The following is a 55,888-nucleotide window of genomic DNA, read 5'->3' as shown; positions in this document are numbered from 1 at the left end:
TGGCCTCCAGGTCGAAGGCTGCGCGGATGTCCGACGTTGCCCGGCTCGCTGGGGTGTCCCAGCAGACGGTGTCACGGGTTGTCAGGGGGGCAACCAATGTGGACCCGGACATCCGTCAACGCGTCGAGCACGCCATCGCACAACTGCGGTACCGCCGGAATCCCGCGGCCGCGGCACTTGCCAGCAACCGGACGATGACGATCGGCGTTGTCAGTTTCGAACTGTCGGTCCTCGGACCGACGGTGGCTCTGTACGGTATTTCCGAGGAAGCCCGGCAACATGGCTATGCGACGCGTTTAGTCACGCTGGCCAGTCTGGAACGGCATGATATCCGGGCTGCCTTCGAGTCCATCAACTCGGACACGGTTGACGGTGTAATCGTGCTCGCGCCCCTTTTGGATGCGATCACCGTGCTCGAGGGCCTCGACATCGGCGTCCCCGTGGTGACCTTCCAGCAAGGGTCGCAGCCGAGCCCGACCAGTGTGTCCGTTGACGAAGTGCGGGGGGCCCGGATGGTGGTGCGCCACCTGCTGGACCTCGGGCACGAAACAGTGTGGCACGTTCAAGGCCCGCCGGGGTGGATGGCAACATCCGCCCGGGTCCAGGGATGGGCAGCGGAGCTGGGGGCAGCCGGACGCTTTGTTCCGGAGCCGCTCGCAACGTCCGACTGGTCAGCCGCAGAGGGATACCGTGTCGGTCGCGAACTCGCCGCAAGGAAGGACGTCACGGCGGTCTTTGCCGCCAACGACCCCTTCGCGCTGGGAGTGATCAAGGCCCTGGACGAGGCCGGGCGCGACGTGCCGGGCGACGTCAGCGTGGTGGGATTCGACGACGTCAAAGAAGCACCCTTCTTTCGCCCGGCACTAACGACCGTACGGCTTGATTTCGAAGCTATCGGCCACATCGCTGTCAGTCGGATCCTGGCCATGATCAAAGAGGAGGCAGAGGGAGACATCCCCCTGCTGGAACCGCGCCTCATGCTTCGGGACACCACAGCATCGCCGCGAAAGCGCTAACACGAACCGCGCCCGCTACCTACAGCCATACCCAGGGCTGAACTCCCCAACAGAGAGCGGAGCCCCAAACCCCGGGGCTAGAGGGCTCTGGCCCGCTCCCTGAAAATCGGTGACCGCAAGGTCTTGTAATTCCCTACCTAAACGGAATACCTTGAGTTAGCGCTAACTCAGGTACTCGAAGAAGAGAAAAGAGAGAAAAACAATGGTCGATCCCTTTGTCGTCGTGGCAGTCTCGCCGCGGACCATCAATGTGAAAAATCCCGGCGACGGCGTAGCCAACGTCAAGCGCATCAACGAGTTCATCGACACGGCAGTCATGGTCGGGGCCTGGGAGGGCTCTCCGGTCAAGCTGGTCGTCCTGCCCGAAATGGCGATCCAGGGCATGATCGCCAACACGCCAGGGAACCGCGAAAAGGAGCGCCACTTTGCCGTGACGATCCCTGGTCCCGAGACCGACGAACTGGCGAAAAAAGCGGTAGAACTCAACACCTACATCGCCGCGGAGCTGTACATGGTGAAGGATGAGGACTTCCCGGACCGCCACTTCAATGTCGCCTTTATCATCGATCCGCAGGGCGAAATTATCTACAAGCGTTACAAGGCCAACAGTGATGCCTACGAGGGCGGCATGCTTGGCAACATGAACCCGCACGACGTGTGGGACGAGTGGATTGAAAAGAAGGGCAACGGCAATGCAATGGACGCCATTTTCCCTGTGGCTAAGACCGAGATCGGCAACATCGGCTACGCCATCTGCCACGAGGGTATCTACCCCGAGGTGGGGCGTGGGCTCGCGATGAACGGCGCCGAGATCATAATCCGGGGCACGCTGATCGAGCCGGCTGTGCAGAACGGAATGTGGGAACTGCAGAACCGGGCGCACGCGATGTTCAACTCGGCGTATGTCGTCGCTCCAAACCTGGGACCCGAAGTCCGCGAGGACGGGAGCATGCAGGACCTGTTCGGCGGCCAGTCCATGATCGTCGGTCCGCGGGGCCAGATCCTGACCAAGCAGCAGGGCTGGACATCGGGCGACTCGTTCGTCTGCACCACAATCGACATCGAAGCGCTCCGCCGGGCCCGTGTCGCGAACGGCCTGTACAACCAGTTCAAGGACCTGCGAACCGAGCAGTACCGGGTCATCTACGACAACCCGATCTACCCGAAGAACCAGTACCTCGACACACCCCCGAGCGAAGGCTGGCTGGCCCGGGAAGATGCCACACGGGCTGCCAATATCGAAAAGCTCATCGAACGGGGCGTGCTCACCCCGCCGTCGGGCTACAAGGCCTAGGTCGGACGTTTGGCCGGGGAGCGCGTTCCGCGCGTCCCGGTCAGCTCGTCTTCCTGGACCTGGTCCTTTCCATTGGGGCGAAGAATCGCAGGAGCGGCTCGCACCGTTTGGAAACCAGGTTTGCTGACGATATTAGGTTGCAGTGTCTCCGTGAACACCCATTCGCGGATGCATCGACCTGGAAGGACCCTGCAGTGCGGACTCGTACTGCGGGGTCTTTCCTCGTCCGGAGCCGGCTCCTGTCAATGGCGGAGACTTGGGTCGCCGATTCGACCCCACGGCGAAGATCTAAGCACCGAGTCCGAGGGGTACACCTGAGTGTTCATCTGACCGCTGCCCTTGACCGTGCTGGCGTTGTCTCATTATCAGCCAACGCGGCGGGAGCTGCGAAGGTAAGTCGTGCACCTCTCGGACGAGATCGTCTATCGACGTTGCCCTATAGTGTGCGGGCCAGAGAGCAGGATGCGGCCCTTCGGCCAAGCCAGAACGATGCCGGCTCACCCGCCGTTTATGGGAAAGCGCGGGCCGCGGCTGCAGGCGTGGGCTTTCAGGGCTCGACGTGTATCCTCGCTGCCTCCTCCAGTTCCGCCGCCTGAGACTCGGCAAGGCGCATTTCCGCCTCCGTGTCGATGCTGCGTGTCAGTGCCCAGTACAGGATGGCCGCGACGGGCAGGCCGATGAAGAGAGAGATGTCAGCGCCGCCCATGGCTTCCGCAGCTGGCCCGACGAAGAGTTTTCCGGCGGAGAAGAAGGGAATCATGACTGCAAAGCCCGCCAGGTAAGAGAGAATTCCCGGCCATCCCCAACGCCCGTAAATCCCGTGGGCGTGGAAGATTTCCGCGATAGCGTAGTGGCCCTTGCGGACGATGAAATAATCGGTGAGATTAACCGCCGTCCAGGGGATGAAGAAGTACAGCACCAGGAGCAGGAAATCGTTGAAGTTGGCGAGGAAATCTGCGGATGCAATGTTGGCAAAGACGAGCGATATCGCCGCAGTGACGACAATGGTGAGGACGCGGATTTTGACGGTGGGCCGGATACGGCGCAGGCTGTCGATGGACGAGATCAGCGTAAGGGACCCGCCGTACATGTTTAACGCCGTAACCGACAGGAGTCCGAGGGCGGCGATGAACAACGCTATCGACCCGAAACCTGGGAACAGCTTGTCGGCGGTCCCCTGGATCGAGCCGATGGTCTCGAAGTCCTTGCCGGCTCCCGCCGCGATGAATGAGCCCAGGAACATGACCCAGATACCACCCAAGGCGCTGCCCCAGAACGTCCATTTGAAGGTCCCGCGGCCGGATTCGGGCGGGAGGTAGCGCGAATAGTCCGACACATATATGGCCCATGAAATCTGGTAGCCGGCGGCCACGCCCAGCTGTCCTAGGAACGGGACCAGTTGAAAACCGGCCATATCGAATGCGCCGCTGGGAACGTCGAGGTGGGTGAGAACCGCCAGTGTCAGCAGCGCCAACATGATGATGGTCAGGTACGTCAGATACCGTTCGAAACCGTGAATCAGGTCATAGCCGAAAAGCGCGACGGCGGCGGCGATGATCGTGACGACCCAGAACCAGAGTGTTTCGTTTCCTATGTGCATTGATCCTGCCACGGCCTGGCCGGCCAGGACCGTGTTGAAGACGTTGAACCCCGCATACTGAAGATAGGCGAACAGCCACACGAGCAGGGCGCCCACATACCCGAACTGGGGGCGGGACTGGATCATTTGAGGCAATCCCAGCTGCGGGCCCTGTGAGGAGTGCGCTGCCATGAACAGGGTGCCAACCAGCACGCCGATAGCAATCGCAATCAAGGACCAGATGAGGTTCCCGCCAGTCGTGATGCTGATCAGCCCTACCGCGAGCGTGGCTATCTGAGCGTTGCTCATGAACCACAGCGGGCCAATGTGCGAGACCTTTCCGTGCCTCTCAGTCAGGGGAACGTAGTCGATCGACCGGACTTCCAGTCCTCGCCCCGTCGCCGTACTCTTGGCCGTATTCATGGCATCTCTCCTAGAAGCTCAATGCCGGCACACCGGCGCCGTATCGAAGGGCCACAGCGACGGGACCGGCGCCGACGCCGAGGATCAGTACATCGAATCACCCGCAGATCTTGGACGAGACCAAACGCGAACCGCGGACTTGCCCATACCTGAATGACAGCATCATCGGTCCGGTCTGAGCGAATGTCCATAGAACGGGGCGGCGTCGATGGCAGGAATCCCAGGATGACCGCGGTCCGAAGCGCAGGAGGCTGGACCGGCAGTTGCTCCTCTGGCGCGAGCTTCATGGATCGGAACCTGCCGGTTCGGCATCCGGTCCCAACTCGCGCGCGAGAGCAACGGCCACTCATACTGCATTGAGTGCGAAGGCTACGGGGGCGCCCCGGCCGCTGCCAGCGGAGCGCGGTGAAGCTTGTGGCGGTGTGGTGAGTCCTCCGGTGCCGACGCGGGCGGTCGCGAGTGTTCGTTGGCCGTCTTCCCAGGGAGCTTCAAGATCTGCGGGGCATAATACAGCTGGAGCTTCGGTCAACCGCTATTTGACCGTAGCTTCGCCAATTTAAAGGCTGGCTGGCAACGCCGCCGATCACCCTGGCCGCACGGGCAGAACCAAGCGCGCCCCGCGTCATGGTCTCGGGGCACCACTTCCATAAGAGGCGGGCCACAGTGGGAAACTTCAGGAACGCTTTGCCTACCTATTGGCTGGGGCCGGGCGCTTTTGGTTAGTCCCGGCCCCACCCGGAGGTGTGATCAGGAGGTCCGGGCGGCCTCATTCGAGGCGTCGGCGGTTCGGCGGTCAAAGACGAGCGCTCCGACTTCCTGTTCGGCCTGATTCCGGATGGAAAGGTCAATGCCTGAGCGGTCCCGCACCATGGAGACGGCTACGAGCGAGACAAGGGTCATCCCGACCAGATACAGGGAGACGGCCTCGGTTCCGCCTGTGGCCTGGACCAGAGCTGTGGCAATTGTCGGGGCGAAGGCGCCGCCGAGGATCGCACCAAGTGCGTAGGAGATGGAGACGCCGGAGAAACGCACCGAAGCGGGAAACATTTCTGAGTACAGGGCAGCCTGGGGGCCGTAGGCCAGTCCCAACCCGAAGCTGAAGATGGTCAGCGCCAGATAGAGCATCGGCAGGGATCCGGTGTTGATCAGCCAGAAGAGCGGGAAGCAAGCCAGCAGTTGAGCGCTGAATCCAACCAAATACGTCCGCTTGCGGCCGATTCTGTCAGAGAGGTATCCGGCGAGGTAGGTGCAGGCGAGCCAGACGGCAGAACCATAAGCGATTGCGACGAGCACGTCGGTGCGTCCGTGACCGACAGCGGGGCTGGACGCGTAGCTTGGGATGAAGCCACCGGTTGCCATGTACCCTGCCGCGTTGTTGCCTGCGAAGATCAGGGCAGCGATGATCACGAGCAGTCCGTGGCGCCGGAACAGCTCCACGATCGGTATTCTGGGCTGTTTCTTTGCTGCGGCGATTTCCTGGAAGACGGGGGATTCGTCCACCGCACGGCGTACGAAGTAGCCGACGGCAATAAGCACGATGCTTAGCAGGAAGGGCACCCGCCATCCCCACTGGAGGAAGGCGGCTCCAGGGGAAATCACGCCGGTCATGAGGGCCGTAACACCGGATGCCAGTAGCAGCCCCAGCGGAACGCCCAGCTGGGGGAACGCCCCGGCCCGTCCGCGGCGGCCACGGGGGGCGTGCTCGACTGCCATCAGGACGGCGCCTCCCCATTCACCGCCGGCGGAGATGCCTTGCAGGATCCTCAGCAACAGGAGCATGACCGGGGCAGTAACGCCAGCGGTCGCGTAGGTCGGCAGGAAACCGACCAAGGTAGTTGCCGCGCCCATGAGGACCAGCGTCAGCACGAGCATGGCGCGCCGGCCGATTTTATCGCCGTAGTGGCCGGCGAGGAAGGCGCCGAGGGGCCGGAAGAGGAAGCTGATCCCCACGGAGGCGAACGACAACAGCAGACCGATGGAGGCGCCGGCCGGTTCGAAGAATAGCTGTGCGAACACCAGGCCAGCGGCCGTGGCGTAGATGAAGAAGTCGTACCATTCAACGGTGGTGCCGATGACGGTGGCGAAGGCGACGCGGCGTTGGTTCGCCTTTGAACTGTGGGTGGACAGGCTCATGGTTCTCCAGTTGGGGGGGAGCGGTGTAACCCGGGGGGGCGGATGAGGTGCAGTATTTGCCGGTGGAACCCGACAGGCTTGGTCAGGCGGAGAGCGACGTAACCGGAGCGATGGCCGGCCCACCGGGCAGCGCCGCGGATGAAAGCTCCTTCTGGCGCCGTGGCTGCAGGAGGGGTGCAAAGAACGCGGCGAGTTCGGCCGTTGCCGTGAGCGGAAGGACGTTTGCGACGTACTGGTCCGGGCGCACGACCACGACGACGCCGCCGCGGTCAAGACCGCGCAGTTCGAAGATGTCTGCCGTCGGGTCTGTGGCGTAGATCTTCTCGTATTCCGTGAGCTGGAACGGGCCGACTTGGGGTTTGAACACTGCCGGAACGTCAGCGATGTCGACGGTTGTGTGGTCCTGCTGGTAGATCACTTTCACGTCAAACCAGGCGTCGAGGTCCGCGCCCTCCGGTGTGGCGGCAAGGGGGGAGTCCGGCGAGGTGGTGATCCAGTCGGCGAACCTCTCGGTGGGCGACTCGGCGACGGCCTGGGGCGTCTGCGGCGCAGCCGAGTCGGCGAAGACATAGATGCGCCAACGGCCGTCCGCCGTGGCATGGTGGCCCAGGTGGACAGGGTTTGCGTCCGCGACCCGCATCACCGGGGCTGACTTGAACCGCTTGCCGACCGGGAAGCCGGCGGCCAGGTCCTGGTGCTCAGCCGTGCCCACCAGCATGGATGGTGCGTACTGGGTCATGAAGCCGGCGGGGAACTCGGCGGTGCGGACGTAGAAGTCCTCCAGTTCGGAGGGGTCCTCGAATTCCTCGGGCTTCTTGGCCATGAGGGTTGACCATTGCTTGTCGAAGTCGATGAGGTTCTTTGCGACCACCTGACGCTCTTCGGAGTAAGTGGAGAGCAGGCTTTCGGGGCTTCGGCCCTCCAGGACGTGGCCGAGCTTCCAGGCGAGGTTGAAGCCGTCCTGCATGGAGACGTTCATGCCCTGGCCTGCCTTGGCGCTGTGTGTGTGGCACGCGTCGCCGGTGATGAACACGCGAGGCGTCCTGGTGCCCCGGTCCTCCGGCAGGACGTCGTCGAACCGGTCAGTGAGCCGGTGGCCTACCTCGTACACGCTGTGCCACGCGATGGTGCGGACGTCGAGGGTGTAGGGGTGGAGGATCTCGTTCGCCTTGTCGATGATTTCATCGATGGAGGTGCTGCGCACGGCGCCCTTGTTGTTAGGGTCCACCTCGCCAAGGTCAACGTACATTCGGAAGAGGTGGCCGCCTTCACGGGGGATCAGGAGGATGCTGCCGCCGGTACCGGACTGGATGGCGCACTTCATGCGGACATCTGGAAAGTCGGTGACCGCCAGGACATCCATGACGCCCCAGGCGTGGTTGGCCTGGTCTCCGGCGAGGGTGCATCCGATTGACTCCCGTACCTTGCTGCGTGCGCCGTCCGCGCCCACCACGTACTTGGCCTTCACGATGCGCTCCTGGCCTTCGTTGGGTCCGGAGGTGTGCAGAAGGGTGACCCTGACGGGGTACTCCTCCTCGTCCGCGACGTTGAGGGAACGGAACTCAAGGCCATAGTCGGGTGACATGCGGGCGGGGGAGCTGGCCATGTACTCGGCGAAGTAGTCCAGCACACGGGCCTGGTTGACAACCAGGTGGGGGAACTCGCTGACTGCAGCGGGGTCATCCGGGGTACGGGCAGTGCGGATGATGCGGGAGGGGTCCGCGGGGTCCGGCTTCCAGAACGCCGTCTCGGTGATCCGGTACGCCTCAGCGATGATCCTCTCGGCAAACCCGAAAGCCTGGAAGGTCTCGACTGTGCGGGTCTGGATCCCGTCGGCCTGGCCAATGGTGAGCCTCCCGGGGCGACGCTCCACGATGCGCGTGGTGACGCCTGGGAACTGGGACAACTGCGCGGCGGCGAGCATGCCGGCAGGCCCTGTGCCGACGATCAACACATCGACCTCGCCCGGAAGCTCAGCCGGCCTGTTAATGCCAACTCCTGCTGCCGGCTGGACCCGCGGGTCCCCGGAAACGTAACCGTGATGGTGAAACTGCACCGATTCCTCACTTCGTTGTAAGCGCTCAGCGTCGAAGCTCGTTAGAACTAGACGCTTGTATCTGAAATTTGCCTATCCGCACTTGCCGGGGCTGTGCGGATCGCGGTCCTCGTCCAGTTGCCAGCGAACAACTGACCGTTCCGGGTGTGCGGAGGGAAGATCATGGGCTCTCCGGATTCCCGTGCCGGGGAAGTCCTAGGAACGAGGCGGGCGGTGTTGCAGTAGCTTCCGCAACAGTTCAGTAAGGATGGTTGATTCCGTCCTTGTGAGGCCCTCTGCCCAATCGCCTTCACGCAGACTGTTCTTGCGCGCGAGTTCTGTTACGCGCGCCTCCCCAAGTGGCGTGAGCCGAACGAGCGTTTTGCGCTTATCTGAGGCGTCTGCCTCTCGGGTCACCAGCCCATACTTCTCTAAGGTGTTGAGCAAGCTCGACATGGAAGCGTTTGAAACGCTCGACAGCCTTGCCAGCTCGTTGGGATACCCTGCTCCAACCGCCCGAATAGCGAAAAGAAGCCTGAAAGCAGAAAAACTGAGGCCTTCGGGGCGGTGGACGTGGACTTCGAGGTCGGTCGTAATCCTGTTAGCGAGACGTATCAGGTTGAAGCAAAGGGCCATGGCGGCGTCGTCGTACTCGGGAAACATCTCCCTCGTGGAGTCGTTCGCGAGCTTTTCGAAAGCGATGGCGCTGAGTTTCATACCCTGCGGGGTTGTCGATTCGGTCATCGTTTCGGTCACAGCTCCTTTGGTGATCCACGCGTCGGCGTTCCTCGTTGTCCCGTTTCTTAAGCTCCCGAGGCTGCCGCCCGTCCCGTTCCAGCTTGGCCAGCGGGTCCTTGGAGGAACGAACACCTCACCCCCAAAATATTATTAGAAGTCTAACAAAAAGGCAATACCAGCTCCCTTTATTCGTGAGGTGAACGACTGGACCTTCCCGCGTATAGCCGGCAAGCTCCGCGGGGGAGGCTGGGGTTTCCCATGTGAATGTAGATAGATGTCTAACTAACCTCGAAGTGCCTCGTGTCCCTGGTGATGATGGCCTGTCCACCGGAAGGTCCCGCCAATCCGATCCCGGAGGGTGGAATCAGGTTCACCGCCGCCGACGCGGTACCAGTATCCGCGTCATTCAGTGGAGGAACGCGATTCTTCCTTGCGAACTGACTAGGGGGAGTGCGGCGTCCCGATCCCTTCAGCCATTGTGCAGGCAGCGGTTGGCTCCATCTTCCTGTCGCGTACCCCCAAGGTTTGAAACTTAATGCTAAGCATGCTTATGTTATAGGTATGGCCGAATCCAACGGCCGCGTAACCAGAGGAGGAAACACCATGGGACTGGGCGACAAGATCGAGAACGCCGCTGAGAAGGCCGGCGGCAAGGGCAAGGAAGCAGCGGGCGCTGCATCCGGCGATGAAAGCCTGCGCGCCGAAGGCCAGGCCGATCAGGCCAAGGGTGATTTGAAGCAGGCCGGCGAGAAGGTCAAGGACGCCTTCAAGAAGGACTGAACCGAACACAACCGAAAGGGTGCACCGCGTCGGTGCGCCCTTTCGTGTGTCGGCATTACGCGTGCACTATCGCTCAGATAACTTTTGCCGGGTCAAGGCTTCCGTCCCAGGAGCCGCAAGGCCCGATACTGCGGCCGGGGGTGTTTGATCACGCGCGGGAGCGGGCGGATTCTCACACCCGGGCGATCTTCACCTCGAAGTCCAAGCCGCTGCAGTCTCCCGCGAGCCGGCGCAGCAGGTACGCCCGGAGCGCGGCGTTGCTGGTGGTGTGCGGGGCGGGGAGGGCTTCGCCGCTGAACAGGGCGTACGAGTCGCTGATATGAAACACGGACAGGATGCAGTCCTGGAGATCATCTGTCCGTAGGCTCAAAAGAGTGTTGCGGAAGCTGCCCTTTGCATCATTTTTGGGCATAGCCGTCATGGAAAACGCCACTGCCTTTGCCATAAATCGGTCCTCCGCCCGTTCCTTGCCCAAGATCGTTGCCCCAGGCCACCGTCGAAAGGCTAGTCCCTGAATCCGACGAATATAACCCATACCCGTCAGTAAGGTTGGCTGGGTGCCAATCCACCCACGTTGCGCGGGTCCTGCCGGCTCTGCCTCACTTCCAGATGTGGGAACAACGGCACATTGGTATGCGTTGCAGTCTCGTCAGAAAAGAACACCAAAGAATCCGTCAGAAATGAGAATCATCTAAGTGGCAACTGATTACGACGAAGTCCGTTCCGACGTCAAGGAATCTCAGGACCGTTCACTGGAGGCATTGCAGTCTGCGAACGCTCCGGACGCCCGCAGCGTCGTCACGGAACTGGACGAAGCCGATGCACTCGATGAAGGGCTGACCCCCGGGGGAGAGATCGTCTCCGAGGAACTCATCGTTCAGGTCATCCCTGAGGCCGCGGATGAGTTCACCTGCTATTCCTGCTTCCTGGTCCGGCACCGGTCCCAACTCGCGCGCCAGAGCAACGGCCACTCATACTGCATCGAGTGCGAAAGCTAGGGTCGCGCCCCCGCCGCTGCCAGCGGAGTGCGGTGAAACTGGTGGAGGTGCAGTGGAATTCCTGGCGGCCGACGCGGGGCGGTCGCGAGTGTTCCTTATTCGCCTTCCCAAAGACTTTCAAGGGAATGGGCATACTGTGTTGTTGGTGAATCCGTCGGGCACCCGGGTCAAAGGCCTCAGCGACGCTCAAGTCGGCGGTGCAGCACAGCGAGGAGTGGACAAGGGGTTGATCTTTAAGCCCAGGCTGATCCCAAAGAGGGCCGTCATGGAGGCCACGCCGGAGCTGTCCCGCTGCGCAGATGGCGCGAACAGTCATCTGAATTGCGGAAAGGTCCAAATTCCTTGCCGAACGTGAGTTCGTTAGATTCTAAGCGCGGGGCACAGAGGCCAGATCAAGGCCGGCATGCCCGTGGGGTTGTTTGCGGCTCTCTAGGTGAGGTCCGGCACGGAATCCATGGGTGGCAGCACCCCATGGGCGGGCGACTTACCGGCAACATCTCGAAGTTTCTGACACGGTCCCTAGGACCAGCGAGGGGACGGGCGTGAGCCGTGCCGCCTATGGCGAGTCTTGCCGGACCTCAGCCGGAGTCCATCCAAGGGCGGGTCCCAATGTGCCGGCGATGTCGGTAAGGATCTGGACATAGTCCTCGTGGTCGAAGCTGAAAGGCAGCGCGAAGGCCACCTCGTCGACCTCCTGGAATCCAGCGTGCGCGTACAGTTGCTTTGCGATTTCATCGCTGGTGCCGATGAGATCCGGGGCGAACAGCATGCCCTTGGGTCCCTGCGGCACCCGTGTGCGGGGAGTGCGTTCATCAACGAACCGCCGGTACTTCTCCCGCTGGCCCGGCGACGCTGAGTCGGTCGGGATCACCACCAATCCCTGGGAGACCCGCGCCGGTCCATGCGCCCGGGCGGTGGTTGCGGCGGCTTCACGGAAGGCACGAATTTGCGATTGCTGAATGCGGGCAAAGTCCGGTTCCTGATTCGTTTCCGGGAAGACAACGCTGCTGGAGAGCAGATTAAAGCCATTCGCCCCGGCCCAGACGGCCGACTTCCTGCTGGCCGCCCCATACCAAAGGCGGTCCCGCAGCCCGGGAGAGTGCGGCTCGACGCGGTTGGAGAATTCCTCGACCACACCTTGCTTTCCCGAAAAGTCCCGCACAGGTTCCCCTGCGATCAGACGGGCAAGCCGGTCCAGGCGGGCGTAGCCGAAGTCCTCCGTCTCCGAGGAATCCGGGTACAGCTCGTGCTTCACTGTGCCGTAGTGCATGGGTTCCCCCACGCTCAGCCCCGGATTGATTCGTCCCCGGGCGAGCAGATCGACGGTGGCCAGGTCCTCGGCTAGGCGCAGTGGGTTTTCCCAGCCCAACGGGGTTACAGCAGTTCCAAGCTCGATCCGGGAGGTGCGCTGGCTGGCGGCGGCCATCATCGCGATGGGGGAGGAGATGCCGAACTGCAGATGGCGGTGGCGCAGCCAGGCGCTGTCGAATCCAAGCCGCTCGCCAAGTTCGATGATCCGCAAGGTGGATTCATGGCCAGGAGCGGGATTCACCGGATCGAACAGGCCAATAGTGAGGAATCCAAGCCTGCGCAAGGGACGTGAGGGGTCGGGCATGGGATTCCTTCCGGATCGGGTGCCGTACGGCTGACCTCAGAATATGCGCCTGGACCTATCGGTTCTTCTCAGCATGGGTGAGGTTTCCCTTTGCGTCATTGGTGTCCGGCAATGTCGGGCCCGGCCCGGCAGGGGGCGCAGGGTTGGCGGAGGCGCCCGCGGATATTTGATGATCCGTCAGCCGCGTGTGCCAGCCGGCAGGAGCCCGGCGTGTGCCAGCCGGCGGGGGCCCGGCCGCTCTGGAGCATCCGGAGTCCTTCTGTGTGCGCCCTTTATAGACTGTTGGTCACGGGCGAGGAAAGGGAGTGGGTACAGCATGAGGGCAAAAGACGCAGTCGAGGCATCCGAAAGCCTCCGGCAGGCCGCCGGCCAGTTGGCCGATCGGATCACACGCCTGGATAGCCCGTCGAGCAGCTATCACGTCGTGGGCAGCCTTCTTGACGCGCAGCGTTCCATTGAGCAGGCCCTACGCGACCTCGCCGAATGGCATCGGCGAACCATTCCGGGCGTCCATTTTGCCGAACATCACAACGAAAGCGCCGTTGGCGTCTCCACGGTGGTCGAACAGTTGGATCTTGCCGTCCAGCAGGCGGAGGGGTTGCAGGAGACGCTGAACCGGGCCTACGGAGGGAGCAGCGTGGTTCGCTGGTTCGACGAATTGCAGGGATTGCCAGACCATCCGATTGTTCCCCTGGCTGCTCCCGAAGGTGACGCACGCAATCCGGGCTGAGAAATTCCGGTTGCACCTGACCATCAAGGGCGGGCGCTCAGCCGCTGCCAGCGGCTGAGCACCGGTCTGTTCGCCTCGCATTCCCCCTGGTCATGGCACTACGTTGATTGGTGACTTGACGCTGACAAGCTTCCGTTCTACACGCGGGAAGATCTGCCACGGATGAAGTGGAAGATCAGGACCACCACGGCTATTACCAAAAGTATGTGAATTAACCCGCCGCCGATGTTGCCGAGCAGGCCGAGAAGCCAGAGAACGGCGATAATGATGGCTATCCAAAGCAACACGAGAGTCTCCTTCGTTTGTTCGCGGATTGAAATGCCACTTTTGCGTACCGGCCGCTCTGCATACATATCCGGCCGGCGGGAATGACGTGACTGCCAGAGAGGGGCCCAGGGGCTCTGCCGCCAAGGATCATCCTCGTACCTCTTGCTCTCATCGGGCCTGACTCCGCATTTCCAGCTGTGGTGCTTATCACCCTATGCCAGGATCAGGTTGCCGGAAATAGGACGGGGCCAATCCGAATGTCGATCGCGTGTCGAACGCCGCGGCCGATTCCCGCAGAAGGCGCGCGACTGTGTCCACGGGCATGCTGGCTGACCGTCGCCGGTCGAACCGGCGCAGAACGATGCGCCGGGTACCCAGGCCGGGAACGTCCAGGATGTCCACCCCATTCTGGTTGATGCCGCTCAACGCCAGGGTGGGCACGATGGCGACCCCCTCACCGGCCGCGACCAGTGCCAGAGCGGTTAGCGTGTCCTGATACTGATGGACTGTCTCCATCGGGGCACCCGTTGACTGGCGGAGCCGGCCGAGGACCGAAGCATTGGCTGCCGAGGAGTCGACGCCGAGCCACGGAAGCGGCAGATGGCCAAGGTCGATGTTCTCGGTGCTGAGCAGGGCCCCTGCGGGAACCACCAGTTTCCAGGGCTCGTCCAGCAGCGGCTCCTCGATCATCCCTGCGTAAAGCGAACGTTGCCCGGAGGTCGTCGAATCCAGCTCGACCACAACGGCGTCGAGCGCGCGCTGCCGAAGCAGCCGCATCAAGGCAGGGAAGTCGTCCTCCACCATCCGGATCTGCAGTTGCGGGTAGCGGGTCCGCCACTCGGGCAGGCGCGGGATCACCACCGTGCGGACAAAGCTGGTAAATCCGCCCACCCGCACCACCCCTGCGATCTTGGCGCCGCCCTGTATCCGGGCGCGGGCGACGCTGAGTGCGCGTTCTATCTCCTCTCCGGCTTCTGCTATTGCCAGGCCGGCGGGTGTCAAGACCGAGCCTTTGGGTGTGCGGACCACCAGCGCGTGCCCCGTCTCGTCCTCTAATTTGTTGAGCTGCTGGGACACGGCCGACGGCGTGATCCCCAGTTCGTCGGCAGCGGCGAGCACCCCGCCCGTGCGGGCAACTGCAAGAAGAACTCGTAGCCGGCGCGGATCGATATCCATGTTAAGTAGTTCTAAACCATGTCTTCAGTGGAATGCAATTGATCTAAAGTTCCTTCTTCCTCATAATTGCTGTTAAAAGTAAAGGTGAGGGATACAGGACGGCCGTCCAGCAGGGGGCCCCGCCCGGGCGGCTGAGCAAACGCCGTTCGAACGGTCTCTGATGCCTTTGGCAATGGAGCCTCTTCCGAAACACATACATATAGCCCGCCATCTCCACTCCACCCAGCGAATGGCGGCCGGGCATCAACCCCGAAAGGACATCATGGATCTGCTGTGGGAAATCTCCGGTTGGGCAGGCGCGGTTGCGATACTCAGTGCGTACCTTGCTGTCTCTATGGGTTGGCTGAAGGCGGGCAAGGGCTTCCAGGTCGCGAATCTCCTAGGTTCCTGTGCCTTTATTGTCAATGGTGCATTCCACGAAGCCTGGCCGTCCGTGGTCACGAACGTCGCCTGGTTCCTCATTTCGGCTGTGGCCCTTCTTCGGATGCGTTCCGCGCACGAGAGGCCGGTGGCCGCTGTTGAGCCTCCGCAGATGCAATTTCCTGGTGTCCCCGAGACCGGCCAGCTGGCCATTGTTGAAGCGCCCCGAGCAGTTAGCGGCACACCAGCAGTTAGCTCCCCACCAGCAGTAAGCTGCACACCAGCAGCTAGCTGCACACAAGCCGAGAAGGCCGCGGGCGCCATCCCGGCGTACTAACACGGTACGGTCACGGCCCGTAAGCCGACGACGGCGGGACGTCCCGCCGTCGTCGGCTTAAGAGTGGATCAGCGAGCAGTTGGCGTCAGCGTGCCGCGGCTACGGGCTGCTCCTGAAAGGCCGGCACCACGTGCTCGATGAAGAGCTCGAGTGAACGCTTCTTTTCCTCGTGGGTGAGGCTGTTGTCGGACCAGAGGCTGAACTCGGTGACGCCAAGGGCCTCGTAGTGGCGAAGCCGTTCGATGACCTCCTCGGGCGTGCCGATCATCGCCGTCTGGTGCAGGGATTCCGGCGTGAACTCCGGGCGGTCGGCAAACTTCTCGGCCGGGCTGGGCTCGAGGAAGCCGTTCTTCGGAGTGGTCTTGTTGCCGAACCAGGCATCAAACGTCCGGTAGAACTTCTGGATGCCCTCCGCCGGACGCCGCCAGCCCTCAGGCTCCTCTGCGGGGTGGACGTGGGTGTGGCGGAGCACCATGAGGTCCGGGCGGGGAACGCCGGGGTTGTTCTCCACGGCGGTGTCGAACTTGCGCGCGAGGTCCTCGACCTCCTCGTCGCCCTTCATCAGCGGCGTCACCATTACGTTGCAGCCGTTGGCGACGGCGAACTCGTGCGAGGAGATGTCGCGGGCGGCGATCCACATGGGCGGCGTCGGCTTCTGCAGCGGCTTCGGCACGCTGGTGGACGTCGGGAACTGCCAGACCTCGCCGTCGTGTGCGTAGTCACCCTCCCAGAGGGCGCGCACAGCCGGCACCATCTCGCGCAGGTGCTTGCCGCCGTCGACCGCCGACATGCCGCCCATCAGGCGGTCGAACTCGAACTGGTAGGCGCCGCGTGCCAGGCCCACTTCCATCCGGCCGTTGCTGATGACGTCCAGGAGCGCCGTTTCGCCGGCCACACGGAGTGGGTTCCAGAAGGGCGCGATGATGGTTCCGGCACCCAAGCGGATGCGCGACGTGCGCGCTGCCAGGTAGGCGAGCTGCGGTATGGGACTGGGGGAGATGGTGTACTCCATCGAGTGGTGCTCACCAATCCAGACGGTGCTGAAGCCGCCAGCCTCCGCGATAAGCGCGAGCTCCGTCAGGTTCTCGAAGCACTCGCGGTGCGAGACGGACTCGTCCCAGCGCTCCATGTGGACGAAGAGGGAAAAGCGCATTAGGAACTCCTTCGATCTGCGGCGATGCTGGCCGGCGCCAAGTCGGCGGCGGCTGCGGCTGCCGCGTTGCGTTCGGCGATGGTCTGGTTGCCGCGGGACCAGTGTTCGTGCTCAATCTCGCGGATGACGACGGTGGTGTTTTCCGGCGCGGCGCCCACGGCGTTCTCGGCGGCCCGGTGAAGCTCGCCGATGAGCGCGCGGAGCTGCTCGGGGGTCCGGCCCCGGGCGATGGAAACTTCGATAAGAGGCAAGGTGTTCAGCTCCTCATGATGAAGGGGTCGGCGATGGGGGACTCGTCCGTGTTGATCCAGATGCTCTTGAGCCTGGTGTACTCACGGATGCTTTCGATGCCGTGTTCGACGCCGACACCGCTGGCCTTGAAACCTTCGCGCGGGGACGCCGGGGACATGGCCCGGTACGTGTTGACCCACACCGTTCCGGCCTCGAGACGGCTGGCCATCCGGTGCGCCCTGGCCAGGTTGGTGGTCCAGACGCCGGCGGCGAGTCCGTACGCGGTGTCGTTGGCGAGCCGGAGCACCTCTTCCTCCGTTTCGAACGGCATGATGGCCGCGACGGGGCCGAAGATCTCTTCCCGCACCACACGCATGGAATTGTCGACGTCGGTCAGCACAGTGGGCTCGAAAAAGTAGCCGCCGAGCGGGATATTGGGACGGCCGCCGCCGGTCAGGACGGTAGCCCCTTCCGAGACGCCGAGGTCAACGTAGCTGGCCACCTTGTCGCGCTGGTCCTTGAACGCCAGCGGGCCAAGCTCGGTGGCGTCGAGGAGCGGATCTCCGATCACGATGCTGCGGGCACGGTTTGCGACGCGTTCCAGCAGTTCGTCGTAGACAGACTTGTGGGCGAAGACGCGGCTTCCCGCGATGCAGGTCTGCCCTGCTGCGGCAAAGATGCCTGCCACAACACCCATCGACGCGTTCGTGATGTCAGCGTCGCCGAAGACGATGTTCGGGGACTTGCCGCCCAGCTCCAGGGTGGAGCCGACGAAGCGGGATGCCGTGGACGAGGCGATCCGTGCACCGGTGTTGGTGCTGCCGGTAAACGAGATCTTAGCCAGCCGAGCGTCGTCCACCAGGGCCGCGCCGGCTTCGGCGCCGAACCCGGTGACCACGTTGATTACACCTGCCGGGAAGCCAGCCTCGTCGGCCAGGGCGGCCAGGCGAAGAACGGTGGCAGAGGTGTATTCGGAGGGCTTGATGACGATGGTGTTGCCGGCCGCGAGGGCGGGGGCCAGCTTGCTGGTGGTCAGCGTCAGGGGAGAGTTCCACGGCGTGATGGCACCCACCACGCCCAGCGGTTCCCGCAGCGTGTAGTTCAGGATGGCCGGCGAGGAGCCGGGGATGGTGTCGCCCTGGATCTTGTCGGCCAGCCCGGCGTAGTAGTAGTAGTACTCCGGCATGGACGCCAGCTGCGCCCGCATCTCCCGCAGGAGCTTGCCGTTGTCCTGGCTCTCCATCCGGGCGAGCTCATCTGCTCGCTCACCCACGAGGTCACCGAGACGGCGGAGCAGGTGCCCGCGCTTGGTCTGGCTCAGGTTCCGCCAGCTGGGATTCTCGAAGGCCGCGGACGCCGCAGAGACAGCCCGTTCGACGTCGGCCGCATTACCCCGTGCGGCCTGGTACAGCACGTCGAGGGTCGCCGGGTTGGTGCTGTCGAAGTAGGCACCGCTCGACGGCGGGACCCACGCCCCGTTGATGAAGTGGTTGTAGCGGCGTTCAACGGACATGTGAATGCTCCTTGATGAAAGCGGTAAGCGTGTTGGCGAGCTCTTGGGGGCGTTCCACCGGCATCATGTGGCGTGAGCCGCTGATGACGGAGTAGGTGGAGCCCGGAATGGCCGCGGCCAGACGGGCGCTCATCTCGGGCGTTGACCCGGGGTCCAGCTCGCCGGTCACGGCATGGGACGGAACGGTAATCAGGGGCAGTTCGGCGGCAATTTCCGCGTCTGCGGTGGCGAACACCCGGTAGCAGGCCAGGAAGGACTTCGGGTCATTATTGCGCAGGACTTCCCGCGTCGCTTCGACCAGCTCCGCCGGGACGGCGGACCCTTCCGGATACCAGCGGCGGATGGATGCCTCCACCGTTGCCGGAAAATTGGACTCCGCCGAGGCCAGTCGCACCATGACGGCGGCGTGCTCTTCGGCGGTGCGCGCGCACACCGAGGCGACCGACACCAGGCCGGCAACCAGATCGGGCCTGAACCTGGCAACGTGCTGGGCCACGAGGGCTCCAAGCGAGAAGCCCACCAGGTGCGTATTCGGCTCGAGCCGTTCTGCGACATCCGCCGCGAGCTCGGCAAGCGTCACCCCAACCGGCGCCTGCGGGCGGCGTCCGTGTCCCAGGAGTTCCAGGACCCGGACGTCGTATTCCGGTTCAAGGAATTCGCGAAGGGGGCCCCACATCGACCCGTCGAGGCCGACGCCGTGGATGAGGGCTATGCGGTTGCGGCTCACGGCGGCTGGCACCTACTTCGTTTCAGTGGCGAACGCTGCCAGGCGCTGCTGGGGCCGTCCCTGCGCAGCGGCCGCGAGGGCGATCACGATTTCATCGGCGTGCGGTGCGTCGTTGATCCGCACCTCGATGCTCTGGTGGTGCGAGCGGATGGTGGCGTCGGTGATGTGCTTGAGCGGGATGTCGAAGACAACACCGGCCGGGCCGCGCTTTTCCACTGCCGGCAGGAGCGTGGTGGCGTTGGCGGCGTCGCGGAAGTGGTTTCCGAAGGCCAGTGTGTGGATGAGCCCGGAGCCGTGCTCGATTTCGCCGTTCAGCCCGACGATGGCGGCTTTGCCGTACGCCTCGGCCGGGGAGCCGAGGGCTTCGAGCACTCGGGGGGCCAGCAGCGCGCCGATGTCGGAGGCGGTGCCGTCGATGCCGGCGGAGAGGTCCTCGACGAAGCCCTGGCCTGCCCACGGATTCTTGACGATGGCGGCGACGACGGCGACCCGTGCGGCCGGGCTGACCTCGCGGCCCCCTTCGATGAGGACGTCTTCGGTCAGGGTGACGATCTTACGGATGCTCATGAAACAAGTTCTCCTAGGGTGTCTGCTTTGACGATGGGGTCGGTGAGGCGGTCACCGATGCGGGAATGCGGGCGTGGCCCGGTTGAAGCGCCGAGGACGACGACGATCTCACCCGGGCGGGGTGCGTCACCGATGCGTGTGGTGATGGTTTGGTAGTGGGTCCGTGTAGCTGCGGCGTTCTTGTGCCAGAGGGGTACGACGAGCGAGGCGCCGGCGTCGCCACGGTCATCGGCGAAGCAGATGATGGATTCACCTTCGAAGTACTCGCGGACGAGGTTGCCGAAGAACGGTGTGTGGATGAGCGCAGCGCCGTGCTCGATTTCACCGTCGGTGCCGACGATCGCAGCCTTCCCGAAGGCCTGGATTGCCTCCACGCCCCCGAGGTTGGCAGCGAGTACGTCGGTGAGTTTGCGCGCCAGCACCGGGGCCAGCTGCACCACTGCCTCGCCGAGGTCGTCTGCCGCGTCGCCACCCAACCAGGGGTTGGTGACCACGGCCGCTGCCGTTGCGCGGACCGCCGGAACCGCGGGGGAGAGGCCGTTTTCGAGCAGGATTTCCTCGCTGTAGTACACGATCTTGCGGATGCCGAACGCTTGGTCGTTCATCAGCGGATCTCTTCAATCATGGAGGAGCGCATGGCTTCCTTTCGTGGTGGTCGGTTCAGTTCCGGCGGTCGGGCGCCGGATCAGTCAGGGCCTCCCGCGATGAGGCGTGAACATGGTTCCTCATGGCGGATTCGGCCCCGAAGGGGTCTTTGTGCTCGATCATGTCCAGGACGGCGCGGTGTTCGCGGGTGGAGGCCTCGAGCCTGCCCGGATGTTCAACTGTGCGCAGGACCAACCGCTGGTACGCGAGCTGGTTCATGAGCCGCTCGTAGTGCTCGACAAGCTTTCGGTTATCCGAGCCGCGAACGATCGTCCAGTGAAACTCGTGCACCAGCCGGGCGTAGGCGTCGGTGTCATGCGTGAGCGCAGCCATTTCGGACTCCTCGAGGTTGCGCCTCAGGACAGACAATTCCTGGACGTCCCCGCGGCGGGCGAGCAGGGATGCCGCGAGTCCTTCCAAGGACTCCTTGAGCTGGAAGAGCTCGATGATCTCCCTGCGGGTGGGCTCCCGCACGAAGGTGCCAACCTTCGGACGGATCTCCACCAGTCCTTCGTGCTGAAGCTGCTTAAGTGCTTCACGGATCGGGGTCCGGCTCACGTCGAACTCCTGGGCGAGGAACGCCTCGGGGACCACTGCGCCCGGGGGGAAGTCGCCTCCCAGGACGAGGCGGCGGATCCGGTCCAGGAGCCCGTCCCGGTCAGTTGCTTCCCTGACTACTTCGAGATCATCTTGCATACATGAAAGCGTATGTTGCATGCATCAGAAGCGTCAACACCTTTGGGCGATCTTTCTAAAAACCGGGGAATCTGCGGGAAATTCGCGGAATTTCATATTCCCCTTGACCTTGGGTTGTGAGCTGGATTACCGTCATTGGTATGCAACAGACCTTGGAACCGCTCATCACGTCCGCTTGGCTCGCGGCCTGGGACAAGGGAGACCTTGACGCCCTCGATGGCCTCGTAGCCGCCGGCTACACGCGCACCAGCAAGGCGACGGGTGCAACTGTCGACCTTGCTGGCCTCAAGTCAGAGATCGCTGCGGTCCGGGAAGCTTTCCCCGACCTGCGCACCACGGTCGATGACGTCGTCGAAGGGGACGGCACCGTCGCCGTCTTCTGGACCTCCACCGGCACGCACACCCATGAATACCTCGGGGTTCCGGCAACGGGACTTACCGTTCAGACCCGTGGCTCGAACATCCTGGTCCTCGAGGACGGGAGGATCGTCAGGGAGTCAGTGACGTGGGACGGCAGCGAACTGCTTGCCGGCCTCGGCATCCGGCCCCTGCGCGGCATCGCGGCACCCGCCGTTTCCGAGGGTGACGACTTCCCGGAACTGGACCCGGACCTGATGAAGGCCTTCAACCGGCAGTTCATCACAGGAGTCACCGTCGTGACCACCAAGGAAGGCGAAACCCCCAAGGGGCTGGCGGCCAACTCCTACTGCTCGGTCTCGCTGGAGCCGCCCCTGGTGCTTGTATGCGTCCAGAAGACGTCCAGCACCTACCCGGCGCTCTTCTCCTCGAGCCACCTCGGCATCAACATCCTGGGAACTGAGCAGCTGGATACGGTGAAGGTTTTCGCCTCGAAGGCCGCGGATAAATTCGCGGAGCTCGACTGGCATGAAGGGCCCAAGGGAAGCCCCCTCCTGGACGGCTCTGCAGCTTCCCTGGAGGCCGAAATCCAGGAACGGTTCCAAGCCAAGACCCACACGGTCTTCATCTGTCGGGTCCGCCACGCGGAAACCAGCAGCACGGCACCCATGGTCTACAAGGCCGGACGGTTCTTCGACGGCGCTGAACTCGCCCAACTCTAAAGTTCCGGCGCGGCTGACCACCCTCGGACAGGAAACCAGCCGCGCCGACCCAATCTGCTCTCAAGCAGCGCACCAAGGTGCGCATCCCACATTAGGACAAAAATGAGCCCAGACACCATGAGCGCCGCCGAAAGCAGCGTCGCCGAAGACCGCGGTTACCGCGACAGCCTCACCAAAATCGAGCCGTACGGCATCGAGCACATCCCCGACGTCGAACGCCACGGGAAGCCCCGTTCCCAGTTCTTCCTCTGGTTCGCCGCGGGAATGAACTTCCCCATCGTCGTCCTCGGCTTCAGCGCCACCTACTTCGGCCTCCCCTTCTGGGCCGCAGTCCTGGCCATCGTCCTCGCCGGCGTGACCTCCTCGGCGGGAATGGGATACCTGTCGGCCATGGGAGTCCGGCTGGGCGTTCCCCAGCAGATGCAGGGCCGGGGGCCGCTCGGATTCATCGGCAACCTGTTCCCGGTGGCCTACGTGAACGTGTTTGCCGGCATCGGGTGGGCCGCCGTGACCGTCATCCTCGGCGGCCAGGCCATCGCGCTGCTGACAGATATTCCGTTCTGGGTCTCCTCCCTGATCCTCATGGGCATCCAGCTCGGGGTGGCCGTCGTCGGATACAACCTGATCCACTTCCTGCAGCGCATCCTGTCGTTCGTCCTGGTTGTCGGCTTCGTCTTCATCACCATCGTGGCAGCTGCCAACGGCAAAGTCGTTAACGACTTCAATCCAGCGGCGAAGGGCTTTGACGGAATCGGCGGATGGATCATCTTCTTCGGCTGGTTCTTCTCCTTCATCGTCGCCTGGATGCCGTTCGCGTCCGACTACTCCCGCTACCTGCCCAACACCCCCGGCAACCGGCGCGGCGCAGGCTGGGCCACCATGTCCGGGAACTTCGTCACCCTCGTCTGGATGGGCATCCTGGGCACCCTCCTCGGATCGACCACCACTGCGTCTGACAGCATCGGCGCACTCAAGGAGCTCATGGGCCCCTGGGCCGCCGTCGGCCTCGGCGTCGTCGCACTGTCCTCCTTCACACAGAACTTCCTGAACGTCTACGGCGGCGCCATCTCCATCCAGACCATGGGCGTCCCCGTCAAGCGCCACACTGCAGTCGTCTTCATCTGCGTAGCTTCCTACTTCGTGGCTCTGTGGGGCCAGACCGGGTTCAACAGCGGCTTCACCGCCTTCCTCAACCTGACCGCCTACTGCATCGCCCCGTACGTCGCTGTCCTCGTTTGCGACTACCTGTTCGGAGGCAGGCGCACCGAACGTGGCCTGCGCGAGCTTTTCGACAAAGGCAGGAAGTTCGAATGGGGCTTCGTGGCCTGGGCCGCCGGCGTGGCACTCTCCTCCCCGTTCTGGATGTCCTCGATCTACACTGGCCCCATCGCCGCGGCCTTCCCGCAGATCGGTGACCTCTCCTACTACGTGGGTGCCGCCGTCGCAGCCGGTGTGTACTTCGCCACCCACCGGCGCCAGCGCCTCTCCGGACGGGAAATGCTCGACCGCAGCCCGGCGTCCCAGACCCTGTGAAACAGGGCGGTTCCCGGCTGGACGGGGCCATGCTCGTGGTGATCGACATGCAGCGGGCGTTCCGGGACGAAGGCCAGTGGCAGGTGCCCCGGTACCAGGAGATCGTGCCGGTTATTACCCGGCTGCAGCAGGCGCTCGGTTCCGGTCCCGTCTTCACCCGGTTCATCCGGGACGAAGCCGAGACCGGGGCCTGGGCCGCCTACTACCGGCGCTGGAACGAGATGCGGTTCCCGTCCGGCTCCGGGGCATGGGACATCACCATCGATGTCCCGGGCGAGGCAACCGTGCTCGACGCCCCGACATTCTCCAAATGGGGACCGGAGCTCGCCGCCTTTGTCCCGGAAGGTGGGGAGATGGTCCTCACCGGAGTCGCCACGGACTGCTGTGTCCTGTCCACGGCTCTGGGCGCCGTCGACGCCGGGCGCTTCGTCACCGTCGTTTCCGATGCCTGCGCCGCGGTCAGCGACGAAGCCCAGCGGCAGACCCTGGCCCTCCTGGAACTGCTCTCGCCGATGTGCGAAGTGGTCACCAGTGCGGAACTCCTCGCACGATGAGCACCGCGACACTGCAACGGCCGGGTGCAGACGGACACGGCGCTACCGTCGGCCCGGCCCCCGTGGTGGCTGTAGTGGTTGAGTGGCGGGGGCGGATCGTACTCTTCGGGGCTGACCCTCCAGGGAAACTGGCCGGATACAGCCAGGAAGGCAGGGGTGAAAACGTCTGCCGCGGATCCTGGGAAACCGAACATGAGCTACGCATAGTAAGGAGCCAGATGTGGCTGCAGGAAAGACTGTGACCGCCGAACGCGAGGCCGGACTGCTGGCGTCAGTGCCCACCGGGCTGCTGATCAACGGCGAATGGCGGGACGCGTCCGGCGGGGGCACGTTCGACGTCGAGGACCCCGCAACCGGGAAGGTCCTGGCGACGCTGGCCTCGGCCACCAGCGAAGACGCGCTCGCCGCGCTCGACGCAGCGGACGCTGTCCAGGCGTCCTGGGCACGGAGAGCACCGCGGGAAAGGGCCGAGATCCTGCGCCGTGCCTTCGAGCTGGTGACCGAGCGGGCGGAGGACTTCGCCCTGCTCATGACCCTCGAGATGGGCAAGCCGCTGGCCGAGGCGCGCGGCGAGGTGGCCTACGCTGCCGAGTTCCTGCGCTGGTTCTCCGAAGAGGCGGTGCGGGATTACGGCCGCTATCTGACCACGCCCGAGGGCAAGAACAAGATCCTGGTGCAGCACAAGCCAGTGGGGCCGTGCCTGCTGATCACGCCGTGGAACTTTCCGCTCGCGATGGCCACCCGCAAGGTTGCGCCTGCCGTCGCCGCCGGATGCACCATGGTGCTCAAGCCCGCAAAGCTCACGCCGCTGACTTCGCAGCTCTTCGCGCAGGTGATGATGGAGGCGGGACTGCCGGCCGGGGTGCTGAACGTCGTCTCGTCATCGTCGGCTTCTTCCATCTCCGGGCCCCTGCTGAAGGATGCCCGGCTGCGGAAAGTCTCCTTCACCGGTTCGACGCCGGTGGGCAAGCAGCTGATCGCCGAGGCGTCCCAGAACGTGCTGCGCACGTCCATGGAACTCGGTGGTAACGCGCCGTTCATCGTGTTCGAGGACGCCGACCTGGACAAAGCAGTGCAGGGAGCGATGGCCGCGAAGATGCGCAACATGGGAGAGGCGTGCACCGCCGCCAACCGGTTTCTTGTGCACGAGTCGGTGGCGCAGGAGTTCACAGGCAAGTTCGCCGAGGCGATGAAAGCTCTCCGCCCCGGCCGCGGCACCGAGGCTGGCGCGACGGTGGGCCCGCTGATCGACGGCGGTGCGCGCAAGGATGTGCATGCCCTGGTGGAGGACGCCGTCACTGCCGGTGCAACGGTGATCACCGGCGGCGGCCCCGTGGATGGACCCGGCTACTTCTACCAACCCACAGTGTTGGCTGGTGTATCAAACGACGCCGAGATCCTGCGCACCGAGATCTTCGGGCCGGTCGCCCCGGTCACGACGTTCAGCACCGAGGAACAGGCCATTGCCATGGCCAACTCCACCGAGTACGGGCTTGCCGCCTACCTCTACAGCCGCGACTTCAACCGCCTCCTGCGCGTGGCCGAACAGATCGAATTCGGCATGGTCGGCTTCAACGCCGGCGTCATATCAAACGCCGCAGCACCGTTCGGCGGGGTGAAGCAGTCCGGCCTCGGCCGCGAGGGCGGCTCCGAAGGCATCGCCGAGTACGCCACCACGCAGTACATCGGCATCGCGGACCCCTACGCGTAGATCTCTACTGCAGAGCGCGAACGGACACGCGTGGCCCCAATGCCCGGCGCCGCAGGTGTCCGTTCGCGCTTCATTGGTCTGCGGACAGCCCGCCTACACCAGCGGCCATGGATACCGCATGCCCGTGTGGTCAACCGGGAGCACCGGTTCGTGCAGCAACCTCCGCACACGGCGCTGCAGGGCGGTGACCTCCGAGCCGTCGAGGAGCTCGCATACTTCGGAGGGTACGGACTCCGCAAGCGGAGCGATGTCCTCGAGCAGCGCGTCGGGGATGGGGTCACCCGCGAAATCCCAGATCACGGTGCGCAGTTTGAAGATTGCCGAGAAACACAGCCCGTGGTCGATGCCCCATATCCGGCCGTCGTCGCCGCGGAGCACGTGACCACTTTTGCGGTCCGTGTTGTTGGCGACGTAATCGAACAGGGCGATGCGCGCCAGGTCGCTGTGCGTCTCCGGGACATCGGCGTACAGCGTGAAGTAATGCTCACCGAAGTCGCAGTCGATGAACCGCTGAAGTGAACCGATCCCCAACGGTGCCTCCTCGCGGATCACCGTCGCTGGCACGATTCCCCAGCCGAGGGACTCGCTGAGCAGATACGCCGCGCGTTCCCGCCGGTACAGTCCGGGCTCGAAATCGGACAGCGGCCGCTCTCCAGCCTCCGGCTTGTACACCGCAAAGGCGGAGTCGTTCCCGCCAGAGACCTCAACCAGGAACGTCTCGTTGCTGCTGCGCGGGATGCGTCCGAGCAGCTCGACCTGCCCCTCAGCCAGGAGCGTCAGTTCGCGTCCACACTCAGCCATGTCACGCCCTCAGCCCGCTCAGCGGTTCCGACGTCGAATTCACCATGAGCACGGCGGGCGCATGACCGTCGGAATACGCGATCGCAGACACGGACCCCGGGCTGATGACAATCCGCTGGAAGAGGTCAAGGTGCGTGCCCAGGGCATGGGCGACGGCGGCCTTGATCGGGTCGGCGTGCGAAAAGCAGACGACGACGCCCCCGGCGTGCGCTGTGCCCAGCACCTCGAGCGCCCCGACGATCCGCGCCTGCATCTGTGTGAAGCTCTCGCCGTTGGGGAAGCGGAAGGCCGACGGATTGTGTTGCACGGTCTGCCATTCCGGCAGCCCGGCCAGTTCGGAGAGGGCCGCGCCGGTCCACTCGCCGAAGTCACATTCGATCAGGCCCGCTTCCTCGCGCACCTCGAGTCCCGTACTGGCTGCCGCAGGCTCTGCGGTCTCGCGGGTGCGCTCCAGCGGCGAGGAGTAGACGGCGTCCACCGGCAGTCCCGCGAGCCGTTCGGCGACGCGCTCGGCCTGGGCCCGGCCCCGGTCGGACAGGTGCAGTCCCGGTGCCCGCCCCGGCAGCACCATGCCCGTGGTGGGCGTCTCCCCGTGGCGCACCAGAAGGAGAAGGGTGCTCTTCGGTTTCGACGGCGGTGATGGTGCCGACGGCGTCTCTGCAGTCACAGCAATAAGCGTAGCGGCACGGGCCCCGCCCGAGCTTGCGAAGGAAGGGGGAGCCGCGGAGCGGGAATCATGGCGAAATTGCTCGATTCCCGGCACAGTCGAGGACTACGGTAGAGGGGTGAGTGATCGTCCCGATATCTTCACCGTTGGCGAACTGCGTGCATCCGGCCACGTCCACAAGGACCTGCGCCACGAAATCCGCGACAACCTGATCGCCGCGCTCGCGGCGGGCCGCGATCCGTGGCCGGGGCTGTTCGGGTTCGGCCGGACCGTCCTGCCGCAGCTCGAGCGTGCCCTGATCGCCGGGCACGATGTGGTCCTGCTCGGCGAACGCGGGCAGGGCAAGACCAGGCTGCTCCGCACCCTGGCCGGGCTGCTGGACGAGTGGTCGCCGATCATCGAGGAATCCGAACTCAACGAGCACCCGTACGAACCGATCACCGAGCATTCCCGCGCCCGCGCCCTCACCGAGGGGGACCGGATGCGGGTGGCCTGGCGCCACCGCTCGGAACGGTACGTCGAAAAGCTCGCGACGCCGGACACCTCCGTCGCCGACCTCATCGGCGACGTCGACCCGATGCGCGTCGCCGAGGGCCGCCGCCTCGGGGACCCGGAGACCATCCACTATGGCCTGGTTCCGCGCTCCAACCGCGGCATCATCGCCATCAACGAGCTGCCGGACCTCGCCGAGCGGATCCAGGTGTCGATGCTCAACGTGATGGAGGAGCGCGACATCCAGATTCGCGGCTACGTGCTGCGGCTGCCGCTGGACGTGCTCGTGGTCGCGTCCGCCAACCCGGAGGACTACACCAACCGCGGCCGGATCATCACGCCACTCAAGGACCGCTTCGGCGCCGAGATCCGCACCCACTACCCGATCGAGCTCGATGATGAGGTCTCCGTCATCCGCCAGGAGGGGAAGCTGGTGGCCGACGTCCCGCCCGTCATCCTCGAGATCCTGGCCCGCTACACCCGGGCGCTGCGGCAGTCGCCGGCCATCAACCAGACCTCCGGAGTTTCGGCGCGGTTCGCCATCGCGGGCGCCGAAACTGTCGCCGCCGCAGCCCTGCGGCGGGCCAGCGTGCGCGGGGAGGACCAGGCGGTGGCGCGGATCATCGACCTCGAGACCGCAGTGGAGGTCCTCACGGGAAAGATTGAGTTTGAGTCGGGCGAGGAAGGCCGTGAACAGGGGGTCCTCGACCACCTGTTGCGCACAGCCACCGCCGAAGCCGTCCGGGCGCACTTCCAGGGCATCGACATGGGCCCGCTCGTGGCCGCGCTCGACGGCCACACCACCGTGACCACCGGGGACCAGGTCACTGCCCGGGAGTTCCTTGAGAACCTTCCGTCCCTCAACGGGTCAAGCCTCTACGACAAAATCAGTGAGCGCCTTGGCGCGACAAACGACGGACAGCGCGCCGCCGCCGTCGAACTTGCGCTGGAGGGCCTCTACCTCGCCCGGCGGATCTCCAAGGAGGCCGACGACGAGGAAACGGTCTACGGCTAAGTACAGTTTCTGCTTGGTACAGGAGGCATCATGACCCTTCACAACCGGTCCAGGTACGGCCGGTATGCCGGCGGTCCGGATCCGCTCGCCCCGCCGGTGGACCTGGCAGAGGCACTGGAGGCGATCGCCGAGGACGTCATGGAAGGCTACTCGCCCCGGCACGCGCTGCAGGAGTTCCTGCGGCGCGGCGGCCAGAACCGCGAAGGGCTCGACAACCTGGCCCGGCGCGTCCAGCAGCGGCGGAGTGAACTGCTGGGCCGCCACCGGCTGGACGGCACCCTCAACGAGGTCAAGAAGCTGCTGGACACCGCGGTCCTGGAGGAGCGCAAGCAGCTGGCCCGAGACGCCATGATGGACAACAGCGACCGCGCCTTCCGGGAGATGCAGCTGCAGAACCTGCCCCAGTCCACGGCGGCGGCGGTCAACGAGCTCGCGTCCTACGACTGGCAGTCGAGCAGCGCCAGGGAGGCCTACGAAAAGATCAAGGACCTGCTGGGCCGGGAAGTCCTTGACCAGCGCTTTGCCGGCATGAAGCAGGCCCTCGAAAACGCCACCGATGCGGACCGGGAAGCGGTGAGCGAGATGCTGCGCGACCTCAACGAACTGCTCGGCAAGCACCGGCGCGGCGAGGACACCGACGCGGATTTCCGGGAGTTCATGGCCAAGCACGGTGATTTCTTTCCGGAGAATCCGCAGTCGGTCGAGGAGTTGGTGGATGCCCTCGCCAAGCGTGCCGCCGCGGCCCAGCGGATGCTGCAATCCATGTCCCCCGAGCAGCGCGAAGAGCTGATGCGGCTGTCCGCCCAGGCGTTCGGCTCGGCCGAACTTATGGCCCAGCTCAACCAGCTCGACGACAGCCTGCGCGCCCTGCGGCCCGGCGAGGACTGGAGCGGCTCCGAACGCTTCGAAGGCCAGGAAGGACTTGGGCTGGGTGACGGCACCGGTGTGCTGCAGGACATCGCCGAGCTCGACGAGCTGTCCGAACAGCTCTCCCAGCACTACAACGGATCCACCCTCGACGACCTGGACCTGGACGCCCTGGCACGCCAGCTCGGGCAGAAGGCCGCCGTGACGGCCCGCACGCTCGCGGAGATCGAACGGGCGATGCAGGACGGCGGCTACCTGCGGCGCGGGGCCGACGGCGACCTCCGGCTGTCCCCGCAGGCCATGCGGCGGCTCGGGAAATCCCTGCTGAGGGACACAGCCAAGCAGTTGTCCGGCCGGCAGGGCGGCCGGGACACGCGCGTCGCCGGGGCTGCCGGTGAGCAGACCGGCTCCAGCCGCCAGTGGGAGTTCGGCGACGCCGAGCCGTGGGACGTCACCCGCACCATGACCAACGCGATCCGGCGCACCATGGCCGACGGCGGTGATCCGGCCCGCGGACTGCACCTCGCCGTGGGCGACATTGAGGTATCGGAGACGGAGGCGCGCACCCAGGCCGCCGTCGTCCTGCTCGCCGACGTGTCCTTCTCCATGGCCGCCGAGGGGCGGTGGGTGCCGATGAAACGCACGGCGCTCGCCCTTCACCACCTCGTCTCCACCCGCTTCCGCGGTGACCGGCTGCAGCTGATCACGTTCGGCCGCTATGCGCAGTCCATGGACATCGGCGAGCTTACGGCCCTGCCGGCGCTGCGCGAACAGGGCACCAACCTGCATCACGGGCTGCTGCTGGCCGGCCGTTTCTTCCGCCAGCACCCGTCGATGCAGCCAGTCCTGCTCGTGGTGACCGACGGCGAGCCCACCGCCCATTTGCTGGGCGACGGCGAGTCATGGTTCAGCTGGCCGCCGGATTCGGAGACCATCCGCGTGACGGTCGCCGAGCTGGACCGGCTTGGGCGCGCAGGCACGCAGGCCACGTTCTTCCGGCTCGGTGATGACCCCGGCCTGGAACGCTTCGTCCGGCGGCTGGCCCGCCGGATTGACGGCCGGGTGGTGGCACCCGACACCGGCGATCTCGGCGCTGCCGTTGTGGGGGAGTACCTCCGGGCCCATTTCCGCGGCGGCGCATACGACGACGACTGGGCCGCCGGGATTTAGCGCCGCATGGATTTAGCTCAGGCGGCCGCCAGCACGGTCGGGACGGCCGGCAGTGCCGCGAGCTTCGGCGCCACGATGCTGAACCGGTAGTCGCGCTGGAGCGGATCGACCTGGACCGGCAGGTGATGGGACCGGGCGCAGCCGCGAAGCTCTTCCATGGCCAGGGGTTCCACCTCGGCGAGGGTCATATCCAGTTCCAGTGCCAGCCCCGGGACCAGCGAGTCGGCGCGCTTCATGACGTCGTACAGGCCCTGAATGCTCTGGACAGTCACATGTCCCTGTGTCTTGACCTGGGCCTTGGCGCCGTCGAGGTCAACGCTGACCAGCACCCGCAGCTTGTCATTCACTAAGTTCTCTCCCCAATTTAGAAAGGGCCACCACGCTGTGGCCCCCGACAACAATAGATGAATGTGACGTGGCTAACAAGTCGGGTGCAGGCGGCGACTGGCATGAACGCCAACACCGCCATTCCGGCCTGCGAAGGCGGCCGCGGACACCAGGCTTCAACGCAGCTGCGCGGGCCTTCTGATTAAGTGGACCATGAGTCCTAAGGGTAGGAGAGGCGGGTCTCTGGCTATGGCAGGAATGCCGCCGGCTACGGTGGAGGTGAGTGCCGCCGTCGTCCATGCCCTCATCCGCGACCAGCGGCCCGACCTTGCCGGCCACTCCCTGGTACGGGTAGCCAACGGCTGGGACAATGCCACCTTCCGGCTCGGTGATGACCTGGCGGTACGGCTGCCCCGCCGGGACGAGGCCGTGCCGCTGATCCTGCACGAGCAGCGGTACCTTCCCGAAATCGCGCGCCGGTCCCCGGTTCCCGTTCCTGTGCCCGTCCATGCCGGCCTGCCGACGTCGGACTTTCCCTGGCCGTGGAGCATCGTCCGGTGGGTTCATGGCACCCCTGCGGTCGACGCCGGACCGGCGGACCGGCGGCTGGCCGTTGACGGCCTGGCCGCCTTTCTTCTGTCCCTTCACGTGCCCGCCGACGCGGGGGTTCCGGTGAATCCTGTCCGCGGGGTGCCACTGATGGACCGCGATGCGGCAGTGGTGGAACGGCTCGGAGACCGGGAGCGCTACCCGCAGGCGGCGGAGCTGAGGTCGGTGTGGGCGGAGGCCTGTGCGGCTGACGCATGGGCTGGTCCGGCGATGATGCTCCACGGGGACCTTCACCCGGCCAACATTCTGCTGGCGGCCGACGACTCGCTGGCCGGCGTGATTGATTTCGGCGATGTCGGGGCGGGGGATCCCGCCGTCGATCTTGCGGTGGGGTGGTTGATGTTCGACGCCGTTGCCCGCCGGCGCTTCGTCGGCGCCGTTGGCTCCTTCATGGACCGGGGCACCTGGACGCGCGCCCGTGGCTGGGCCCTCGTCCTGTCCACCGCCATGCTCAGCAACTCCGACGACAATCCCCGGATGTTCGCGGTGGGGGAGTTCGGACTTCGGCAGGTCCTGGCGGGCTGGGCAGCGTTGACCGGCCGCCGCATAACAAGTTGATAAGTGTGCTGACTATTTCTCACGAAGCCCAATAAACTTGTTTCATGGAACCGCTGGTGTCGATCATGTTGGTGTTCGCGGTGGCGCTGCTTTGGCTCGCTGTTCCGGTGGTGTTGCTCTCGAGGATCAATCGGGATGAGCGGCGGACCTTGAGGCGGCAGAGGAAGGCGCTGCGCATGAAGGAGCGTGAGGGCCACAGGAGCCACGTCCCGAAGCGGGCTGTTCTGGCCCGGAAGCGGGGGCTCAAGGTTGCACGGCGCCGCTCGGAGTCTAAGCCGCCGGCGCGCCCGTCCTCCGGCTGAGCCTGTGATGGTTGCGGGCTCGAAGCCGGGATGACGGGCATGGATGAATGGAAGTCCGCAGCTCACTGCCCCGGGTAAACGGGAACGGCGCCGACCACCAGTGTCCCTTGTTGGGCGGCTGTGTGGATGTCGAGGTTTGTGCCGCTGATGTCCAGGTTGTCGCCGCTGATGACGAGGACGAAGCCGGTGCGGGCTGCCTGAAGCCAGTGCCCGTCGTCGGGATTGCCAGGGTCGAGCTGTTCGCTGTAGAGGGTTTCTCCGCTGATGGTGAGCAGGATGAGGCCTTCGGGCGTGACGGTGAACCCGCAGTCCTCCGCCGGCGGCCCGGCCTGTTCCAGCATGTCGTCGTAGTCCGGGCTCAGGGCCAGTTGGAAGCCGTGTGAGAGCAGGAGAGTTACCAGGGCTGAGGTCAGCTCCCCGCCGTTTTCCCGGAAACTGACGACGGGGACGAGGGTGTACGCCAGGGCCGGGACCGTTCTGGTCCCGCCGGAACCAGACGCGTGGGTGAGGACAATCCGGGCGGCCACGGGCGTGAGCGCCTCTGGCTGCCACGGGGTGTGCTGAACGGTCAGGTCCGGTTCGCTGCACAGGCGGTGGCAGACGCCGTCGGTGAAAGTGAGGTATTCGGTTCCGTCCGGGGCCGTGCTTTGCGTGACGTTCACCAGCAGGGACACCGGTTCGCCCGGCGTCAGCCGTCCGCGGCAGACGGCGCAGGTCTTGGCGGTGTCAGCTGCGGTGAGTACGTAGCGCGTGGTGTCCCGGCCCTTGAAGGATTCCAAGCGTGCGTCCCAGGCGACATTGCGTGTCACGGGCATGTCGATGATTCTAGCCGTCTGCCCGACCGCACTTGACCGGTACGCGCACCGCTATTTAGGGCGTCTAGGGAAAGAGGCACCAGGGAAAGAACGGACGACGGCGGAACCTCCCGCCGTCGTCCGTTCCGTCACGGATCCGGAGGTGCAGATTCTGAAATACGCGTGTCCACCGGCCAGGCGGCGGTAGGGTGGGGCGCATGGAGATGCGCCTTGAAGTTGTGCAAGTACCGGTCGCCGACGTGGACCGGTCGAAGTCGTTCTACGTGGAAAAGCTGGGCTTTGTCCTGGACCACGACGTGGAGCACATCCCCGGAATGAGGGTGGTGCAGCTGACGCCACCCGGTTCTGCTGCCTCGATCGTCATCGGCACGGGAATGACCAGCATGGCGCCGGGGAGCCTGGAAGGGCTCCAGCTCGTCGTGCCGGACATTGGCGCCGTCCGCGCCGAGCTGCAGGACCGCGGGGCCGGCATCAGCGACGTCCAGGACATGGGCGGGGTGCAGTTCGCATTCCTCAGCGACCCGGACGGCAACCGCTGGGTCATCCAGGGCGCGACGCCACCGGACATCAAAGACGCGCACCTGGACCCTGCGGCTACGTAGCAGCATCCCCCGTCTGCTCTAGGGCACGTTCTGCATTGGGCGCGGTTTTGCAGCTGCCTTGCGGCCGGTGAGCCATCCCGGCAGGGTTGCATCCAGAGTGTCTGAGCGTGCGGAGGAGAGGTCGCCGTGGCTGGACTTGTACCGTTGGGTGCGCAGCCACCCGCCGAGTTCCTTTTCCAGCCCGGTCACGCCCGGTGTGGTGCGGGGCCAGGGGTGTCCTGCGGCCCGGTATGCTGCCAGCTGCCGCAGGCGGTCCTGCCATTGCTGGTCCTCCCGGGCCTCGCGTGGTTTGCGCCGCCAGCCGGGCAGGACGGACAGGCCTTCGCCGATGACCGGGTTCAGGACGCCGGCGTCCGCGTCGCGCCGGCGCCTCCGCAGCCACTGGGCGAGGTCCCGTTCCGCCTCGTCCTCGGCGTTGCGGGAAGGATAGCGTCCCGTAGCCTCCACCATGGCGAGCAGCTGATACAGCCGTTTGATGCCGGGAACGTGACTTGGGGCATCCGCTGCCGCTGCCCGGTGCTCGGTTTTCAGGCCTGGATCTGCGGCCTTGGCTGCCGCGAGGTGAGCGGTGACTTCGGAGCCCTGCACGCGGGCCAGGTCGGCAATTTTCTTCCGGGACAGGCCCTTGCGGTACATCAGGGTCCATTCCGGATGCGCGTCGCCAGAGTTCCTCAAGGGCCCAACCCCTTCCTCTTCCGGCACGGTCACGACGTCCGGTCGAGCAGTTCGGCGCGGTGCCGGGCGGCGTCCACGAAATCGTCCAGGTCCTGCTGCGTGGGCGGGGAGGACCAGCGCCGGAGCGGACCGGATGCTTCGACGGTTACCTTCAGGAGGGTCCGCCCTGAGTCGGGGACGAGGGTAAATGACCTGACCACCCGGAGCAGCCGCAGGGGCAACGCCGAGGTCCAGGTCATGACCTCGCCAGAATCCTGCCGGATCCGCGCCCGGACCGGGCGGCGCCGGCGCGATGTGGTCAGGCGCACTGTTTCACCGTCACGCAGGTCCCCGTCGATCTCCGTGACACCCGAGTTCCAGACCGGCATGTTGCCCGAGTCCGTGAGGACGTCCCAAACGGTGGATAACCGCGCGTTGATCAGCGACTCGGATGCATGGAGAACCATTGGCCAAGGATAGCCACCGGGTCCCTGAGTCCGGCCGGGATACCCGTACGTTTCATCCAACGTTCATCTTCACCAAGCAGGCCCAGGCAGCAGGCCAGGCATCGACTTACACAACCTCTCACCGCTTTGGTAAACGGACCCTACTGAGATTTAAAGTCGGCGAGCAGCCGTTGCACATGCCCCGGCTGCTCGATGTTGGCAAAGTGGCCGCAGCGCGGGATCGTCGCCAGCCGGACGTGCGGGATGACACCGGCCAGCCGGCTGAGGTCAGACGGCGGCGTGAACACGTCACTGGCGCCGCGCGTCGCCAGCACCGGACAGCGGATTCCGCGCCACTGGCCAAAGTCGTAGTGTGCGGTAGCCCGGACAGCCGCGCCGAAGCTGGCGGGCCGGGCGTCATCTGCAAGATCGCGGACCACGCGGCCGGGGACGGCTAAGCGGCGGGCGAAGAACGGTGCCATCAGCAGTCCCATCACCGGCGTGGTGCCGACTGCCCGGATAAGCGCCGACCCTGATGATCCGAGGGCCGCCATGGCGCGCATGGCCAGCAGCATACCGATAAACGCCGGGAATCCGGACAGGCCGCGCAGCGGACGCCGGGCCGCCTCGGACACGGCGAACGTGGTGGCCGATATCGCCGCAACGCTGACAACCCGCCCAGGGCACCTCGCGGCCAGGTGCAATGCCAGGAAGCCTCCCATCGAATGGCCCACCAGGTTCCAGCGGCGGTAGCCCAGCGAGTCCAGTATTTCGACGACGGCGCGCCCCATCGTTTCGACGCTGAAGTGTTCGAGCCGGGCACCCGCCGTGGATTCACCCCAGCCGGGCAGGTCAATGAGCACGCGGTCAACGTCCGGCACCGCGGACAACAGCGGCCGGAACGTGGTCCAGCACCCCGCGGCACCGTGCAGGTAGACGTCCGCCGCCGGGGTCGCCGGGTGCCCGTTTCCGTGGTCGCTTCCGCTTCCTGTGCCCTGCTGCACACGCACGGTGACGGGACCCAGCTCCGTCGAAACAACGCGCCGCCGCAGCGCGGGCATTACGGTGCTGGCGGTGGCCTGCTGACTACTGATGCTCATCTGCTGCTCCTGGGGCTCTGACAAGTATTCGGACCAGGGGAAGGACCGGATGGGAACCCCTATCCACCCGTAACCACGCCGCCCCCACCTTCTTCAGCCGGGACGCCGCGCCTGACGAATTCTGGGAGGGCACCAACCCCGGCCTGCTCCGCTTCCTGGATTCGTAGGTAAGAACGGACGACGCCGGGACCTCCCGCCGTCGTCCGTTCCATCTGTTGAAATCTTTGTTCCGGTCAGGCCACAGCGGCGAGACGAGTGCGGGTGACGGACCAGACGGCCAGTGCCACGAGAGTGAGGGAGAGGGCGGCGATCATGACGGCGGTCCAGCCGCCTGCGCTCCACAGCGGCCCGGACATGGCGGATCCGGCCGCGCCGCCGATGAAATTGCTGACCACCAGGGCGGTGTTGAGTCTGCTGCGCGCCGGCCCAGGGAGGGTCAGGAGCCGGGTCTGGCTCAGGACCAGGTTCGCCTGTGCTGCGACGTCCAACAGGATCACGATGACAATCAGGCCGATGATGGAGCCGCCGGCGAGCCATGCACCGGCCAGGCTAAGGATGAGCAGGGCGAGTGCGGCGCCCGTGGCAGGAACGGACCAGCCGCGGTCGTGGATGGCGCCGGCTTTCCGGGCGGCCAGGGCGCCGACCAGTCCGGCCAGCCCGACGAGCCCGATCTGCCCCACCGAGTATGAGAACGGCGGCGCGGCGAGCAGGAACGTCAGCGAGGTCCAGAACAGGGAGAACACCGTGAAGCCGAGCGCGCTGATCAGAAGCGTCGGCGGGACAGCGCGGTATTGCGCCACCGAGGTGAACACGGAGGCGAGCAGCCGCGGGTAGCGGATGGACACCCAGGGCGCCAGACGCGGGATGAGAGCATAAAGAACGAACGCGAGGGCCACGGCGAGGGCGGCGGCGATGACGTAAATCGCCCGCCAGCCGAGCGCCGCTGCTACAAGGCCGCTCACGGTGCGGGAGAGCAGCACCCCGATCAAGGCGCCTGAGGCGATCGTTCCGACAACCCGGCCGCGCTGCTCCGGCTCCGCAAGCTCGCTCGCCAAAGGCGAGAGGAGCTGCGCCGACACAGTGGTCAGTCCCACTCCGCCCAGGGCAGCGAGGAGGAGTGCGAATCCCGGCGCCGCGGCAGCTCCGAGAAGCATGAGCGCTGACACCCCGAGCACTGCCGGAATGAGCCGGCGCCGGTTCAGGACGTCACCGAGGGGAACCACGAGGAAGATGCCGAGCGCATAACCGATCTGGGTGACGGTGACCAACGCGGCCGCGCTCGCGGGGGACACGCCGAGCGAACCGGCGATCTCCTCGATCAGTGGCTGTGCCCAATAGAGATTTCCGACGGCGAGCCCGCCGGCGACGGCGAAAGCGATGGTCCGGGTCCGGTTCATACCGGCGACAGGAGTGATGACAGGAGTAGTAGACACGCTTCCATTTCAACCCCCGGCAGGGGGTCCGTGGCAGTGCGGCTTTGTCATCGGTCCGGCGTGCCTAGGCACAGCAAACCCTCCCACCGGTCACCCGCCACGAGTAGCGTGGCTGTCATGGATTATCAGGCGGAACTCCAGGGATTCCTCACGTCGCGCCGCCACCGGATCACCCCGGAGCAGGCCGGCCTGCCCCGTTACACCGGGATCCGCCGCGTACCGGGGCTGCGCCGCGAGGAAGTCGCCCAGCTCGCAGCAATCAGCACGGATTATTACACCCGCCTTGAGCGCGGGAAAATCACAGGGGTCTCGGACGAGGTGCTCGAGGCGATTGCACGCGCCCTCCAGCTCGGTGAGGTCGAACGCGACCACCTCATGTCCCTGGCGCGTGCCATCCGCCCGTCGCCGGCGGCACGGCAGCCCAGAAAGGTTAAACCGCGCGTTCGGCCCCAGCTGCAACGGGTGCTCGACACCTTCCCGGTACCGGCCTACATCCAGAACAGCCGTCTCGATCTCGTCGCCGCGAACTCGATCGGCTGGTCCCTGTTTCCCCACGCCCAGGAGGCAGGTCCCGGCCAGTTCAACCATCTGCGCTTCCAGTTCCTCGACCCCAGGTCCCGCGACTTTTACCGGGACTGGAATACGGGGACAAACAACTCGGTGGCCCTGCTGCGCGCGGCTGTGGCCCATGACCCAAACGATGAGGAGAGTATGAAGCTGGTGGGCGAGCTCTCCATGAAGAGCGACCGGTTCCGCACGCTGTGGGCAGCTCATGACGTGCTTCGCTTCCGGCACGGGGCGAAGAAGTATCACCACCCGATCGTCGGGGACCTCGATTTCGATTTCGAATCCTTCGAGGTCAGTGGCGAACCGGAGCTCCTCATGGTCGTCTACGTGGTCGAGCCCCACTCACCGACCGCCGAAGCGATGCAACTCCTCGCCAACTGGACAGGCACAGGTCAGGACAACGCGATTGAACGCTCCGGCAGTGATGCCGGGGCAGATTCACGGCCGCGCTGACCTAACGCGACTGACATACGGAATGGCGGTCCAGGGCCGGTTAGTCGCGTCCTTGCCACGTGCAAATGTCAACCACATTCCCCTCGGGGTCGATGAGCGACACCCATGCGGGCGCGTAGCGATCGCCCAGGACGCGACCGCCGGCGGCCAGGATCGCGTCGATGCGCGCCTGCGCCTGGTCATGCGGAACCGAGACGTCCATGTGGATCCGGTTGCGCGGCGGAACGAACTCCTTGTCCTGGAACCACGCGGGCGGGCCGATGAGGTTGGGTTCGATCAGGTCCTCGTCCCCGACCGCGACGTAGCCCAGCGCCGCGCGCCAGAACTCCATGACGGCGGGCCGGTCCGCGGCGTCGAACGCGAGCTGCACGTGCTGCACCGCCGAAGGATCCGGTTTCAGGCCCAGCCGGGCGGCAACGCCGGAGATGCTGCGGGCAAGCTCGAGGTCCCGGTCGCTCAGCCCCACGCCGGGCGTGATGACCTGGACGGTGACGGTGTCCGGCCGGAGATCCACCAGCGGGGCGTGGCCGTGGACTTCGGCGGCCTCCGCGATCGCGGCCACAAACTTCGCGCCGGTGGCGAAGTCACCGGTTTCGTAGAGGGTTTTGGCGCCCCAGAACAGCACGCGCCACTCCGCGACGCCGTCGGCGGATGAGAACTCTGCATCGGAAATCGCTGTTGCCATGCCCCCACTATTCGGACTCCGGGGGCAGCGGTCAATGCACCTGCCCCGTTGACTAGTAGGCTTCTTGCCGTTGGCTTCACGCCGCGCGTAGTTGGGAAATCTGTCGGGGGAAAAATTTCATGAAGTACCGCTGGGCCGCGTTCGCTGCCGTGGTTGGAGCATTCCTGTGCCTCTGCGCTGCACCCGCAGGGGCAGCGGCTGATGAGGCATCCACATCTACGGCACACCGGTGCGGGTGGCCATTGCTCCGGACGGCACGGCTTATCTCGGCAATTACGGCCAGGGCGGCGGCGTCTTCGTGGTTCCCTCCGCTGCCATCAGGGCGTCCCGCACCATCAGCACGGGCGGACACATCACCACCGGGCTCGCGCTCGGCCCGGACGGCACGCTGTACGTGGCGACGGCGGACGGGGACCAGAGTGCTGTCCGCGTAGTTCCGGCCGGAGGTGCAGGCATGGCACGGAGCATTCCGGTGCCCCCCGGGCTCCACCCGCTCGCCGTCGGACCGGACGGAACGGTCTACGTCGCCAACTCCAGGGGAACCACCGTCTCCGTTATTGCGCCGAACGGGACAGCGGTGGACCGGACTGTCAACGTCGGAGCAGGGCCGGCCGGAATAGCGGTAACGACGGACGGAACCGCATTCGTGACCAACCAGACCGCAGGCACGCTCTCCGTAATCCCGGCCGGGGCGGATGCAGTCTCGAACACCATCGAGCTGGTCTCGGACACCGGAACGTCGGAGGAGCCGCATCGGATCGCTGCCGCACCTGATGGAACCGTCTACGTGGCCAACATCAAGTCGGATGAGATCGCCGTCATCAAACCCGGCGCCGGCACCGTGGCCGAGCGGACCTATGTGGAGGGCGGGCCGCAGGACGTGGCCGTCGCACCGGACGGCTCGCTGTATGTGACGAGCCTGCTGACCCAAAAGCTGTCCGTCATCCCTCCGCACGCCACGGAGGTGGCGGGCTCCATGACCACCGACGGCGGCAGAGCCGGCTGCCACCCCAGCCAGGGAAGCGGCGGTACAACCAGCCGCTAGCTCCTGGAATGCCCTGCCCGCCGTGGCTGGCGGGGTGGCGGCACTCGCAATCGCCGTCGCCGTTTGGATTCTGGTGAACGGCCGCCGCCGGAAGGCCGGTCTGGCTGCCGGCGCCAGCCAGGCAGGTAGCGGGCTGTAACATCGTTCACATCCGTCTTTGAAAGGGGAGCAGTGCGCGCAACGGTCAAGGACGTCGCGCGCCGTGCCGGGGTTTCGCCCAAGACTGTCTCGAATGTGATGAACGGCGTAGTGCCGGTCAGCGGAGCCACCCGGCTCAAGGTGGAGCAGGCCATCCTCGAACTCGACTACGTTCCCAACCTCTCCGCCCGTGGCCTGCGCAACGGCAGGTCCGGCGTCATTGCCCTGGCGCTGCCGGACCTGGCCACGCCGTACTCGGCCGAGATTGCGCACCACGTGGTGGAAGTTGCCCATGAACAGGGATGGAGCGTCCAGATCGAGGAGACCGGGTCCGATCCCCGGCGCGAATACGAACTGATGTCCCGGGCGCGGTCCAACCTCATCGACGGCCTGATCCTCAACCCCGTGGTGCTGGACGAGAGCGCGGTCAAGGTGGGCGTCTCCCTGCCGCCGGTGGTCCTGCTGGGGGAGGTGTCCCAGCAGTTGGCCGACCGGGTGTGGGTGGACAGCGTTGCCGCCGCCCGCGACATGACCCTCGCGCTGGCGCGAACGGGCCGCCGCATCGCCGTGCTCGGAACCGCGGAGGGCCGGCACTCGGCAGCGGCGGTTCTGCGCACCCGCGGCTACCAGGCCGCGCTTGATGAACTCGGCATCGACCGGGATGACTCGCTGCTGATCCCCTGCGAGAAGTGGACCCCCGAGACGGCTGCGGGTGCGCTCGCTTCCTACCTGGATTCGCACCCGCTCCCGGACGCGCTGTTCTGCTTCACCGACTCCATGGCAATCGGCGCGCTCAGCGTGCTGTGGAGGCGGGGGATCAGGGTTCCGGGCGACGTGGCCGTGGCCGGCTTCGACGACATCGCCGACGGACAGTATGCCGTGCCGTCCCTGACCACGGTGTCCTTCGACAAGCGCCTGGTGGCCAGCGAGGCCCTGCGCCTGCTCACCGAGCGGATGGCCGACCGCAACGGCGAGCAGCGGGTCGTCACGGTCGACTACAGCATTGTGGAGCGGGACAGCACCGCCCTTAAGGTTGACGGCGGCTAAGCGAGACCATCACCTCATATTGTTGGCGCTAACAATTTTTTCTTGTGTCATGTTTTACAACGATGTAATGTGAGGTCTGCGTCACACGCCAGCCTCCACTGGATCCGGGATGCAGCGAACCGGAACGGCTGGCGCGATGCCACAAGGATTACTTTCAGCGGACCCATCCAAAGGAGTGACGGGTGAAGCAGTTTGATTTTTTCGCCGGGAAGCAGTTGGCCGGCAAACAGCTGTCCGGCAGGCAGGTATCACGGCGGCAGCTACTGGCAGGAACCGCGGCCCTGGGCAGCGTATTTGCCGCGGCCGGCCTCACGGGCTGCGGCGGAACCGCCTCGGCAGCAGCCGTCCGGGACATAGCTTTCTGGCACCTGCTGTCCGGCGGTGACGGCATCAAGATGCAGGCCATGATCAGTGCGGCGAACGAGGCCAACCCCGGCTTCAAAGTCCACCCGACCGTCCTGGCCTGGGGCCCGCCGTACTACACCAAGCTGGCCATGGCGTCGGCGGGTGGCAGGCCGCCGGAACTGGCCATCATGCACGCCAGCAGGGTCCCCGGCTACGCGCCGGGCGGACTCATCGACCCGTGGGACATGTCCCTGCTGGCGGAACACGGCGTGACGGCGGAGAGCTTCGCCCCGAGGATCTGGGACAAGAGCCAGCACGACGGCAAGGTGTTCTCCATCGCACTGGACTCTCACCCCTTCGTCATGTTCTACAACACGGACATCGCCCGCAAGGCAGGAGTTCTCGCCTCCAACGGCCAGCTGCAGGAAGTGAGCTCACCGCAGGACTTCCTCGCCATGGCCCGCGAAATGCAGAAGGTGACGCAGGCGCACGGCCTGTCCTTCGGCTACCTGGGCAGCGGATCTCAGATGTGGCGTCTCTTCTACACGCTTTACAAGCAGCACGGGGCGGACATGGAACTCACCCCCGGCCAGCCGATGAAGGCCGACCGGGATGCCGCCGTCGAGTCCCTGGAATTCATGGCCTCACTGTTCGACGACACCGTCGCCGCGAAGAGCGGGGACATCGGCACGGGCATCGCCGAATTCGCCCGCGGCGGTTCCGGGATGCTGTTCAGCGGTGTCTGGGAACTGCCCACCTTTAAGAAGGCGGGGCTGCCGGTCGACGCCGCCACCATCCCCACGCTCTACGGGACCCCGGCGTCGTACGCGGACTCGCACTCGTTCGTCCTGCCACGCCAATTGAACGTGGACGACGGGAAGCGGCGCGACGTGTACAAGTTCGTGAGCGACATCCTCAAGGGGTCGCTGACCTGGGCCGAGGCCGGCCACATTCCGGCCTACCAGCCGATTGTGCAGTCGCAGGCGTACCGGGAACTCACGCCCCAGATCCACTACGCCAACGCCGCGGACATCATCGCCTACGACCCCGAGGCCTGGTTCAGCGGCTCGGGCTCGGACTGGCAGACCTACTTTGCGGAAAACGTGCAGAACGTACTCCTCGGCCGCGACAAGGCAGCCGACGGCTGGGACGCCTTTGTGCGGCGCACCAACACCCTTCTTTCCCGGCCCAACCCGGTCTGAGGCCACTGAGCGACAAAGGAGTCCCCGATGAGTTCCTTAGCTACATCCCAAAACGCTGAGCGCGAGGCCCTGCCCGGCCAGCCCCGCAGTAGCCCGGCCCGCAACAACCTGTCCGGAAAGAGCCGGCCCGGCCCGGACCGATCCAGTCCGCGCCGGACCCGGGACAACCTCAACGGCTGGGGCTTTGCCGCCCCGTTCCTGGCGTTCTTCCTGGTGTTCCTCGTCTGGCCGCTTCTGTACGGCCTGTACATGAGCCTTACCGGCAAGTCCCTCACGGGGGCCAACGACGGCCTGATCGGCCTCGCCAACTACGCCGAGGCCCTGGCCGACGCCGACATGTGGCATTCCCTGGGCAACACGCTTTACTTCACGGTGATCAGCACGGTGCCGCTGGTGCTCGTGGCCCTTGTCATGGCGGCCCTGGTTAACGTCGGGCTGCCGGCGCAGTGGCTGTGGCGGCTGTCCTACTTCGCCCCGTACCTGCTCGCCTCCACGGTGGTTTCCCTCTTCTTCTCCTGGATGTACAACCCGCAGCTTGGCCTGATCAACGACTCACTCGCGAAGATCGGGCTTCCCAAGGTGGCCTGGCTGAACGACCCCAACGTGGCCATGTGGGCCATCGTCATCGCCACGCTGTGGTGGACGGTGGGCTTCAACTTCCTGCTCTACCTGGCCGCCATGCAGAACATTCCCGCCCAGCACTACGAGGCCGCGTCCCTGGACGGCGCCGGCGCCTGGCGGCAGTTCTTCTCCATCACCCTGCCGCAGCTCACCCCGACCACCGTGATGATCGTGCTTTTGCAGATCCTGGCGTCGCTGAAAATCTTCGATCAGGTCTACCAGATGACGGCCGGCGGCCCCTCGGGTTCCACCCGGCCGGTGGTGGAGTACATCTTCGAAACAGGGTTCACCGGCTACCGGCTGGGCTACTCGGCAGCCATCTCCTACATTTTCTTCGGGCTGATCGTGGCCGTCTCGGTCATGCAGTTCTTCATCACTCGCCGCAGGAGTGCATAACCATGGCAACCCAGACCCTCACCCGCCCCGCCCTTCGCAGCACTTCCGCCCCAAAGCTCCGCCAGCCCCGTAAGAAGATGACGGCCGGCAGGGCGGCCGTCCTTGCAGTCGCCGCGCTCCTGGCCGTCCTGTGGCTTGTCCCCTTCGCCTGGGCAACGGCCACCGCTTTCAAGAGCGAGACGGACGCCGCAGCGCCGACAATAAGCTGGATCCCGCCGTCAGGCTTTACCGCCGACGCCTTCGTCAAGGTGTTCCAGGACGGCAACATCCCGCTGTGGACATGGAACTCCCTTTACACCTCCGCCGCCATCACCGTGATCACGCTGGCCATCTCAGCGCTGGTGGCCTACGCCCTATCCCGCATCGACTTCCGCGGCAAGAAGGTGCTGATGACGGTGATCATTGCCTCCATCATCATTCCGCCGCCGGTGCTGATCATTCCGCTGTTCTACCAAATGGTGGCGCTGCACATGATCGACACGTCCTGGGCCATCATCCTGCCCCAGGTCATCCACCCCGCCATGGTGTTCGTGCTCAAGAAGTTCTTCGACCAGATCCCGCGTGAGCTTGAGGAGGCCGCCGTGATGGACGGCGCCAGCCGGATGAGGATCTTCACCCAGATCATCCTGCCGCTCTCACGCCCTATCCTGGCCGCAGTCGCGATCTTCGTGTTCATCAGCGCCTGGAACAACTTCCTCTGGCCCTTCATCTCCACCAACGACGGCTCCATCCTGACCCTGCCGGTCGGCCTGCAGACCATCAAGAGCGCCTACGGCATCCAATACGCCCAAAACATGGCGTCCGCGCTGCTCGCGGCCCTGCCGCTCATCCTCGTTTTCCTGTTCTTCCAGCGCCAGATCATCAAGGGCGTTGCGACGACGGGACTCGCCGGAACCTGACCTAAGCACCTTCACTTTCCACTGACTCTCAACAGATCCGCACCACAACCAAGGAGATACCCCACATGTCCCGCGCAAGGATCACCCTCGACCGCGACTTCACCATCGGGGAAGTACCCCGCCGCCTCTTCGGCTCCTTCGTTGAGCACATGGGCCGCTGCGTGTACACCGGCATTTACGAGCCCGGCCACCCGGAGGCCGACGAGAACGGCTTCCGGCAGGACGTGCTCAAGCTCGTCAAAGAACTCGGGGCCACCGTCATCCGCTACCCCGGCGGCAACTTCGTCTCCGGCTACAACTGGGAGGACGGCATTGGCCCCCGGGAAAACCGCCCGCGGCGGCTCGACGGCGCCTGGCATACGCTGGAGACCAACGCCTTCGGCCTGCACGAGTTCGTCGACTGGTCCCGGCAGGCGGGCACCGAAATCATGGAAGCCATCAACCTGGGAACCAGGGGAGTGGACGCGGCCCGCGAGATCGTGGAGTACGCCAACCACCCCGGCGGCACCTACCTGTCCGACCTGCGTGCCAAGAACGGGCACAAGGACCCGTTCAACATCAAGCTGTGGTGCCTCGGCAACGAGATGGACGGGCCCTGGCAGATCGGCCACAAGACCGCCGAGGAGTACGGCCGGCTGGCCCAGGAGGCCGCCAAGGCAATGCGCTTTGTGGACCCGGACATCGAACTGGTGGCCTGCGGCAGCTCCAACTCCGGCATGCCCACGTTCGGGGCCTGGGAGCAGACGGTGCTGGCCCACGCCTACGAGGAGGTGGATTACGTCTCGCTGCACGCCTATTACCAGGAGCACGACGGCGACGTCGGCAGCTTCCTGGCCAGCGCCGTCGACACCGACTACTTCATCGAATCCGTGATCGCCACGGCCGATGCCGTCCGGGCGAAGGGCAAGCACAAGAAACACATCAACCTGTCCTTTGACGAGTGGAACGTCTGGTACCAGCGCGGCCTCGACACCGAGGACCAGCCGCACAACGTCTCCAAGGCCGGCTGGCGCGAGCACCCCCGCGTCATCGAGGACAAGTACAACGTGACGGACGCCGTCGTCGTCGGAACTTTGCTCAACTCGCTGCTCCGGCACGGCGACCGGGTCAAGATCGCCAACCAGGCGCAGCTGGTCAACGTGATCGCGCCGATCTTCAGTGAGGAAAACGGCCCGGCCTGGCGCCAGACGATCTTCCACCCCTTCGCCCGCATGGCCGAACTGGCAAAGGGCCAGATCCTGCGGCTGTCCGTGGACTCGGACAAGTACGGGAACGCCCGGTTCGGTGACACCGACCTCGTTGACGTCAGCGCGACGTGGAACGAGGAAACGGGCCGGGTGGCGCTGTTCTTCGCGAACCGCGGGCTGGAGGAAGCGGCCGACGTCGAGGTGGCCCTGCGCGGCTTCGATGCCCGGCAGGTGCTCCGCGCCGAGGTCCTGGAAATCCCCCAGGGCGGGGACCGCTTCACGATCAACGCCCAGGGCAGCCCGGACCGCGTGGGCCTGAAGCCGCTCGAAGGGGCGAAGGCAACCGGCTCAGAACTCCGGCTGACCCTGCCCGCGCTGTCCTGGGCCGTCGTCGAGGTGGACGTGGTCAAGAACTGATTCCACCGGGGCGTTTGTGTGCATCTGTACGCATGAGACGACCAAAGGGAAGACGACGACGGCGGGAGGTCCCGCCGTCGTACGTCCCGTTTAGCCTGCGGTCAGTTATCAGTTGCCCGCAACGGTGTACGGTCCCCAGCCGCCGGTGAAGGATTTCCGGGCTGCCCAGGTGCCCTTGTCCGCCTGGTAGTAGTGCGGGACGCCGGCGCTGTCCCGGGCCAGCAGGCCAACCGTCTGGTAGCCGCCGAGTCCCGAGATGGCCCTGACGGAGGTCATACTGTTCCATCCGCTGCCTGGTTGCCAGTCCTGCTTTGATACCGATGGTCTTTTTAGCCCGTGGACTGAGCGGATCCCGCAGCCAGACCTAAGCCGGATAAACGGCGACGGCGGTGGCCTTGATGACGAAGTGGACGGTCATCCCGGGCGTGAGTCCGAGGTCTGCCGACGCTGCCGGGGTAATGTCCGCGGACAGGCCGCCGGCGTGGACCCGGATCTGGTCGCCGTGCGGCTCCAAGTCCGTGATGGTGACGGCGAACGAGTTCCGCGGGCTGCCGTGCTCAGCGTTCAGGAAGACCGAGACCGCCGTCGGCGAAAAGACGGCAACACCGTCCTGGCCGGGGACGGCACCGTCCTCGGGATGCGCGGCGATGTCCAGTCCGCCGTCGGACCTAAGCCCGTGGCCGGTGATGGTCCCGGGAAGAAGGTTCATGCCGGCCAAGCCGGCAGCGAACTTGCTGCGCGGTTTTTCCAGGACCCCGCGGGTGGGCCCTTCCTCGGTGATCCGTCCGCCTTCGACGACGATGGCCCGGTCGGCGAGCATGAGGGCGTCCAGAACATCGTGCGTGATGATGATGGCCCGGCGGTTGGCGAGGACACGCTTGAGGAGCCTGCGCAGCATGGGGGCGGCATGGATGTCGAGGGCCGCCATGGGTTCGTCGAGCAGCAGCAGTTCGGGGTCCGTGGCCAGGGCACGGGCGATGGCGACGCGCTGTGCCTGACCGCCAGAGAGCTGGCCGGGCCGCCTGTCCGCGAACTCGGCAGCCTCCACTTCGGCCAGCCAATGCCGCGCCGTCTGCAGCGCACTGGCCCGGTTGGCCCCGGCCGCCCGTGGCCCGAAGGCGACATTTTCCAGCACACTCATGTGTGGAAACAGCAGCGGTTCCTGTGCGAGCAGCGCCGTTCCCCGGATGTGCGGCGGCAGGAAGTGGCTGTTCCCGCCGTCGAAGTTGAAGAGTGTTTTCGGTCCGAGGACCGCCTGCCCGCTGTCCGGGCGGAGGAGGCCGGCGATGATCCCCAGCAGCGTCGACTTGCCGGCACCGTTGGGGCCCAGCACGGCAACGGTCTCGGCGGGTCCGAGGGTGAGGGAGAGGTCAAAGTTGCGCGCGTGCAGCGCGGCGTTGAGCGTAAAGGTCATTCTGGACCTGCCTCTGCCCCTGCCCCTGCCACCAGAGCCCGGGGGCGCCGGTAGGAAAGCCCGACGACGGCGACGGCCACTGCGACCAGCACCAGCGAGAGCGCGACGGCGGCATCGGCGTCGGTTTCGCGCTGCAGATAGATCTCCAGCGGCAGTGTGCGCGTGACGCCCTGGAGGCTGCCGGCGAAGGTCAGGGTGGCACCGAACTCCCCGAGGCAGCGCGCGAAGGACAGCACCGTGCCGGAGGCAAGCCCGGGCAGGACCAACGGGATGCTGACGCGGCGCAGCACCGTGGTGGGGCGGGCACCCAGGGTCGCCGCAACGGCCTCGTACTTGGTGCCCGCCGTGCGCAGGGCGCCCTCGAGGCTGACCACCAGGAACGGCAGCGCCACGAACGTTTGGGCAAGAACGACGGCGGTGGTGGAGAAGGCGATCTGGATCCCCGCCAGCTCCAGGCTCCGCCCGAGCAGGCCCTGCCGGCCGAACGTGTAGAGCAGGGCGATGCCGCCGACGACCGGCGGCAGGACCAGGGGGAGCAGCACGAAGGCCCGCAGGAGGCGCTGCCCGGGGAAGCTCGCACGGGCCAGGACGAGGGCCAGCGGCACGCCCAGCACAATGCACAGCACCGTGCTCGTGACCGACGTCCGCAGGCTCAGGCCCAGCGCGGTGAGGGAGGATTCCGAGGTGATGAGGGGGACGAATTGCCCCCAGTTGACCTTGGACACCATGGCGGCCAGCGGCAGCAGGACAAACAGGGCCCCTGCTGCCGCAAGGGCGAAGACCCACAGCGGGACACCGGTGTATCCGGTGTCCCGCTTTCTTGTTTTCCCGCTACGGGGTGCCGAAACCGGCGTCACTGAGGACCTTCCTGCCTTCGCTGCCGGCGACCATGGCGTTAAAGGCCTTGGCCAGCTCCTTGTTCTTGCTGCCGCCCACGGTGGCGATCGGGTAAGTATTCACTGCCTCGTCCGACTCACTGAAAGTAATGCCCTTGACCTTGTCGCCGGCGTTCTTGACGTCGGTGACGTAGACCAGTCCGGCGTCGGCTTCCCCGGACGCGACCTTGCCCAGGACGTCTGTAACGGAGGATTCCTCACTGACAGGCTTCAAGGTGGTTCCGGTGGCCTGTTCCACCTTCTCGGTGGCAGAGCCGCAAGGCACCTGTGGTGCGCAGACAACCACCTTGACGCCCGGCTTAGCCAGGTCCCCGAAAGAACTGACCGACGCCGGGTTGGCCGGCGGAACAGCGATCTCGAGGACGTTTGTGGCGAAGTTGGTTGCTGTTCCGTCGATAAGCTTGGCGTCGGAGAGCTTGGCCATGTTCTTTGAGTCGGCGGAGGCGAACACGTCGGCCGGGGCGCCCTGGGTGATCTGCGTGACCAGGTCCGAGGACCCGGCGAAGTTCAGTGTGACCCTAGTGCCCGGGTTTGCGGCCTCGAACTCCGAGGCGATCTTGGTGAACGTCGCCTTCAGAGATGCGGCGGCGAACACGGTCACGGTGCCGGACAGCTTCTGGGCGCCGCTGGTGCCGGCCGCCGTCGAACTGCCGCTCTGGGTTGTGCCAGGTTGGGCAGTGCCGGTGGCGGTATTCGAGGCAGCGCAGCCGGCCAGCCCGGCGGCAAGGGCGCCGGCGGCCAGCAGGGCGCTGATGCGGACGCGGGGGATGCTCATATGATGCTCTTTCCCTGTGGTGTTTCGATGATGACGGTGGTGGCTTTGACCACGGCCGTGGCCACCGAGCCGAGTTCCAGGCCGAGCTCCCGGACGGCTTCGCTGCTCATCAGGGAGACGACGCGKAACGGGCCGCACTGCAGCTCCACCTGTGCCATGACCTTGTCCGCGGTGATGCCGGTGACCAGACCGACGAACCGGTTGCGCGCCGAACTGCCCGCGCGGGTGGGGTCCTCGGGCAGCTGTGCCTGGTCGCGGGCGAGGTGGGCGAGTTCCAGCCCCTCGACGGCCAGCCGGCCGGAGGAGTCCTTGACGGGCGTGAGCGTCCCGTTCTCGGTCCAGCGGCGGACGGTGTCGTCACTGACGCCCAGGAAGCGCGCCGCTTCGGAGATGCGGATTTTCGGCATGACACCATAATTACCTATCTGCGGTGATTATTAGGCGATCGAGCCGCAAATTCGGTATATGACAGCTTGCGGGGCGGCAACAGAACACGAAGCCACTGACGTGGACGTTGGCCGTTTTGTTACCCCCTGCTTCGGCCGGTGAAGCTGCGTTTCAGTGCGCGTCAGTTCGTTGCAGCCGGGGTTGGGAAGCGGGGAGCGGGGTGCTTGATTTGGGTCTACACACTTCGAAAGGACTCGCCATGACGGAACTCTCAGACCTCAGCCCGCGCCGGATCCGCAACGTGCTGGGCCACTTCGCTACAGGCCTGACCGTGATCACCGCGGCAACCGAAAACGGCCCCGCCGGGTTCACCTGCCAGTCCTTTGCATCCCTTTCACTGGAACCGGCCCTGGTCACCTTCAGTCCGGCACGGACCTCCAGCACCTGGCCGCTGCTGCGCCGGGCTGGCCGCTTCACCATCAACATCCTTCCCGCCGACCACCAGCACCTCGCGGCACAGTTCGCGCGGTCCGGCGCGGACAAGTTCGCCGGTGTCGGCTACTCGCCGTCACCCCTTGGCAACCCTGTCCTCGACGGCGCTTTGGCCTGGGTGGACTGCGAGCTGCACCAAGAGTACGACGGCGGCGACCACACCATTGTGGTGGCCGCAGTCCACGCCCTGGGGGCCCGCTCCGACGTCGATCCCCTCCTCTTCTTCAAAGGCGAGTATGTTTCCGTGCAGCCACGGGCCACGGTCCTGGAGGGCGTCGCATGACACGGGGCCAATTCCGGGTTGCTACCGGCCCCAGTTTTCCAACCGCTCTCTGCGGCGGTGATCGGCCTGCTGGACCAGTTCGGACATCCATGGCCGGTGCCCCTGGTAGAGCGTCATGTTTTTAGGGAGTCCCTGAACGGACGGGACCGAGCCTACAATGTCGATGGTGATGCGGCCGCCGCCCAGGGGAGCGTTGGTGATGTGCAGGTCCCCAAGGACTCGGGAAGAACCGGATCCATCCACACTCCGCCGGCGGAAACAACGGGGTCATACCGCATCAGGCTCGTCACCAGCTGGATCGGTGCGGTGGCAGCCCAGGCCTGCGGTGAGCACGCCGTCGGATACGGGACCGGCGCGGCGAGCTGCTCCCGGCTGAAACCGCAGAACAGCTCCGGCAGCCGGCCTTCGGAGTACTCGGCGGCATCCATCATGCCGGTGGCGATCCGCTGCGCCTCTTCGACGAAACCGTATCGGAGGAGCCCGGCGGCGATGATGGCGTTGTCGTGCGGCCATACCGAGCCGTTGTGGTAGCTGGCGGGGTTGTACGCGCCCATGTCGCTGGCCAGAGTGCGGACTCCCCAGCCGCTGAACATTTCGGGGGACATCAGCCGTTTGGCCACCTGCGGGGCCTTGTCCTCGTCAATGAGGCCCTGCAACATGCAGTGGCCTATGTTGGAAGCGCAGGCGTCCACCTGCCTTTTCTTCCCGTCCAGGGCAATGGCGTAGTACCCGCGTTCGGGGATCCAGAACTGCTCATTGAACTGTTTCTTAAGCCGGGCCGCGCGGTCGGCGAGCTCATTCCCAAAAGCCGTGTCCCCGGCGTCGTACGCCAGCCATGCGCGCGAAAGGTAAGCGACGTGGACGTAGGCCTGGACCTCGCAGAGTGCGATCGGCGGCTCAGCCAGTGTGCCGTTGGCAAAGTTGATGCCGTCCCAGGAGTCCTTCCAGCCCTGGTTGATCAGGCCTTGGCTGTTGAGGCGCTCGTACTCGACGAAGCCGTCGCCGTCCTTGTCCCCGTATTTCATGATCCACTCGAGCGCACGGTCCGCATGGGGCAGCAGGGAAGCGATCGTGTCCGCGGCGAAGCCCCACCGGCTGACCGCCCCGAGCACCATCAGGAACAGGGGCGTGGCATCGACGCTGCCGTAGTAGGCCGACTTGCCGCCCAGGGACAGCCCGCTGGAAACGTCGAGCCGGACCTCGTGGAGGATCTTGCCCGGTTCCTCCTCGGTCATAGGGTCCACCACGGTTCCCTGGCGGTCCGCCAGGGTCTGCAGCGTGCCCAGCGCCAGGGACGGGTCCGCCGGCATCGCCATCACTAAAGCCCACAGTGAGTCCCTGCCGAAAAGTGTCATGAACCAGGGTGCCCCGGCGGCCACCACGACGCGTTCAGGGTGGGCGGGGTCCTCGATCCGAAGGGCGCCCAGATCGTCGTAGCTGCGGCGCAGGGTCCGTTCAACCGACCGGTTGCCCATCTGCAGGACCGGAATCTTGGCCACCCACTCCCGCCGGCGAAGGTCCCGGGGCGACAAGCCATCGCCCCCGGAGTGGACAAAAGCCATCGCCGAATCCGTTCCTTCGGCGCTGGGCAGCACGGTCAGAACCGCACTCCAGTGTCCGTGCGCCGGAACCGTTGCCCGGTACGTCACCGCGTCCGCCGATACGTCGGCGCCACGCCGTCCGGCCTCGCCGCTTACGGCGTTGGGCCGACCCGTTTGGTCTGACGCTTTTCGCGCACGGCGGTTCCGGGCAGCTCTATTTCACTCAACCCTGTCCCAGGCAGTCTCGATCCGGCGAGTGGCGGGGCGGTGGAGCGGTAGGTGTGGCCGGTGGGCGTGGTGAGTTCGATGGTGTGCCTTAGCCCCGGTCTGGGTTGGGCTTTCCAGCCGGGGAGTTCCTTGGTGTGGTTGCAGGCTTCGCACAGTCCCGCGCCGTTGGCCAGGGTGGTGGGGCCGCCGGCGTGCCAGGGGACGATGTGGTCGTGGTGGCGGATGGGGGCGTCGCAGTAGGGGGTGCGGCAGGTGTCGTCCCTGATTTGGATGAAGCGGCGGAGTGGGGCCGGGAAGAGGCGCCGCTTGGAGTCCATCGCGACGAGGTCGCCGGTCCCCGGAGCGGTGTAGAGCCGCCGGAACCAGGTTTTCAGCTCGTTCATATCGGCAGTGGAGCCGCCCGCAGCCGCATTGTGCGCCGCGGGCTGGACGCGACCCTGTTCTTCCTGTCCGTGCGCGATGAGCTCCCGCGCCCAGGCACCGGGGACGACGCCGTAGCCCAGTATCCGGGCGGGTTCGGAGTCACCTTGCAGGAGGGTGCGGTCGGTCATGACGACGTTAAGCTCAATGCCCGAGATGCCGCCTGGCGTGCCGGTAGTCCATTCGACCAAAGTGTCGGCCTTGATCTGGCCGCAGGAGCGCGGGTCCCCGCCGGCCCGGAGGGAATCGGCGCGGCGGGTCAGCGCTGTGTGGACGGCGACGCCCTCGTGGACGGGCAGCAGCGCCGACAGGTAGACCATGCAGTCCGGGGCCGGACGCAGAGACACGGTCCGCTCGGACGCTGCGTGGCCGGCGCGCTGGGCGACGGAGCGGGGGTCCCTGCGGATGGCGGCAGCCCTCACTGCGGCGATGACGGACCGGGTCCCGGCGCCGCTGAAGGTTCCGGTGTCGGCGGCGAGTTCCTCGTCAACGGCAGTCCGGTCTTCGACACTCAGGCAGGCGGTCTCTTTCACGACGTGCATGACGCGCTCTTCGTTGAGTTGCCCAGTGTCCAGCGCGGCCAACATATGTGGCATCTGCACCAGGGCTTTGGCCGTTCCCAGCAACCGGCCGCCCCGGTTCGGGGACTCGCCCCGGGCCAGCGCGATTTGTTCGGCCGCGCCCAGTGAACCTTCTTTGCCGCGGTCCTTGCCCAGGTTCTCGGCGGTCAGTGGCGCCCGGTCGGCGTGTTCCTGGCGGTGCCGGGCCTCGAAGGTCACGGAAAGCCGCGCCTGTTGCGCGGCGGCCCAGCACTTGACGTTCTCGTAGCCACGTACCTGGTCGATCAGCCCGCCATTGTCGGCGGTGAGGTCAGCTGCCGGGAGAAACCACCCCGGGGTTGTTCCACGGTCCTGGGCGCAGGAGCCAGCCGCGACGTGCCGAGAGGCAGCGGCGACGGAGGGAACGCCGTCGTCAAAAGAGCCGTTGTCAAAGAAGACCTCGTCGAAAGGACGGTCGGCAAACAGGGCCTCAGGAAACGGGTCCTCCGGAAACGATGCCGGGTACGCGGCGTCGAGGTCATCGTCGTACGGAAGCCCGTCGTCCGCGAACGCAGACTCCGGCAACGCGGCAAAAGGAAAAACGGCGTCTGGACGAAGGGTGTCAGGAACCGCGGCAGCCTGCAGAACGCCGCCGTGCGGCGCCGCTGCTGTCAGTGCTGAATTCCCGAAGGCTTCCATGAACACAGTCTGCCAAGGGGGTACGACAATTTAAGCGCCGATCGGGACCAGATGGGGGGGCGGGATTTGAAAGTTTTTTTGGATCCGCCGGAGAACGGAAAGTAGGTAGCGGCACAGGGCGTTCCCGGCCTTGAGAACGCCCTGATCTGCTACCGAGTTGGGTGCCGTGGCGAGCAGAAAGCCCAAGCCGCCGCAGCACCGCCGCCGTACGAAAGACCGGACGGCTAGTCATTCCGCTGGTACGTGGAAAGTAGGTGGCAGGTGAGGGCGTTCCCAGCGCTGGGAACGCCCTGACGTGCTACCCAGTTGGGATGGGCGGCTAGACGCGGTGGGGGACAGGGTAGGCGGGGGCGCCGAAGACGGCGTCCTCCAGGAACCAGGCCGTCGAGCCGCCACCGCTGACCGGCATGATGCTGCCCTCGAAAACGAAAATCGGAGCCGCGGACCGGTCCTCCGGCCGCCAGAAACCGTTGGTGGGGCAGTGGGACCCGGTTTTGGCGATAAGTCCCAGGCTTGGGTCGGTGGTTCTCCTGATGGTGCTGAGCTTTTTCATGGCAGACTCCCCGTTGATTCTGTTTGTGGAAAGTGCTTTTCCACAGTTTCTTGGCTTGCTGCCAATATTAGAATCCCGGGGGCCGGTTACTAAGACAAATGATGAGTGCCCTAATAAGCGGAACCTATGAACCTCTACCGGCCATACTTATTGCTGAGCATTTCCTGCAGCATTTCCTTCAGCACAAGGAGTACTGCCGACGCCGCCTCCGAGAGGGGATCGTGGTCGGGCGTGCACAGCGCGATCTTGCACTGCAGCGCGGGGTCCACGATCCGCAGGACGTGGAAGTCCTCCTCATGAAACAGTGCATCCGCAGCCGACTTGGGCAGAATGGTGGCCCCAAGGTCGGCGCGCAGCAGCCGGGTCGCGAGGGCACCGACTCCACCTCGCCCACGAGCTGGAGCTTCAGTCCCTTGCTATCGAAGCCGGCTTCCACCGCCTGGCGAAGGGTATGGATCTTCTCAGGAAGGAAAAGTCCGAGACTGGCCACCTCCTTCAGTGTGATCTCGCCACTTCCGGCGTCGATATCCGTTCTGGCGGCGTTGACCACGAGGTGGAGGTCCTCGACGATCATCGTGGTGAAAAGGACGCCGCGGATTGGGCCCGGCCACCCCGGGCCCCGGTGAGGGTCCTGACGCTCCCCGGTACCCGTTGGGGCGGCCGAACCTGTCGCCGGGGTGCACGTACCTGGGTTCCGCGGCGAGGTATCCGCGCACGGACGGGGCGTTCAGCCGGTACGTGAACCTGCCGGTCCGGATGCTCCGGGCCCTGCCCGGGACCCTGGATTTGCGGACGGCGGCGTTGATCGAACCGGCGTCGGTGGCCTGGCATGCGGTGTCAAGGGCCGGGGACGTGGCGGGCAAAACCGCGCTGGTGATCGGCAGTGGCCCGATCGGGGCGTTGGCGGTCGC

General features: G+C 65.4%; 54 protein-coding genes and 3 pseudogenes. 24 read left to right on the top strand and 33 right to left on the bottom strand.

Annotated features, from left to right (window positions below):
• The first annotated feature begins 26 nt into the window (after positions 1-26).
• Positions 27-1,016: a LacI family DNA-binding transcriptional regulator gene (locus AC1DFE_RS13280; protein WP_476906342.1), complete on the top strand. Its 990-nt coding sequence runs from the start codon at positions 27-29 to the stop codon at positions 1,014-1,016.
• Positions 1,017-1,218: 202 nt separating this feature from the next.
• A complete protein-coding gene (locus AC1DFE_RS13275; RefSeq protein ID WP_476906341.1) occupies positions 1,219-2,310 on the top strand; it encodes a nitrilase-related carbon-nitrogen hydrolase in 1,092 nt (363 codons plus the stop codon).
• A gap of 547 nt (positions 2,311-2,857) precedes the next feature.
• Here AC1DFE_RS13275 and AC1DFE_RS13270 read toward each other — a convergent pair.
• From AC1DFE_RS13270 to AC1DFE_RS13255, 4 genes are all read right to left on the bottom strand, one after another.
• Complete coding sequence (locus tag AC1DFE_RS13270) at positions 2,858-4,312, bottom strand: purine-cytosine permease family protein (RefSeq protein ID WP_476906340.1); 1,455 nt, start codon at positions 4,310-4,312, stop codon at positions 2,858-2,860.
• Between the two features lie 747 nt (positions 4,313-5,059).
• Positions 5,060-6,445, bottom strand: coding sequence for an MFS transporter (locus AC1DFE_RS13265; RefSeq protein WP_476906339.1), 1,386 nt, complete (start codon positions 6,443-6,445; stop codon positions 5,060-5,062).
• A gap of 82 nt (positions 6,446-6,527) precedes the next feature.
• Positions 6,528-8,501 (bottom strand): FAD-binding monooxygenase, encoded by a 1,974-nt coding sequence (locus tag AC1DFE_RS13260; RefSeq protein WP_476906338.1) that lies wholly within the window; start codon positions 8,499-8,501, stop codon positions 6,528-6,530.
• Between the two features lie 195 nt (positions 8,502-8,696).
• On the bottom strand, positions 8,697-9,236 hold the full coding sequence (locus tag AC1DFE_RS13255; RefSeq protein WP_476906337.1) for a MarR family winged helix-turn-helix transcriptional regulator: 540 nt from the start codon (positions 9,234-9,236) through the stop codon (positions 8,697-8,699).
• A 585-nt stretch (positions 9,237-9,821) separates the two neighbouring features.
• Here AC1DFE_RS13255 and AC1DFE_RS13250 point away from each other — a divergent pair.
• Positions 9,822-9,998 (top strand): CsbD family protein, encoded by a 177-nt coding sequence (locus tag AC1DFE_RS13250; protein ID WP_190605786.1) that lies wholly within the window; start codon positions 9,822-9,824, stop codon positions 9,996-9,998.
• Positions 9,999-10,170: 172 nt separating this feature from the next.
• Here the strand turns inward: AC1DFE_RS13250 and AC1DFE_RS13245 are convergent, their stop codons facing one another.
• On the bottom strand, positions 10,171-10,443 hold the full coding sequence (locus tag AC1DFE_RS13245) for a hypothetical protein (RefSeq protein ID WP_476906336.1): 273 nt from the start codon (positions 10,441-10,443) through the stop codon (positions 10,171-10,173).
• A 250-nt stretch (positions 10,444-10,693) separates the two neighbouring features.
• Between AC1DFE_RS13245 and AC1DFE_RS13240 the strand changes: the two genes are divergently transcribed.
• Positions 10,694-10,996 (top strand): DUF4193 domain-containing protein, encoded by a 303-nt coding sequence (locus tag AC1DFE_RS13240; RefSeq protein WP_476906335.1) that lies wholly within the window; start codon positions 10,694-10,696, stop codon positions 10,994-10,996.
• Between the two features lie 556 nt (positions 10,997-11,552).
• On the opposite strand, the gene AC1DFE_RS13235 is transcribed toward AC1DFE_RS13240, so the two are convergent.
• Positions 11,553-12,611 carry an LLM class flavin-dependent oxidoreductase gene (locus tag AC1DFE_RS13235; protein ID WP_476906334.1) on the bottom strand — a complete coding sequence of 353 codons (1,059 nt, stop codon included), beginning with the start codon at positions 12,609-12,611 and terminating at the stop codon, positions 11,553-11,555.
• A 316-nt stretch (positions 12,612-12,927) separates the two neighbouring features.
• On the opposite strand from AC1DFE_RS13235, the gene AC1DFE_RS13230 reads away from it, so the two are divergent.
• Positions 12,928-13,341: a hypothetical protein gene (locus tag AC1DFE_RS13230; protein ID WP_476906333.1), complete on the top strand. Its 414-nt coding sequence runs from the start codon at positions 12,928-12,930 to the stop codon at positions 13,339-13,341.
• Between the two features lie 137 nt (positions 13,342-13,478).
• Here AC1DFE_RS13230 and AC1DFE_RS13225 read toward each other — a convergent pair whose 3' ends face one another.
• Together AC1DFE_RS13225 and AC1DFE_RS13220 are read right to left on the bottom strand one after the other, a co-directional pair.
• Positions 13,479-13,628 (bottom strand): lmo0937 family membrane protein, encoded by a 150-nt coding sequence (locus AC1DFE_RS13225; protein WP_476906332.1) that lies wholly within the window; start codon positions 13,626-13,628, stop codon positions 13,479-13,481.
• 187 nt (positions 13,629-13,815) lie between these two features.
• Complete coding sequence (locus AC1DFE_RS13220) at positions 13,816-14,784, bottom strand: LysR family transcriptional regulator (protein ID WP_476906331.1); 969 nt, start codon at positions 14,782-14,784, stop codon at positions 13,816-13,818.
• A gap of 262 nt (positions 14,785-15,046) precedes the next feature.
• Here AC1DFE_RS13220 and AC1DFE_RS13215 point away from each other — a divergent pair, with 262 nt between their 5' ends.
• On the top strand, positions 15,047-15,481 hold the full coding sequence (locus AC1DFE_RS13215; protein WP_476906330.1) for a CBU_0592 family membrane protein: 435 nt from the start codon (positions 15,047-15,049) through the stop codon (positions 15,479-15,481).
• 85 nt (positions 15,482-15,566) lie between these two features.
• Here AC1DFE_RS13215 and AC1DFE_RS13210 read toward each other — a convergent pair whose 3' ends face one another.
• From AC1DFE_RS13210 to AC1DFE_RS13180, 7 genes are read right to left on the bottom strand one after another with little or no spacing between them, the layout of a single operon-like run.
• The gene (locus AC1DFE_RS13210; RefSeq protein WP_476906329.1) at positions 15,567-16,634 is read right to left on the bottom strand and encodes an LLM class flavin-dependent oxidoreductase; all 1,068 of its coding nucleotides are present in this window, start codon (positions 16,632-16,634) and stop codon (positions 15,567-15,569) included.
• The gene (locus tag AC1DFE_RS13205) at positions 16,634-16,885 is read right to left on the bottom strand and encodes a tautomerase family protein (protein WP_476906328.1); all 252 of its coding nucleotides are present in this window, start codon (positions 16,883-16,885) and stop codon (positions 16,634-16,636) included. Before AC1DFE_RS13205 ends, AC1DFE_RS13210 begins: the two co-directional genes overlap by 1 nt.
• 5 nt (positions 16,886-16,890) lie before the next feature.
• Entirely contained in the window at positions 16,891-18,378 is a 1,488-nt protein-coding gene (locus AC1DFE_RS13200; protein WP_476906327.1) for an aldehyde dehydrogenase, read from the bottom strand.
• Positions 18,368-19,105, bottom strand: a complete 738-nt coding sequence (locus tag AC1DFE_RS13195) for an alpha/beta fold hydrolase (protein WP_476906326.1) — start codon at positions 19,103-19,105, stop codon at positions 18,368-18,370. The genes AC1DFE_RS13200 and AC1DFE_RS13195 overlap by 11 nt, the downstream gene beginning before the upstream one ends.
• A gap of 12 nt (positions 19,106-19,117) precedes the next feature.
• Positions 19,118-19,672 (bottom strand): amino acid synthesis family protein, encoded by a 555-nt coding sequence (locus AC1DFE_RS13190; protein ID WP_476906325.1) that lies wholly within the window; start codon positions 19,670-19,672, stop codon positions 19,118-19,120.
• Positions 19,669-20,277: an amino acid synthesis family protein gene (locus AC1DFE_RS13185; protein ID WP_476906324.1), complete on the bottom strand. Its 609-nt coding sequence runs from the start codon at positions 20,275-20,277 to the stop codon at positions 19,669-19,671. The genes AC1DFE_RS13190 and AC1DFE_RS13185 overlap by 4 nt, the downstream gene beginning before the upstream one ends.
• Before the next feature lie 55 nt (positions 20,278-20,332).
• Positions 20,333-21,013 (bottom strand): GntR family transcriptional regulator, encoded by a 681-nt coding sequence (locus AC1DFE_RS13180; protein WP_476906323.1) that lies wholly within the window; start codon positions 21,011-21,013, stop codon positions 20,333-20,335.
• Between the two features lie 152 nt (positions 21,014-21,165).
• On the opposite strand from AC1DFE_RS13180, the gene AC1DFE_RS13175 reads away from it, so the two are divergent.
• From AC1DFE_RS13175 to AC1DFE_RS13160, 4 genes are all read left to right on the top strand, one after another.
• The gene (locus tag AC1DFE_RS13175) at positions 21,166-22,092 is read left to right on the top strand and encodes a flavin reductase (RefSeq protein ID WP_476906322.1); all 927 of its coding nucleotides are present in this window, start codon (positions 21,166-21,168) and stop codon (positions 22,090-22,092) included.
• Between the two features lie 102 nt (positions 22,093-22,194).
• Complete coding sequence (locus tag AC1DFE_RS13170; RefSeq protein WP_476906321.1) at positions 22,195-23,625, top strand: purine-cytosine permease family protein; 1,431 nt, start codon at positions 22,195-22,197, stop codon at positions 23,623-23,625.
• Positions 23,622-24,179, top strand: a complete 558-nt coding sequence (locus AC1DFE_RS13165; protein ID WP_476906320.1) for a cysteine hydrolase family protein — start codon at positions 23,622-23,624, stop codon at positions 24,177-24,179. Before AC1DFE_RS13170 ends, AC1DFE_RS13165 begins: the two co-directional genes overlap by 4 nt.
• A 220-nt stretch (positions 24,180-24,399) precedes the next feature.
• Positions 24,400-25,890, top strand: coding sequence for an NAD-dependent succinate-semialdehyde dehydrogenase (locus AC1DFE_RS13160; protein WP_476906319.1), 1,491 nt, complete (start codon positions 24,400-24,402; stop codon positions 25,888-25,890).
• A 93-nt stretch (positions 25,891-25,983) separates the two neighbouring features.
• Here AC1DFE_RS13160 and AC1DFE_RS13155 read toward each other — a convergent pair whose 3' ends face one another.
• Together AC1DFE_RS13155 and AC1DFE_RS13150 are read right to left on the bottom strand one after the other, a co-directional pair.
• Positions 25,984-26,691: an SCO1664 family protein gene (locus tag AC1DFE_RS13155; RefSeq protein WP_476906318.1), complete on the bottom strand. Its 708-nt coding sequence runs from the start codon at positions 26,689-26,691 to the stop codon at positions 25,984-25,986.
• A 1-nt stretch (position 26,692) separates the two neighbouring features.
• Positions 26,693-27,358, bottom strand: a complete 666-nt coding sequence (locus AC1DFE_RS13150) for an MSMEG_4193 family putative phosphomutase (RefSeq protein ID WP_476906317.1) — start codon at positions 27,356-27,358, stop codon at positions 26,693-26,695.
• Between the two features lie 118 nt (positions 27,359-27,476).
• Between AC1DFE_RS13150 and AC1DFE_RS13145 the strand changes: the two genes are divergently transcribed.
• Together AC1DFE_RS13145 and AC1DFE_RS13140 are read left to right on the top strand one after the other, a co-directional pair.
• A complete protein-coding gene (locus tag AC1DFE_RS13145) occupies positions 27,477-28,865 on the top strand; it encodes a sigma 54-interacting transcriptional regulator (protein ID WP_476906316.1) in 1,389 nt (462 codons plus the stop codon).
• Positions 28,866-28,895: 30 nt separating this feature from the next.
• Entirely contained in the window at positions 28,896-30,902 is a 2,007-nt protein-coding gene (locus AC1DFE_RS13140; protein WP_476906315.1) for a vWA domain-containing protein, read from the top strand.
• Positions 30,903-30,919: 17 nt separating this feature from the next.
• On the opposite strand, the gene AC1DFE_RS13135 is transcribed toward AC1DFE_RS13140, so the two are convergent.
• Positions 30,920-31,249 carry a hypothetical protein gene (locus AC1DFE_RS13135; RefSeq protein ID WP_476906314.1) on the bottom strand — a complete coding sequence of 110 codons (330 nt, stop codon included), beginning with the start codon at positions 31,247-31,249 and terminating at the stop codon, positions 30,920-30,922.
• A gap of 229 nt (positions 31,250-31,478) precedes the next feature.
• Here AC1DFE_RS13135 and AC1DFE_RS13130 point away from each other — a divergent pair, with 229 nt between their 5' ends.
• Together AC1DFE_RS13130 and AC1DFE_RS13125 are read left to right on the top strand one after the other, a co-directional pair.
• Positions 31,479-32,396, top strand: a complete 918-nt coding sequence (locus AC1DFE_RS13130; RefSeq protein ID WP_476906313.1) for an aminoglycoside phosphotransferase family protein — start codon at positions 31,479-31,481, stop codon at positions 32,394-32,396.
• 44 nt (positions 32,397-32,440) lie between these two features.
• On the top strand, positions 32,441-32,698 hold the full coding sequence (locus tag AC1DFE_RS13125) for a hypothetical protein (RefSeq protein ID WP_476906312.1): 258 nt from the start codon (positions 32,441-32,443) through the stop codon (positions 32,696-32,698).
• A 62-nt stretch (positions 32,699-32,760) separates the two neighbouring features.
• Here the strand turns inward: AC1DFE_RS13125 and AC1DFE_RS13120 are convergent, their stop codons facing one another.
• Complete coding sequence (locus tag AC1DFE_RS13120) at positions 32,761-33,513, bottom strand: hypothetical protein (RefSeq protein ID WP_476906311.1); 753 nt, start codon at positions 33,511-33,513, stop codon at positions 32,761-32,763.
• Between the two features lie 197 nt (positions 33,514-33,710).
• Between AC1DFE_RS13120 and AC1DFE_RS13115 the strand changes: the two genes are divergently transcribed.
• Complete coding sequence (locus AC1DFE_RS13115) at positions 33,711-34,115, top strand: VOC family protein (protein WP_476906310.1); 405 nt, start codon at positions 33,711-33,713, stop codon at positions 34,113-34,115.
• Positions 34,116-34,133: 18 nt separating this feature from the next.
• Here AC1DFE_RS13115 and AC1DFE_RS13110 read toward each other — a convergent pair whose 3' ends face one another.
• From AC1DFE_RS13110 to AC1DFE_RS13095, 4 genes are all read right to left on the bottom strand, one after another.
• Entirely contained in the window at positions 34,134-34,790 is a 657-nt protein-coding gene (locus AC1DFE_RS13110; RefSeq protein ID WP_476906309.1) for a helicase associated domain-containing protein, read from the bottom strand.
• A 29-nt stretch (positions 34,791-34,819) separates the two neighbouring features.
• Entirely contained in the window at positions 34,820-35,236 is a 417-nt protein-coding gene (locus AC1DFE_RS13105; RefSeq protein ID WP_476906308.1) for an SRPBCC family protein, read from the bottom strand.
• 140 nt (positions 35,237-35,376) lie between these two features.
• On the bottom strand, positions 35,377-36,315 hold the full coding sequence (locus tag AC1DFE_RS13100) for an alpha/beta fold hydrolase (RefSeq protein ID WP_476906307.1): 939 nt from the start codon (positions 36,313-36,315) through the stop codon (positions 35,377-35,379).
• A gap of 233 nt (positions 36,316-36,548) precedes the next feature.
• A complete protein-coding gene (locus AC1DFE_RS13095) occupies positions 36,549-37,748 on the bottom strand; it encodes an MFS transporter (RefSeq protein WP_476906306.1) in 1,200 nt (399 codons plus the stop codon).
• 117 nt (positions 37,749-37,865) lie between these two features.
• Here AC1DFE_RS13095 and AC1DFE_RS13090 point away from each other — a divergent pair, with 117 nt between their 5' ends.
• On the top strand, positions 37,866-38,768 hold the full coding sequence (locus AC1DFE_RS13090) for a helix-turn-helix transcriptional regulator (protein WP_476906305.1): 903 nt from the start codon (positions 37,866-37,868) through the stop codon (positions 38,766-38,768).
• 40 nt (positions 38,769-38,808) lie between these two features.
• Here the strand turns inward: AC1DFE_RS13090 and AC1DFE_RS13085 are convergent, their stop codons facing one another.
• Positions 38,809-39,453 carry a VOC family protein gene (locus AC1DFE_RS13085; protein WP_476906304.1) on the bottom strand — a complete coding sequence of 215 codons (645 nt, stop codon included), beginning with the start codon at positions 39,451-39,453 and terminating at the stop codon, positions 38,809-38,811.
• A gap of 229 nt (positions 39,454-39,682) precedes the next feature.
• Between AC1DFE_RS13085 and AC1DFE_RS13080 the strand changes: the two genes are divergently transcribed.
• The 6 genes from AC1DFE_RS13080 (at position 39,683) to arfA (ending at position 46,750) form a co-directional block, all read left to right on the top strand.
• The gene (locus AC1DFE_RS13080; RefSeq protein WP_476906303.1) at positions 39,683-40,498 is read left to right on the top strand and encodes a Vgb family protein; all 816 of its coding nucleotides are present in this window, start codon (positions 39,683-39,685) and stop codon (positions 40,496-40,498) included.
• Between the two features lie 171 nt (positions 40,499-40,669).
• Positions 40,670-41,683 (top strand): LacI family DNA-binding transcriptional regulator, encoded by a 1,014-nt coding sequence (locus tag AC1DFE_RS13075; RefSeq protein ID WP_476906302.1) that lies wholly within the window; start codon positions 40,670-40,672, stop codon positions 41,681-41,683.
• A 182-nt stretch (positions 41,684-41,865) separates the two neighbouring features.
• Positions 41,866-43,230: an extracellular solute-binding protein gene (locus AC1DFE_RS13070; RefSeq protein ID WP_476906301.1), complete on the top strand. Its 1,365-nt coding sequence runs from the start codon at positions 41,866-41,868 to the stop codon at positions 43,228-43,230.
• Between the two features lie 27 nt (positions 43,231-43,257).
• On the top strand, positions 43,258-44,247 hold the full coding sequence (locus tag AC1DFE_RS13065; RefSeq protein WP_476906300.1) for a carbohydrate ABC transporter permease: 990 nt from the start codon (positions 43,258-43,260) through the stop codon (positions 44,245-44,247).
• Between the two features lie 2 nt (positions 44,248-44,249).
• Positions 44,250-45,146, top strand: a complete 897-nt coding sequence (locus tag AC1DFE_RS13060) for a carbohydrate ABC transporter permease (protein ID WP_476906299.1) — start codon at positions 44,250-44,252, stop codon at positions 45,144-45,146.
• A gap of 65 nt (positions 45,147-45,211) precedes the next feature.
• Entirely contained in the window at positions 45,212-46,750 is a 1,539-nt protein-coding gene (gene arfA, locus AC1DFE_RS13055) for an arabinosylfuranosidase ArfA (protein ID WP_476906298.1), read from the top strand.
• 108 nt (positions 46,751-46,858) lie between these two features.
• Here arfA and AC1DFE_RS13050 read toward each other — a convergent pair whose 3' ends face one another.
• From AC1DFE_RS13050 to AC1DFE_RS13030, 5 genes are all read right to left on the bottom strand, one after another.
• Complete coding sequence (locus tag AC1DFE_RS13050; protein ID WP_476906297.1) at positions 46,859-47,026, bottom strand: hypothetical protein; 168 nt, start codon at positions 47,024-47,026, stop codon at positions 46,859-46,861.
• A gap of 88 nt (positions 47,027-47,114) precedes the next feature.
• The gene (locus AC1DFE_RS13045) at positions 47,115-48,164 is read right to left on the bottom strand and encodes a sulfate/molybdate ABC transporter ATP-binding protein (protein ID WP_476906296.1); all 1,050 of its coding nucleotides are present in this window, start codon (positions 48,162-48,164) and stop codon (positions 47,115-47,117) included.
• Positions 48,161-49,021 carry an ABC transporter permease gene (locus AC1DFE_RS13040; RefSeq protein WP_476906295.1) on the bottom strand — a complete coding sequence of 287 codons (861 nt, stop codon included), beginning with the start codon at positions 49,019-49,021 and terminating at the stop codon, positions 48,161-48,163. Before AC1DFE_RS13040 ends, AC1DFE_RS13045 begins: the two co-directional genes overlap by 4 nt.
• The gene (gene modA / locus AC1DFE_RS13035) at positions 48,996-49,835 is read right to left on the bottom strand and encodes a molybdate ABC transporter substrate-binding protein (RefSeq protein ID WP_476906294.1); all 840 of its coding nucleotides are present in this window, start codon (positions 49,833-49,835) and stop codon (positions 48,996-48,998) included. The genes AC1DFE_RS13040 and modA overlap by 26 nt, the downstream gene beginning before the upstream one ends.
• Positions 49,832-50,242, bottom strand: a complete 411-nt coding sequence (locus tag AC1DFE_RS13030) for a TOBE domain-containing protein (RefSeq protein ID WP_476906293.1) — start codon at positions 50,240-50,242, stop codon at positions 49,832-49,834. The genes modA and AC1DFE_RS13030 overlap by 4 nt, the downstream gene beginning before the upstream one ends.
• 239 nt (positions 50,243-50,481) lie before the next feature.
• Between AC1DFE_RS13030 and AC1DFE_RS13025 the strand changes: the two genes are divergently transcribed.
• On the top strand, positions 50,482-50,997 hold the full coding sequence (locus tag AC1DFE_RS13025) for a flavin reductase family protein (RefSeq protein WP_476906292.1): 516 nt from the start codon (positions 50,482-50,484) through the stop codon (positions 50,995-50,997).
• Between the two features lie 21 nt (positions 50,998-51,018).
• On the opposite strand, the pseudogene AC1DFE_RS13020 reads toward AC1DFE_RS13025, so the two are convergent.
• From AC1DFE_RS13020 to AC1DFE_RS13005, 4 genes and pseudogenes are all read right to left on the bottom strand, one after another.
• A pseudogene (locus AC1DFE_RS13020) lies at positions 51,019-52,670 on the bottom strand (amylo-alpha-1,6-glucosidase); the annotation flags it as partial.
• Between the two features lie 20 nt (positions 52,671-52,690).
• Positions 52,691-54,424 (bottom strand): HNH endonuclease, encoded by a 1,734-nt coding sequence (locus AC1DFE_RS13015; RefSeq protein WP_476906291.1) that lies wholly within the window; start codon positions 54,422-54,424, stop codon positions 52,691-52,693.
• 319 nt (positions 54,425-54,743) lie between these two features.
• Entirely contained in the window at positions 54,744-54,977 is a 234-nt protein-coding gene (locus tag AC1DFE_RS13010; protein ID WP_476906290.1) for a hypothetical protein, read from the bottom strand.
• 134 nt (positions 54,978-55,111) lie between these two features.
• Positions 55,112-55,584, bottom strand: a pseudogene (locus tag AC1DFE_RS13005) (LysR substrate-binding domain-containing protein); the annotation flags it as partial.
• On the opposite strand from AC1DFE_RS13005, the pseudogene AC1DFE_RS13000 reads away from it, so the two are divergent.
• Positions 55,575-55,888 (top strand): annotated as a pseudogene (locus AC1DFE_RS13000) (L-idonate 5-dehydrogenase); the annotation flags it as partial. The pseudogenes AC1DFE_RS13005 and AC1DFE_RS13000 sit on opposite strands and share 10 nt — an antisense overlap.

This window comes from Arthrobacter sp. 05T423 (genome assembly GCF_056396245.1).
This window is presented reverse-complemented; position numbering and strand designations above follow the sequence as displayed.

What these genes read in the sequence shown, in the direction of transcription:
- AC1DFE_RS13140 (WP_476906315.1), top strand. Translation starts at nt 28,896, where the DNA reads ATGACCCTTCACAACCGGTCCAGGTACGGCCGGTATGCCGGCGGTCCG.
- AC1DFE_RS13125 (WP_476906312.1), top strand. Translation starts at nt 32,441, where the DNA reads ATGGAACCGCTGGTGTCGATCATGTTGGTGTTCGCGGTGGCGCTGCTT.
- modA (WP_476906294.1), bottom strand. Translation starts at nt 49,835, where the DNA reads ATGAGCATCCCCCGCGTCCGCATCAGCGCCCTGCTGGCCGCCGGCGCC.
- AC1DFE_RS13025 (WP_476906292.1), top strand. Translation starts at nt 50,482, where the DNA reads ATGACGGAACTCTCAGACCTCAGCCCGCGCCGGATCCGCAACGTGCTG.
- AC1DFE_RS13120 (WP_476906311.1), bottom strand. Translation starts at nt 33,513, where the DNA reads ATGCCCGTGACACGCAATGTCGCCTGGGACGCACGCTTGGAATCCTTC.
- AC1DFE_RS13235 (WP_476906334.1), bottom strand. Translation starts at nt 12,611, where the DNA reads ATGCCCGACCCCTCACGTCCCTTGCGCAGGCTTGGATTCCTCACTATT.
- AC1DFE_RS13280 (WP_476906342.1), top strand. Translation starts at nt 27, where the DNA reads ATGTCCGACGTTGCCCGGCTCGCTGGGGTGTCCCAGCAGACGGTGTCA.
- AC1DFE_RS13270 (WP_476906340.1), bottom strand. Translation starts at nt 4,312, where the DNA reads ATGAATACGGCCAAGAGTACGGCGACGGGGCGAGGACTGGAAGTCCGG.
- AC1DFE_RS13100 (WP_476906307.1), bottom strand. Translation starts at nt 36,315, where the DNA reads ATGAGCATCAGTAGTCAGCAGGCCACCGCCAGCACCGTAATGCCCGCG.
- AC1DFE_RS13130 (WP_476906313.1), top strand. Translation starts at nt 31,479, where the DNA reads ATGGCAGGAATGCCGCCGGCTACGGTGGAGGTGAGTGCCGCCGTCGTC.
- AC1DFE_RS13105 (WP_476906308.1), bottom strand. Translation starts at nt 35,236, where the DNA reads ATGGTTCTCCATGCATCCGAGTCGCTGATCAACGCGCGGTTATCCACC.
- AC1DFE_RS13170 (WP_476906321.1), top strand. Translation starts at nt 22,195, where the DNA reads ATGAGCCCAGACACCATGAGCGCCGCCGAAAGCAGCGTCGCCGAAGAC.
- AC1DFE_RS13050 (WP_476906297.1), bottom strand. Translation starts at nt 47,026, where the DNA reads ATGACCTCCGTCAGGGCCATCTCGGGACTCGGCGGCTACCAGACGGTT.
- AC1DFE_RS13190 (WP_476906325.1), bottom strand. Translation starts at nt 19,672, where the DNA reads ATGAGCATCCGTAAGATCGTCACCCTGACCGAAGACGTCCTCATCGAA.
- AC1DFE_RS13060 (WP_476906299.1), top strand. Translation starts at nt 44,250, where the DNA reads ATGGCAACCCAGACCCTCACCCGCCCCGCCCTTCGCAGCACTTCCGCC.
- AC1DFE_RS13230 (WP_476906333.1), top strand. Translation starts at nt 12,928, where the DNA reads ATGAGGGCAAAAGACGCAGTCGAGGCATCCGAAAGCCTCCGGCAGGCC.
- AC1DFE_RS13115 (WP_476906310.1), top strand. Translation starts at nt 33,711, where the DNA reads ATGGAGATGCGCCTTGAAGTTGTGCAAGTACCGGTCGCCGACGTGGAC.
- AC1DFE_RS13090 (WP_476906305.1), top strand. Translation starts at nt 37,866, where the DNA reads ATGGATTATCAGGCGGAACTCCAGGGATTCCTCACGTCGCGCCGCCAC.
- AC1DFE_RS13200 (WP_476906327.1), bottom strand. Translation starts at nt 18,378, where the DNA reads ATGTCCGTTGAACGCCGCTACAACCACTTCATCAACGGGGCGTGGGTC.
- AC1DFE_RS13180 (WP_476906323.1), bottom strand. Translation starts at nt 21,013, where the DNA reads ATGCAAGATGATCTCGAAGTAGTCAGGGAAGCAACTGACCGGGACGGG.
- AC1DFE_RS13265 (WP_476906339.1), bottom strand. Translation starts at nt 6,445, where the DNA reads ATGAGCCTGTCCACCCACAGTTCAAAGGCGAACCAACGCCGCGTCGCC.
- arfA (WP_476906298.1), top strand. Translation starts at nt 45,212, where the DNA reads ATGTCCCGCGCAAGGATCACCCTCGACCGCGACTTCACCATCGGGGAA.
- AC1DFE_RS13250 (WP_190605786.1), top strand. Translation starts at nt 9,822, where the DNA reads ATGGGACTGGGCGACAAGATCGAGAACGCCGCTGAGAAGGCCGGCGGC.
- AC1DFE_RS13215 (WP_476906330.1), top strand. Translation starts at nt 15,047, where the DNA reads ATGGATCTGCTGTGGGAAATCTCCGGTTGGGCAGGCGCGGTTGCGATA.
- AC1DFE_RS13010 (WP_476906290.1), bottom strand. Translation starts at nt 54,977, where the DNA reads ATGAAAAAGCTCAGCACCATCAGGAGAACCACCGACCCAAGCCTGGGA.
- AC1DFE_RS13275 (WP_476906341.1), top strand. Translation starts at nt 1,219, where the DNA reads ATGGTCGATCCCTTTGTCGTCGTGGCAGTCTCGCCGCGGACCATCAAT.
- AC1DFE_RS13065 (WP_476906300.1), top strand. Translation starts at nt 43,258, where the DNA reads ATGAGTTCCTTAGCTACATCCCAAAACGCTGAGCGCGAGGCCCTGCCC.
- AC1DFE_RS13045 (WP_476906296.1), bottom strand. Translation starts at nt 48,164, where the DNA reads ATGACCTTTACGCTCAACGCCGCGCTGCACGCGCGCAACTTTGACCTC.
- AC1DFE_RS13085 (WP_476906304.1), bottom strand. Translation starts at nt 39,453, where the DNA reads ATGGCAACAGCGATTTCCGATGCAGAGTTCTCATCCGCCGACGGCGTC.
- AC1DFE_RS13155 (WP_476906318.1), bottom strand. Translation starts at nt 26,691, where the DNA reads ATGGCTGAGTGTGGACGCGAACTGACGCTCCTGGCTGAGGGGCAGGTC.
- AC1DFE_RS13245 (WP_476906336.1), bottom strand. Translation starts at nt 10,443, where the DNA reads ATGGCAAAGGCAGTGGCGTTTTCCATGACGGCTATGCCCAAAAATGAT.
- AC1DFE_RS13220 (WP_476906331.1), bottom strand. Translation starts at nt 14,784, where the DNA reads ATGGATATCGATCCGCGCCGGCTACGAGTTCTTCTTGCAGTTGCCCGC.
- AC1DFE_RS13015 (WP_476906291.1), bottom strand. Translation starts at nt 54,424, where the DNA reads ATGGAAGCCTTCGGGAATTCAGCACTGACAGCAGCGGCGCCGCACGGC.
- AC1DFE_RS13185 (WP_476906324.1), bottom strand. Translation starts at nt 20,277, where the DNA reads ATGAACGACCAAGCGTTCGGCATCCGCAAGATCGTGTACTACAGCGAG.
- AC1DFE_RS13210 (WP_476906329.1), bottom strand. Translation starts at nt 16,634, where the DNA reads ATGCGCTTTTCCCTCTTCGTCCACATGGAGCGCTGGGACGAGTCCGTC.